This is a genomic window from Halomonas sp. G11 (assembly GCF_001663515.1).
Classification (GTDB): domain Bacteria; phylum Pseudomonadota; class Gammaproteobacteria; order Pseudomonadales; family Halomonadaceae; genus Vreelandella.
Genome location: NZ_LYXG01000007.1, coordinates 1 through 57671, shown reverse-complemented (window position 1 = coordinate 57671; position 57671 = coordinate 1). Strand labels below are relative to the sequence as shown.

General features: G+C 57.8%; 54 protein-coding genes (1 of these 54 running past the window's edge). 5 read left to right on the top strand and 49 right to left on the bottom strand.

Features of this window, described 5'->3' with window-relative positions:
* Window positions 1–255, bottom strand: the 5' portion of a protein-coding gene (locus tag ADS46_RS04235) for a tetratricopeptide repeat protein (RefSeq protein ID WP_066316699.1). Its footprint begins 234 nt before the window's first position; only the first 255 of its 489 coding nucleotides appear in the window; the start codon lies at window positions 253–255; its stop codon lies beyond the left edge, outside the window.
* A 249-nt stretch (window positions 256–504) separates the two neighbouring features.
* Here ADS46_RS04235 and ADS46_RS04230 point away from each other — a divergent pair, with 249 nt between their 5' ends.
* Window positions 505–1536: an NADP(H)-dependent aldo-keto reductase gene (locus tag ADS46_RS04230; protein ID WP_066316698.1), complete on the top strand. Its 1032-nt coding sequence runs from the start codon at window positions 505–507 to the stop codon at window positions 1534–1536.
* A 94-nt stretch (window positions 1537–1630) separates the two neighbouring features.
* The gene (yaaA, locus tag ADS46_RS04225) at window positions 1631–2410 is read left to right on the top strand and encodes a peroxide stress protein YaaA (protein ID WP_066316694.1); all 780 of its coding nucleotides are present in this window, start codon (window positions 1631–1633) and stop codon (window positions 2408–2410) included.
* 8 nt (window positions 2411–2418) lie between these two features.
* Here the strand turns inward: yaaA and ADS46_RS04220 are convergent, their stop codons facing one another.
* The 26 genes from ADS46_RS04220 to ADS46_RS04090 form a co-directional block, all read right to left on the bottom strand.
* The gene (locus tag ADS46_RS04220; RefSeq protein WP_066316692.1) at window positions 2419–2994 is read right to left on the bottom strand and encodes an isochorismatase family protein; all 576 of its coding nucleotides are present in this window, start codon (window positions 2992–2994) and stop codon (window positions 2419–2421) included.
* A 14-nt stretch (window positions 2995–3008) separates the two neighbouring features.
* A complete protein-coding gene (locus ADS46_RS04215) occupies window positions 3009–4022 on the bottom strand; it encodes a tryptophan--tRNA ligase (RefSeq protein ID WP_066316691.1) in 1014 nt (337 codons plus the stop codon).
* A gap of 102 nt (window positions 4023–4124) precedes the next feature.
* Window positions 4125–5537, bottom strand: coding sequence for a pilus assembly PilX family protein (locus ADS46_RS04210; RefSeq protein ID WP_199825189.1), 1413 nt, complete (start codon window positions 5535–5537; stop codon window positions 4125–4127).
* A 10-nt stretch (window positions 5538–5547) separates the two neighbouring features.
* Window positions 5548–6174, bottom strand: coding sequence for a PilW family protein (locus ADS46_RS04205; RefSeq protein WP_066316688.1), 627 nt, complete (start codon window positions 6172–6174; stop codon window positions 5548–5550).
* Complete coding sequence (gene pilV, locus ADS46_RS04200) at window positions 6171–6593, bottom strand: type IV pilus modification protein PilV (protein WP_066316685.1); 423 nt, start codon at window positions 6591–6593, stop codon at window positions 6171–6173. The genes ADS46_RS04205 and pilV overlap by 4 nt, the downstream gene beginning before the upstream one ends.
* Complete coding sequence (locus ADS46_RS04195; RefSeq protein ID WP_234346762.1) at window positions 6590–7093, bottom strand: GspH/FimT family pseudopilin; 504 nt, start codon at window positions 7091–7093, stop codon at window positions 6590–6592. The genes pilV and ADS46_RS04195 overlap by 4 nt, the downstream gene beginning before the upstream one ends.
* Before the next feature lie 4 nt (window positions 7094–7097).
* Window positions 7098–7529 (bottom strand): type IV pilin protein, encoded by a 432-nt coding sequence (locus ADS46_RS19125; RefSeq protein WP_082925977.1) that lies wholly within the window; start codon window positions 7527–7529, stop codon window positions 7098–7100.
* Window positions 7530–7594: 65 nt separating this feature from the next.
* On the bottom strand, window positions 7595–8575 hold the full coding sequence (gene ispH / locus ADS46_RS04185; RefSeq protein WP_066316681.1) for a 4-hydroxy-3-methylbut-2-enyl diphosphate reductase: 981 nt from the start codon (window positions 8573–8575) through the stop codon (window positions 7595–7597).
* 61 nt (window positions 8576–8636) lie between these two features.
* Entirely contained in the window at window positions 8637–9083 is a 447-nt protein-coding gene (fkpB, locus tag ADS46_RS04180) for an FKBP-type peptidyl-prolyl cis-trans isomerase (RefSeq protein ID WP_066316678.1), read from the bottom strand.
* A 24-nt stretch (window positions 9084–9107) separates the two neighbouring features.
* Complete coding sequence (gene lspA / locus ADS46_RS04175; protein ID WP_066316673.1) at window positions 9108–9647, bottom strand: signal peptidase II; 540 nt, start codon at window positions 9645–9647, stop codon at window positions 9108–9110.
* A complete protein-coding gene (gene ileS, locus ADS46_RS04170) occupies window positions 9640–12471 on the bottom strand; it encodes an isoleucine--tRNA ligase (protein WP_066316670.1) in 2832 nt (943 codons plus the stop codon). The genes lspA and ileS overlap by 8 nt, the downstream gene beginning before the upstream one ends.
* A 7-nt stretch (window positions 12472–12478) precedes the next feature.
* Window positions 12479–13516 carry a bifunctional riboflavin kinase/FAD synthetase gene (gene ribF, locus ADS46_RS04165; protein WP_066316668.1) on the bottom strand — a complete coding sequence of 346 codons (1038 nt, stop codon included), beginning with the start codon at window positions 13514–13516 and terminating at the stop codon, window positions 12479–12481.
* Between the two features lie 91 nt (window positions 13517–13607).
* Window positions 13608–15185 (bottom strand): murein biosynthesis integral membrane protein MurJ, encoded by a 1578-nt coding sequence (gene murJ / locus ADS46_RS04160; protein WP_066316666.1) that lies wholly within the window; start codon window positions 15183–15185, stop codon window positions 13608–13610.
* 79 nt (window positions 15186–15264) lie between these two features.
* Window positions 15265–15531, bottom strand: a complete 267-nt coding sequence (gene rpsT / locus ADS46_RS04155) for a 30S ribosomal protein S20 (RefSeq protein ID WP_066316664.1) — start codon at window positions 15529–15531, stop codon at window positions 15265–15267.
* A 263-nt stretch (window positions 15532–15794) separates the two neighbouring features.
* The gene (locus ADS46_RS04150) at window positions 15795–16550 is read right to left on the bottom strand and encodes an amino acid ABC transporter ATP-binding protein (RefSeq protein ID WP_066316662.1); all 756 of its coding nucleotides are present in this window, start codon (window positions 16548–16550) and stop codon (window positions 15795–15797) included.
* Window positions 16547–17215 (bottom strand): amino acid ABC transporter permease, encoded by a 669-nt coding sequence (locus ADS46_RS04145; RefSeq protein WP_066316658.1) that lies wholly within the window; start codon window positions 17213–17215, stop codon window positions 16547–16549. Before ADS46_RS04145 ends, ADS46_RS04150 begins: the two co-directional genes overlap by 4 nt.
* Window positions 17216–17283: 68 nt before the next feature.
* A complete protein-coding gene (locus tag ADS46_RS04140; RefSeq protein WP_066316657.1) occupies window positions 17284–18054 on the bottom strand; it encodes an amino acid ABC transporter substrate-binding protein in 771 nt (256 codons plus the stop codon).
* 138 nt (window positions 18055–18192) lie between these two features.
* Window positions 18193–19851, bottom strand: a complete 1659-nt coding sequence (locus ADS46_RS04135; protein WP_066316656.1) for a methyl-accepting chemotaxis protein — start codon at window positions 19849–19851, stop codon at window positions 18193–18195.
* Between the two features lie 209 nt (window positions 19852–20060).
* On the bottom strand, window positions 20061–20864 hold the full coding sequence (cysC, locus tag ADS46_RS18840; protein WP_420706090.1) for an adenylyl-sulfate kinase: 804 nt from the start codon (window positions 20862–20864) through the stop codon (window positions 20061–20063).
* Complete coding sequence (locus tag ADS46_RS18835; protein WP_199825188.1) at window positions 20780–21310, bottom strand: hypothetical protein; 531 nt, start codon at window positions 21308–21310, stop codon at window positions 20780–20782. Before ADS46_RS18835 ends, cysC begins: the two co-directional genes overlap by 85 nt.
* A complete protein-coding gene (locus ADS46_RS18830) occupies window positions 21259–21627 on the bottom strand; it encodes a GTP-binding protein (protein ID WP_066316647.1) in 369 nt (122 codons plus the stop codon). The genes ADS46_RS18835 and ADS46_RS18830 overlap by 52 nt, the downstream gene beginning before the upstream one ends.
* A gap of 418 nt (window positions 21628–22045) precedes the next feature.
* Window positions 22046–25549 carry a tetratricopeptide repeat protein gene (locus ADS46_RS04110; RefSeq protein WP_066316642.1) on the bottom strand — a complete coding sequence of 1168 codons (3504 nt, stop codon included), beginning with the start codon at window positions 25547–25549 and terminating at the stop codon, window positions 22046–22048.
* 129 nt (window positions 25550–25678) lie between these two features.
* Window positions 25679–26884 carry a FliC/FljB family flagellin gene (locus ADS46_RS04105; RefSeq protein ID WP_066316638.1) on the bottom strand — a complete coding sequence of 402 codons (1206 nt, stop codon included), beginning with the start codon at window positions 26882–26884 and terminating at the stop codon, window positions 25679–25681.
* Between the two features lie 247 nt (window positions 26885–27131).
* Window positions 27132–28520, bottom strand: a complete 1389-nt coding sequence (gene fliD / locus ADS46_RS04100; protein WP_066316635.1) for a flagellar filament capping protein FliD — start codon at window positions 28518–28520, stop codon at window positions 27132–27134.
* Between the two features lie 229 nt (window positions 28521–28749).
* On the bottom strand, window positions 28750–30102 hold the full coding sequence (fliD, locus tag ADS46_RS04095; protein ID WP_066316633.1) for a flagellar filament capping protein FliD: 1353 nt from the start codon (window positions 30100–30102) through the stop codon (window positions 28750–28752).
* Window positions 30103–30302: 200 nt separating this feature from the next.
* Window positions 30303–31619 carry a UDP-glucose dehydrogenase family protein gene (locus ADS46_RS04090; protein ID WP_066316631.1) on the bottom strand — a complete coding sequence of 439 codons (1317 nt, stop codon included), beginning with the start codon at window positions 31617–31619 and terminating at the stop codon, window positions 30303–30305.
* Window positions 31620–31793: 174 nt separating this feature from the next.
* Between ADS46_RS04090 and ADS46_RS04085 the strand changes: the two genes are divergently transcribed.
* Both ADS46_RS04085 and ADS46_RS04080 read left to right on the top strand, forming a co-directional pair.
* The gene (locus ADS46_RS04085) at window positions 31794–32150 is read left to right on the top strand and encodes a hypothetical protein (RefSeq protein WP_324611649.1); all 357 of its coding nucleotides are present in this window, start codon (window positions 31794–31796) and stop codon (window positions 32148–32150) included.
* A gap of 280 nt (window positions 32151–32430) precedes the next feature.
* On the top strand, window positions 32431–33456 hold the full coding sequence (locus tag ADS46_RS04080) for a serine hydrolase domain-containing protein (protein ID WP_066316626.1): 1026 nt from the start codon (window positions 32431–32433) through the stop codon (window positions 33454–33456).
* Between the two features lie 5 nt (window positions 33457–33461).
* Here ADS46_RS04080 and ADS46_RS04075 read toward each other — a convergent pair whose 3' ends face one another.
* From ADS46_RS04075 to ADS46_RS03975, 21 genes are all read right to left on the bottom strand, one after another.
* Window positions 33462–34019 (bottom strand): YqhA family protein, encoded by a 558-nt coding sequence (locus ADS46_RS04075; protein ID WP_082925975.1) that lies wholly within the window; start codon window positions 34017–34019, stop codon window positions 33462–33464.
* 28 nt (window positions 34020–34047) lie between these two features.
* The gene (locus tag ADS46_RS04070) at window positions 34048–34641 is read right to left on the bottom strand and encodes an exopolysaccharide biosynthesis protein (RefSeq protein ID WP_066316623.1); all 594 of its coding nucleotides are present in this window, start codon (window positions 34639–34641) and stop codon (window positions 34048–34050) included.
* On the bottom strand, window positions 34634–35098 hold the full coding sequence (locus ADS46_RS04065; protein ID WP_066316618.1) for a TerB family tellurite resistance protein: 465 nt from the start codon (window positions 35096–35098) through the stop codon (window positions 34634–34636). Before ADS46_RS04065 ends, ADS46_RS04070 begins: the two co-directional genes overlap by 8 nt.
* Before the next feature lie 36 nt (window positions 35099–35134).
* Window positions 35135–36139 (bottom strand): nucleoid-associated protein, encoded by a 1005-nt coding sequence (locus ADS46_RS04060; RefSeq protein ID WP_066316615.1) that lies wholly within the window; start codon window positions 36137–36139, stop codon window positions 35135–35137.
* Between the two features lie 34 nt (window positions 36140–36173).
* The gene (locus ADS46_RS04055; protein ID WP_066316609.1) at window positions 36174–36935 is read right to left on the bottom strand and encodes an ABC transporter permease; all 762 of its coding nucleotides are present in this window, start codon (window positions 36933–36935) and stop codon (window positions 36174–36176) included.
* A complete protein-coding gene (locus ADS46_RS04050; protein ID WP_066316604.1) occupies window positions 36932–37867 on the bottom strand; it encodes an ABC transporter ATP-binding protein in 936 nt (311 codons plus the stop codon). Before ADS46_RS04050 ends, ADS46_RS04055 begins: the two co-directional genes overlap by 4 nt.
* An 89-nt stretch (window positions 37868–37956) precedes the next feature.
* Window positions 37957–39054, bottom strand: a complete 1098-nt coding sequence (locus tag ADS46_RS04045) for a serine hydrolase (protein WP_234346760.1) — start codon at window positions 39052–39054, stop codon at window positions 37957–37959.
* Between the two features lie 27 nt (window positions 39055–39081).
* Window positions 39082–40197, bottom strand: coding sequence for an OpgC domain-containing protein (opgC, locus tag ADS46_RS04040; RefSeq protein WP_066316598.1), 1116 nt, complete (start codon window positions 40195–40197; stop codon window positions 39082–39084).
* 212 nt (window positions 40198–40409) lie between these two features.
* The gene (locus ADS46_RS04035) at window positions 40410–40697 is read right to left on the bottom strand and encodes a hypothetical protein (RefSeq protein WP_082925974.1); all 288 of its coding nucleotides are present in this window, start codon (window positions 40695–40697) and stop codon (window positions 40410–40412) included.
* Between the two features lie 275 nt (window positions 40698–40972).
* Window positions 40973–42379 (bottom strand): sugar porter family MFS transporter, encoded by a 1407-nt coding sequence (locus ADS46_RS04030; protein ID WP_066316595.1) that lies wholly within the window; start codon window positions 42377–42379, stop codon window positions 40973–40975.
* A 68-nt stretch (window positions 42380–42447) separates the two neighbouring features.
* The gene (locus ADS46_RS04025; RefSeq protein ID WP_066316592.1) at window positions 42448–43503 is read right to left on the bottom strand and encodes an ABC transporter ATP-binding protein; all 1056 of its coding nucleotides are present in this window, start codon (window positions 43501–43503) and stop codon (window positions 42448–42450) included.
* Between the two features lie 4 nt (window positions 43504–43507).
* Window positions 43508–45124 (bottom strand): glycoside hydrolase family 43 protein, encoded by a 1617-nt coding sequence (locus tag ADS46_RS04020; RefSeq protein ID WP_066316589.1) that lies wholly within the window; start codon window positions 45122–45124, stop codon window positions 43508–43510.
* 13 nt (window positions 45125–45137) lie between these two features.
* Window positions 45138–45965 (bottom strand): carbohydrate ABC transporter permease, encoded by an 828-nt coding sequence (locus tag ADS46_RS04015; RefSeq protein WP_008959441.1) that lies wholly within the window; start codon window positions 45963–45965, stop codon window positions 45138–45140.
* Window positions 45962–46894 carry a carbohydrate ABC transporter permease gene (locus ADS46_RS04010; protein WP_066316587.1) on the bottom strand — a complete coding sequence of 311 codons (933 nt, stop codon included), beginning with the start codon at window positions 46892–46894 and terminating at the stop codon, window positions 45962–45964. The genes ADS46_RS04015 and ADS46_RS04010 overlap by 4 nt, the downstream gene beginning before the upstream one ends.
* A gap of 66 nt (window positions 46895–46960) precedes the next feature.
* Window positions 46961–48250 carry an ABC transporter substrate-binding protein gene (locus ADS46_RS04005; RefSeq protein ID WP_066316585.1) on the bottom strand — a complete coding sequence of 430 codons (1290 nt, stop codon included), beginning with the start codon at window positions 48248–48250 and terminating at the stop codon, window positions 46961–46963.
* Between the two features lie 35 nt (window positions 48251–48285).
* Entirely contained in the window at window positions 48286–49056 is a 771-nt protein-coding gene (locus tag ADS46_RS04000) for an SDR family NAD(P)-dependent oxidoreductase (protein WP_066316576.1), read from the bottom strand.
* A gap of 43 nt (window positions 49057–49099) precedes the next feature.
* On the bottom strand, window positions 49100–50245 hold the full coding sequence (locus ADS46_RS03995; RefSeq protein ID WP_066316574.1) for a Gfo/Idh/MocA family protein: 1146 nt from the start codon (window positions 50243–50245) through the stop codon (window positions 49100–49102).
* Window positions 50246–50266: 21 nt separating this feature from the next.
* Window positions 50267–51322 (bottom strand): sugar phosphate isomerase/epimerase family protein, encoded by a 1056-nt coding sequence (locus tag ADS46_RS03990; protein ID WP_066316572.1) that lies wholly within the window; start codon window positions 51320–51322, stop codon window positions 50267–50269.
* Between the two features lie 85 nt (window positions 51323–51407).
* Window positions 51408–52373 carry an ABC transporter substrate-binding protein gene (locus tag ADS46_RS03985; protein ID WP_066316565.1) on the bottom strand — a complete coding sequence of 322 codons (966 nt, stop codon included), beginning with the start codon at window positions 52371–52373 and terminating at the stop codon, window positions 51408–51410.
* A 94-nt stretch (window positions 52374–52467) separates the two neighbouring features.
* Window positions 52468–53466, bottom strand: coding sequence for an ABC transporter permease (locus ADS46_RS03980; protein ID WP_234346759.1), 999 nt, complete (start codon window positions 53464–53466; stop codon window positions 52468–52470).
* Window positions 53459–54970 carry a sugar ABC transporter ATP-binding protein gene (locus ADS46_RS03975; RefSeq protein WP_066316557.1) on the bottom strand — a complete coding sequence of 504 codons (1512 nt, stop codon included), beginning with the start codon at window positions 54968–54970 and terminating at the stop codon, window positions 53459–53461. Before ADS46_RS03975 ends, ADS46_RS03980 begins: the two co-directional genes overlap by 8 nt.
* Before the next feature lie 199 nt (window positions 54971–55169).
* Here ADS46_RS03975 and ADS46_RS03970 point away from each other — a divergent pair, with 199 nt between their 5' ends.
* Window positions 55170–56396 carry an ROK family transcriptional regulator gene (locus ADS46_RS03970; RefSeq protein ID WP_066316555.1) on the top strand — a complete coding sequence of 409 codons (1227 nt, stop codon included), beginning with the start codon at window positions 55170–55172 and terminating at the stop codon, window positions 56394–56396.
* Window positions 56397–56438: 42 nt separating this feature from the next.
* Here the strand turns inward: ADS46_RS03970 and ADS46_RS03965 are convergent.
* Window positions 56439–57671: dihydroxy-acid dehydratase (locus tag ADS46_RS03965; RefSeq protein WP_066316553.1), on the bottom strand; the 1233-nt coding region annotated here is incomplete at its 5' end.

Here is a 57671-nt window from a genome sequence, read left to right as displayed (position 1 = left end):
TACATCGCCTGCATGGGCAGCTTCCATGACATAGCGCGCCCCGCGTGCTTTATCGTGGGGCGACAGGCTTCGCTGTAACAGCATGTTGCCATAAACAGAAAGCGCGTCGGGATGGCCCGCCTCGGCGCAGCGCTTGAACAAGTTCAGCGTCAACCGCTGAGTACGCGGTGAGCGTGGCAACAGCCAACGATTTTGAAACAGCCTTTCGGCCAGACGAAACTCGAGCCGAATGAACAAAGATGATGCCTGTGGCATGGCCAACCACCCTGCCTGTTTGTGAAACCTTGGGCCAGCCGTCACTCTCTCTGAGACAACCAACCACGCGACAAACCGGCCCTTGGCCGGTCAATGGGCTGGCAAGCATACGCCTGCCATGGCGACGACTCAACCCCTCTTATTTGCTGCCTGGCGAACGCCTCGCTAACATGCCCAACAACCCCGACGCGATGCGCTGGAATTACCGCGCATTCCGCAGGTCATTGTGTTCATACTAGGAGACCCACCATGCAAACGCGACCACTGGGCAGAACCGGGATGCACGTCAGCCGACTTTGCCTGGGCACCATGACATTTGGCGAACAGAACACCGAGGCCGAGGCCCACGAACAGCTTGATCGCGCCGTCGCCTTTGGCATCAACTTTATTGATACCGCCGAAATGTACCCGGTGCCCCCCAAGGCCGACACCCAAGGGCTGACAGAGCGCTATGTGGGAAGCTGGCTCAAGCAGCGCGGCGAACGCGACGATGTCATCCTGGCCACCAAGGCCGCAGGCCCCGGGCTGGACCACATACGCGGCGGGCCGCGCCTGACCCGCGACCACCTCTTCAAGGCGGTCGACGCAAGCCTTGAGCGGCTACAGACCGACTATGTGGACCTTTACCAGCTGCACTGGCCCGACCGCAGCACCAACTTTTTCGGCAAGCTCGGCTATACACATAACGAAGAAGAAGATGCCACACCGCTCGAGGAGACCTTGAGTGCGCTCAAGGAGCTGGTCGACGCTGGCAAGATCCGCGCCATTGGCCTGTCGAACGACACCCCCTGGGGCACCATGCGCGCCCTGCAGCTCTCCGACCAGCTTGACCTGCCCCGCGTGGCCTCGATTCAAAATCCCTACAATCTGCTCAACCGTTCTTTCGAGGTGGGCCTGGCCGAAATCGCCCACCGCGAAGATGTCGGGCTTTTGGCCTATTCGCCGCTGGGCTTTGGCGTGCTCTCGGGTAAATACCTGAATGGTGCCCAACCACCCAAAGGCCGCCTTACCCTCTATGAACGCTTCAAGCGCTACACCTCGCCGGAAGCCGAAGCGGCCACCAAGGCCTATGTATCGTTAGCACAGGACTACGGCCTCGACCCCGCGCAGATGGCGCTGGCGTTCGTCAATTCGCGCAGCTTCCTGACCAGCAATATCATCGGCGCCACCACCATGGAACAGCTGGAAAGCAACCTGGCCAGCGAAAGCCTCAAGCTCGACGACGAACTGCTGGAAGCGATCGACGATATCCATCGCCGTATGCCCAACCCCTGCCCTTGAGGGCAGACAACGCTATCGACCTTATAGCCTCGGCCATCGCCGAGGCTTGGTATAATACGGATCATTATTTCTGCGACGTCCCAAGGAATCTGCCATGTTGAGCGTTATTTCGCCGGCCAAGACACTGGATTTTGAAACCCCTTCAACCACCCACGACGTCAGCCAGCCGGATTTTCTGACCGACAGCCAAACTCTCATCGATATACTGCGCGACTATTCGCCGCAGCAAATCAGCGACCTGATGGGCGTCAGCGATAAATTGGCGGGGCTGAACGCGGCACGCTTTGCCGAATGGCAGCCACCGTTTTCGCTGGAAAACGCCAAACCGGCGGCACAGGCCTTCCAGGGCGATGTTTACACCGGGCTTGAAGCCGATACCTTCAGCGACGCTGAAAACCGCTATGCCCAGCAGCACCTGCGCATCCTCTCGGGGCTCTATGGCCTGTTGCGCCCACTGGATTTGATTCAGCCCTACCGGCTGGAGATGGGCACCAAGCTGCCCAACCCGGCGGGTAAGGATCTGTATGCCTATTGGAAGCCCACGCTCACCTCAGCGCTTGATGCGGCGATTGCCGACAGCGGTTCCAAGGTACTGGTGAATCTGGCTTCCAACGAGTATTTCAAAGCCGTGGATGCCGACAAGCTTGATGCCCGGATCATTACGCCGGTGTTTAAAGACGAGAAAAACGGCACCTTCAAGATCATCAGCTTCTACGCCAAGAAGGCGCGTGGCCTGATGAGTGCCTGGATCATTCGCCAACAGGTGAACGACCCCGAGGCGCTGAAAGATTTTGACGTGGCAGGTTACCGTTTCGATGCCGCCGCGTCCCAGGGCGATACCTTTGTCTTCACCCGCCGCGAATCGGACCGTTAAGGTTCCCGCTAGAAAAAGCGGACGGTTCTATCGGCACGCGGTTTCAGGAACTGGCGATGCACGGCGCTGAAAGACGCGGTATCGCAACGGTGAAGCCACTCATAAGCCACCATATCCGCCGAGACCGCCTGCGCCCCCAGGGCGCAGGCTCGCTCGCGCGCCAAGACGGCCTCCTCGGCCCGACGGCTGGCCGTTGCTTCCGTCAGCCAGTAGACCGCATAGCCCTCTTCCAGCAGCCCCAGCGCCGTTTGCAGGACACAGATATGCGCCTCGGTGCCACACAGAACCACCTGCTGCCTGCCCGAGGCGCTCAGCGCTTCACGAAACGCCGTCTCTTCCATCGCTCCGAAGTGCTGCTTCTGCCAAATCGTTGGCGCTTGTCGTGCTTCCAGCAGCGCCGGCGCCGTGCCGCCCAGCTTCTCGGGCATCTGTTCGGTCAGCCATACGGGGATGCCCAGGGCATCCGCCACGCCATACAGCCAATGAGCCTCGGCAATGGCCTGGTCACCGCCGTCAATCACCGGCACCAAGCCGGCTTGAAAATCGACCATCAGCAGTAAGCTTTTATCGCGTTGCAGACGCACGCCATCACCTCGTTTTAGTGGAAACGGCCAAGCCCCACGGCGGCTCGCAGCCTGTCCATGGTCACCGCCGTTTCTTGCCGCGCTCTTTCAGCTCCTTTCTGCAAGACCGCTTCAATATGACCGGGGTCTTCCATGAGGGCGTGATAGCGCTCGCGGGGTTTTTCCAGATGAGCGTTGAGATACTCAAACACCTGGTTCTTGGCATCCCCCCAGCCAATGCCGTCGGCATACTGCTGGCGCATGGCCGCCGTTTCCTCGGTTGAGGCAAAGGCGGCGTATATCTGGAACAGCGTACAGGTATCCGGGTCTTTCGGCTCGCCGGGTTCCAGCGAGTTGGTCTTGATCTTGCGCACCAGCTTCTGCAGCTTTTTCTCGGCGACAAAGAGCGGAATGGTGTTGTTGTAGCTCTTGGACATCTTGCGTCCGTCCAGCCCACCGAGCACCTGGCTCTTTTCGTCCACCACCGCACTAGGCAGCGTGAAATAGTCGCCTTTGTACAGATGGTTGAAACGCCCCGCGATATCCCGCGCCATCTCGATATGCTGGATCTGATCGCGGCCGACCGGCACCTTGTTGGCGTTGAACATCAGAATATCCGCCGCCATCAATACCGGGTAGCCGAACAGCCCCATGGTGATGCCCTTATCCGGATCCTGGTTACCCGCCTCTTCGTTCTCGGCCACAGCGGCCTTGTAGGCGTGGGCACGGTTCATCAATCCCTTGGCGCACACGCAGGAAAGCATCCAGGTAAGCTCGGGGATCTCCGGGATATCCGACTGGCGATAGAAAATGGCGTTGTCGGTATCCAACCCCAGCGCCAGCCAGGTGGCAGCGATTTCCAGCCGCGACTGCTGCACGCGTTTGGGATCCTGACACTTGATCAACGCATGGTAGTCGGCCAGAAAGTAGAACGACTGCACGCTGGGGTCCTGGCTCGCCTCGATGGCGGGTTTGATCGCCCCGACGTAGTTGCCCAGGTGGGGCGTGCCGGTCGTGGTGATACCGGTTAGGACACGGGTCTGACTCATTGGAAATTAACCTATCACTTCAAAAGCTGGACGGATTGAACATTGGAGTCTACCACGCCGGATAATGCAAGGAGGGCGTCCTCAACCCCTTAATAGCCTTTACTAAAATGGAGCCCAGGTGCTGCTTCCCGATCCGTCAGTTGCGCTACTAGAGCTATCAATAAAACTTCCTTCACCGATAATGCGGCCAGCACCCCTTACATCCACGCTTTCTCCCCATAAAGCGCCCCTCAAACCACCACTGCCGAGAATATCAACAGAGGCAAAGGGCGCATAAATCATGGCCATCGCCTGGGAGCTTCCAGCAATTTTGACGTTTTCACCCAATGAGTAAATAGCGAACCTTGGCTTCCCGCTTTCCGTCTTCACAGATAAATTTTGCATCTGCAACGAACTTTTTAGATCCACATCACCTGTCACCAGAACTGTTAAGGAACTATCCCCTGCAAATATAAGCCCTTCATCGCCACCGCCTCCAAGGGTTAAGTCGCCATCCACAATAAGCACGGCATCCCCTGTTACTGTTAGGCTGCCGTTTGTTTGGTTAAAGTCCCTCGTTCTCATTACAGGATAATCACCCGTTATCATAGGAACTTCTGATACGTCGTAATTTTCAGCCTCTACCATGACTTGATTTTCACCGGGTTTTTTAGACTCATTAAAACCAATAAGCCCATTACCGCTTATTGTGGCATCAACTAAAGGATATTGCCCAACGCGAACATCGCCATATTCATAAGGGCCTTCTGTCAGCGCCTCTGTTTCTCTATCTAAAGAGGCATATACGTCTTCAATACTCAGAGGATCTTGCTTAACAGAGTCAAAAGAAACATTTTCCCGGAAATTTTGTGTGTCATCTTCATCCCAGTAGTTTGGCGAATCAATCACCCCAGCCGCATCAATTGAGTCTGGCACCGAAGCACCGCCTTTAATTTCCACGTCACCGCTTGTCGTTATCCCTCCACTTACTCGGGCACTTCCCGTTAATCTAACGCCCCCCTTGCCTGCCACGACCGCTCCGCTACCGAAACTATTATTACCGCCGCCTCCTTCACCAGGAGAAGAACCTCCACTGGCATTTGGGTAAAGCACATAATAATCGACAGCGATGAACTCATTCACCGAAACATCTGCATTACGTTTAACTTGCCCAACTATGAGCTCTGAGCTTTTTCCGGCATTTTGACATTCGGCAAAATAATACCCTGCCACTACATCGCTATTTCCAGCCGCCGACTCAATGGCATTGAATTTTGAAAAATTTGCAGACGCGGCGGCATTACGTTGAACTGATTCTTTCAGCGCTTCACAGCTCACATCACTGTCATTTGCTGAGTTTTTCTTGCCTCTGACAATCGCCCCGGACTCTGCCGCCATTTGTGCCAAGGTGGCAGCACGATAATTGCCCGCCAGCCGCTCATCTACCAAGGCAGTTTGCATACCTGAGAGACCAAGTGTCATGGCGCCGGCAAGCAGAGCCATGACGATCACTAATGCCGCTCCTTGTTGTTTCATATGCATTTACCTAGTTATTAGGGTTACCACGTCCGCCCGCATTTGCGTTTCCACCATTGCCATTACCGTTATTGCCGTTATTACCGTTGTTGCCGTTGTTGCCATTGTTGCCGTTGTTGCCGTTGTTGTTGCCATCATTCCCGCCATTCCCAGCATTTTCAATATCCAGCACCGCTGCGCGATGAGCGACATGGAAGATGAGCGACTCACCATTATTTTCGATAGGTAATGCCACGCGATAAAGAGCATCATTACTCTCTACGGGCTCGCCGAGATCACGTACCGGCTCTTCGCACTGGCTGGCCATAGCATCACTGGCAAGGTCTTTGCGGAAACTGACCAACGGCTGGTTGCCCTCGTCGGTATCTGCCACGGTGCAGGTGCACTGGTCTTTTTCCTGCACCTGCTCTGACTCGCATTCAAGCGTGAAGCGCCCCGGGCCGTTCTGACGGATCTCGCGGGTAACGCGCTGGGCGATAAATACCAGGTTCTCCTGCTTGCGGCTGATCTTGTCGACGTTTTGAAAGGTTTGAAAAGTAGTGAGAAACAGTTGCCCTGCCCCCAGGATGATGATGGTACCGATCACCATCGCTACCATCAGCTCTACCAGGGTAAACCCGCGCTGAGCGTGCCTCATTCCAGGTCCTCCAGGCTAGGCAAGCGAAAGCGGTAATCCAACTTGTCGTTATCACCGCTGCCCAGCACCAGGGTGACCGTGAACTGGCAACTGTTACCTCCACTCTCCCGCGTAATATCGCTTTGCGATTCAACGGCGTTGCGCAGTGGCGAATGGTCCTCATCCTGAAACCAATGGTCTTGCCAGACGGTTTGAACCGCCCCGACATCGATGGCATCACAGCCTTGTCCGGGCTCAAGCGTTGCCCAAAGACGCTCTTGAGCATCAACGGCGGCGACGCTTGCCACCGAGCGCTGGTAACCCTGGGTCGCACTTTGCAGTGCTTTTAGTTGCATGGCGGCCACGCCCACCAGACCCAGCGACAACACCAGCAGTGCAATCAGCGCTTCCACTAGACTGAAGCCACGCTGTGACATCATAAGGGCACCTTGCGCAGGCTGCCGGTTTCACGAACCCGGATCGTCACAGGGTCGATAGCGTCTCCCGAGAGCGTAATCTCGCACTGGCCATCACCGTCATCACAGTCGCTGATATCCGCATCGCCCAGGCTTTCAAACACCAACGAGAAATTGCCTTCGGGCTGGGTAATCTTGGCGGCTTGTCCTACCCGCATGACGTTCGCCTCTCCGCCGTCTTGAACACTTTCCGCCCAGTAGCACCACGGGGCGTCGTTGCACGCTTCAGGGCGGCGCGTAGCGTTGAGTTCGTCGGGCGGGGAAAATTCCACCGTGATGGGCTGACGCTGCTTGATCGCTTCGCTGCGGGCAAAGGTCAGCACCGATTGCAGCTGGTTTACATCACCGGCCAGCTGTTGGCGGGCCATGAACGTAGTGAAAGCGGGCGCCGCGAGTAGCAGCAACAATGCTGCGATAGCCAGCACGATCATCAGCTCAATGAGGGTAAAGCCGCGTTGAGGCATAGGCCTACCAGCACTCATCGGGTGCTTGCGTGCCCTTGGCATCCAGGGTCAGCGGCTCATCGCAGCCATCGTCCTGGCCGTTCCTGATCGTTGCCGTCAATGTATAACCGCCGTCTCCATCCTCACTGGCAAACCCAATGTCATAGTTTTGCTCAGGTGACTGTGTCGTTTCCAGGCAGCTCGCGGCATAGGCATAAGTGCGCGTATAGCATCGCTCCAGCTCGGACGCCGCCTGCATGAGCCCTGCATGGGCGTCGGTGCGCAGCGATTTTTGTGCATAGCGGGTATAGCTGGGGTAGGCAATGGCCGCCACGATGCCGATGATGGCCAGCACGATCATTAACTCAATAAGGGTAAAGCCGCGCTGGCCGTGACGTAACAAGGGGCGATGAGAGACGTAATGCAAGCGGCGTTGCTCCTGTATTGGTTGACTCATACCATTTCAGTATGTCGCAAACCCATACGCATTGCATTACGCAGGCTTGGATTGGCTGCCAGGTATTAGCTGCTGGCGATCACCTGCTCGCGCAGTTCACGAGGCATCGAGAAGGTGATCGTCTCTTCCCGGCCGAGCAGTTCCTGGGGCGCGGTGGCGCCCATGGTCTGCAGACGTTCGATGACCCCCTTGACCAGCACTTCCGGCGCGCTCGCCCCGGCGGTTACGCCGATACGGTTGATGCCTTTCAACCACTGGGGCTCGATCTGCTCGGCATTGTCGATCAAGTAAGCGGGCGTGCCCATACGCTCGGACAGCTCGCGCAGGCGATTCGAGTTGGAGCTGTTGGGGCTCCCCACTACCAGCAATAGATCGCTATCGGCGGCCAGTTCACGCACCGCGTCCTGACGATTCTGCGTGGCGTAGCAGATGTCATCCTTGCGCGGCCCCTGAATCTCGGGGAACTTGTCGCGCAGCGCGTCGATCACCTTGGCGGTGTCATCCATCGACAGGGTCGTTTGCGTCACAAAGGCCAACTGGCTTGGGTCTTTAACTTCCAGGTTGGCGACATCGTGCTCGTCTTCCACCAAATAAATGCGCCCACCGCTGGCCGTATCGTAACGCCCCATAGTGCCCTCGACCTCCGGGTGGCCCTGGTGGCCGATCAAGATGCACTCCTGGCCCCGCTTGGCATAGCGCAGCACTTCAAGATGCACCTTGGTGACCAGCGGGCAGGTGGCGTCAAAGACTTTCAAGCCGCGCTCTTCGGCTTCCTGCTGTACCGCACGGGAGACGCCGTGGGCGGAGAAAATCACGATCACATCGTCGGGTACTTCGTGCAGTTCCTCGACGAACACCGCGCCGCGCTCACGCAGCGTTTCCACCACGAAGCGGTTATGGACCACTTCGTGGCGCACATAGATCGGCGGCCCAAACACATCCAGCGCCCGGTTGACGATATCGATGGCACGGTCAACCCCCGCGCAAAACCCTCGCGGGTTGGCCAGTTTGATCTCGATGGGGTGTGTTTGCTGCTGTGATTGCATAAGTCGCGCCTTGATGCTGAACACCGTTGGATGAATATCGCCCCTGCAGATAGGTGGGGTCTCAGTGTGTCGTGACCGGCTTCACGTCGAGCACTTCCACCTCAAACGTCAGGGTACGCCCCGCCAGAGGATGATTAAAGTCGACCTCGATCCGGTCTCCCTCGATCGTTTTGACCACGCCCGGCAATTCCGTTCCCGCTTTATCGGCAAACGACATCACCATACCAATCTCGGGGACTTCATCACCGAAGTCGTCACGCTTCAGCGTTTGAATATTCTGCGGGTTATGCTGGCCGAAAGCATGTTCAGGGGTAATCTCGAAACTGCCTTCCTGCCCAGCCGCCATGCCCTTGATCGGGTGTTCAAAGCCGGGGGGCAGATTGCCGTCGCCATACTGAAAGGTAGCGGGCACTTTCTCTTTGGTCGAGTCGACCACCGTGCCGTCTTCCAGCTTGAGCGTGAAGTGCAAGGACACTTCCATACCGTCATCAATTAAATAATCGCTCATTGCGTTACTCGCTGTTGAGGGAGGTTAGGACCGCTGGGCTTTTTTGCGTCGCCGTTCGCCCATTACCGACTCCCAGATTAGCCCGGCAGCTCCCAGGGTAATGCCAATATCCGCCACGTTAAATGCCGGGTAGTACCAGCCCGCCGCGTGAAAGGACAGAAAGTCGACCACATAGCCGTGGACGAGCCGGTCAAAAAGGTTGCCAAGCGCCCCGCCGATGATCAGCGGCAGCGCCACGGCCAGCAGCTTTTCGTCGGCCTTGATCCGCGCGAGCCAAATGCTCAGTCCGATGCTTGCGCCAATCGCGATTATCGCAAAGAACCAGCGCTGCCAGCCGGGATGGTCGGCCAAAAAGCTGAACGCCGCTCCCGGGTTATGCAACAGCGTCAGGTTGAAAAACGGCAGTACTTCCACCGGCTGGGCGTAGCTCAACTGGCTGCTGGCCAGGTACTTGGTGGCCAGGTCCAGCACGACCACCGCTGCCGCCAGCCACAGCCAGCGCAGCGGCCGGTGCATCGGCGGCCGCTGCGAAGGGGTATCAGGCGTATGGGTCGCGTTAGGCATAGTAACGAATCTCGCCGCTGCCTTCGGGGAGGTTGCTGATACAGCGGCCGCATAGATCGGGATATGCCTCATGGGTGCCTACGTCCGGGCGGTGATGCCAGCAGCGCTCGCACTTGGTGTGCTCGCTTTGCGCCACCGCGACCTTCAGGCTTTCAAGCTCGGTGGCTTCAGCATTCTCGGCCTCAGCCAGCGGTTTAAGCGTTACCTCGCTGGTCAGCATTACAAAGCGCAGCTCGTCGCCCAGCTTGGTCAGCGTCGCGTTGAGCGCGTCGCTCACGTAAAGCGTCACCTCGGCGGCCAGGCTTCCCTTGATCACCTTGGCATTACGGGCATCTTCCAGGCACTTGTTGACCGCGTGCTTGACTTCCAGCACCTGCTCCCAGAAATCACGCCCCATCGCGGCGTTATCATCCAGCGTTTCAAGGCCGGTGTAATAGGTTTCCAGCAGGACGCTGTCGCCACGCTCACCGGGAATGTGCTCAAAAATCTCTTCGGCAGTGAACGACAGGATCGGGGCGACCCAGCGACTCAGCGCCTCGACCACGTGGTAAAGCGCGGTTTGCGCGCTGCGCCGGGCCAGCGAATCCGCCTGGGTGGTGTACTGGCGATCCTTGATCACATCCAGATAGAAGCCACCCAGCTCACGGGCGCAGAAGCCATGCACCTGCTGGTAGACATCCAGGAAACGGTACTCGTCGTAGGCGGTGTCGATACGCCCCTGCAATTGCGCGGCACGGTCGACCACCCACCGGTCCAGCGCCAGCATGTCGCCAAACGCCACCTTATCCGTCGCCGGGTCAAAGCCGTTGAGGTTGGAAAGCAGGAAGCGTGCGGTGTTGCGAATACGCCGGTAGACGTCCGCGGTGCGCTTGAGGATCTCGTCCGAGACCGCCATTTCGCCGGAGTAATCGGTCGAGGCGACCCACAGGCGCAGAATGTCAGCGCCGAGCTTGTCCATGACCGTTTGCGGGACGACCACGTTACCGATGGACTTGGACATCTTGCGGCCCTGGGCATCCACGGTGAAGCCGTGGGTCAGCAGCTGGCGGTACGGCGCGTGGCCGTCGATGGCCGAGCCGGTCAGCAGCGACGAGTGAAACCAGCCTCGGTGCTGGTCGGAGCCTTCCAGATAGAGGTCCGCACGCGGGCCGCTTTCATGGCCATGCGGGTGCGAGCCGCGCAGCACATGGCGGTGGGTGGTGCCGGAGTCGAACCATACGTCCAGGGTGTCGGTCACCTTGTCGTAATCGGCGGCTTCGGCACCCAGCAGTTCCGCCGGGTCGAGCTTGAACCAGGCGTCGATACCTTCCTTCTCGACGCGCTTGGCGGCTTCTTCCATCAGTTCAACGGTGCGCGGGTGCAGCTCGCCGGTCTGCTTGTGCAGGAAGAACGGAATCGGCACGCCCCAGTTGCGCTGGCGGGAAATACACCAGTCCGGGCGGTTGGCGATCATGCTGTGCAGGCGCGCCTGCCCCCAGGCAGGGGTAAACCTGGTCGCCTCAATGCCTTCCAGGGCGCGCTCGCGCAGGGTTTTGCCGTCCTTGCCCTGGATATCCATGCCCACAAACCACTGGGCGGTGGCACGGTAGATCACCGGCGTTTTATGCCGCCAGCAGTGCATGTAGCTGTGGGTGATCGGCGTGTGGGCCATCAGCGCGTTCACCTCGCGCAACTTTTCGACGATATGCGGATTGGCCTTCCAGATCATCTGGCCGCCGAAGAACGGCAGGTCGTCCGCATAAACGCCGTTGCCCTGCACCGGGTTGAGCATGTCGTCAAATTCCATACCGTGCTCGCGGCAGGTAATGAAGTCATCCATGCCGTAGGACGGTGCGGAGTGGACAATACCCGTGCTGCCGACTTCGGCCTCGACGTAATCGGCAAGGTACACCGGCGACAGGCGGTCATAGAAAGGGTGACGGAAATTGATCAGATCCAGCGCCGCGCCTTTGGCAGTGGCAATTACCTCACCGCTCAGTGCATAGCGTTCCAGGCAGCTTTCGACCAGGTCTTCCACCAGCAGCAGCAGACGCTCGCCGGTATCGACCAGCGCGTAGGTGAACTCGGGGTGGACGTTCAACGCCTGGTTGGCGGGGATGGTCCAGGGGGTCGTCGTCCAGATCACCACGGCAGTGGGCTTGGGCAGCGTGTCTAAACCGAATGCGGCCGCCAGCTTGTCGGCGTCTTCAACGGGGAAGGCAACGTCGATAGCGTCGGACTTCTTGTCGGCATACTCGACTTCCGCCTCGGCCAGCGCCGAGCCGCAGTCGAAGCACCAGTTCACCGGCTTCAGGCCCTTGAACACATAGCCCGCCTCGACCATATCGGCCAGCGCACGAATCTCGCCCGCTTCGTTGGCGAAATCCATCGAGCGATAGGGGTGATCCCAGTCGCCCACCACGCCCAGCCGTACGAAATCGGTCAGTTGGGTTTCAATTTGCGCAGCGGCGTACTCGCGGCAAAGCTCACGAGCAGTATCCGGAGCCAGGTGCTTGCCGTGGGTGGTTTCCACCTTGTGCTCGATGGGCAGGCCATGGCAGTCCCAACCCGGTACATAGGGCGCGTCAAAGCCTGCCAGGTTCTTCGACTTGACGATAATATCTTTAAGGATCTTGTTGACGGCATGACCGATATGAATGCTGCCGTTGGCATAGGGAGGGCCATCGTGGAGCACGAACAGCGGCGCCCCAGCACGGGCTTCGCGCAGGCGCTGGTAGAGGTTCATGTCCTGCCATGTGGACACCCGCCCCGGCTCCTGCTTGGGCAGCATACCGCGCATGGGAAAGTCGGTTTCTGGCAAGTTTAGCGTGTGCTTATAATCCATAGTCCGGTCAGCCGTCGTTATCTTCGGCGGAATCGCCCGCCAAGGAGGAATCAGAAGATGCGGTCTCTCGCCCGAGCGGGGCCGAGGCCAGCGGGAATGTTGCGTTGTTGCCAGCAGCGGCGGCCGCAAAGTAGCGCCGCGCCTGACGCTGATCGCGCCCAATCTGCGCTTTCAACGCCTCGATATCGTCAAACTTGACCTCGCCCCGCAGCCGCGCGCAAGGCACCACCGTCATGCGCTGGCCATAGAGATCACCTGAGAAGTCGAACAGGTGAACCTCCAGGGTCGGCCGCGTGGCGCCCACCGTGGGCCGAAAGCCAACGTTGGCCACGCCCAAATGACGCTGGCCGTTTTCCAGTTCGCCAATAACGGCGTATACACCGCGCAGCGTAAGCGGCTGGGGCAGCATGGGCAGATTGGCAGTGGGCACACCAATAGTGCGGCCCAACTGCTGGTCGCGCACCACCCGGCCATCCACCGAATAGGGCCGCCCCAGCAGGCGGGCGGCGGCGGTGAAGTTGCCGCTGGCCAGCAGTGTACGTACCCGCGAGCTGGAAACGCGTTCATCGTCTACCGTAAAGGTGCGGGTATGCTCAACGCCAAAGCCCTGTTCGCGGCCCACGGCTTCCAGCAGGGTGAAGTCACCGCGGCGGTCGCAGCCGAAGCGAAAGTCGTCGCCGACCACCAGGTGCTTTACATTCAGCCCGTCAACCAGTACCTGATCGATAAACTCACGGCCGGTGAGGCTGCGTAGCGCATCGTTAAACGGCAGGCACAGCACCTGTTCGGCACCGTGCTGCCCCAGCAGGCGGACCTTTTCACGCAGCCTTGTCAGGCGGGGAGGTGCCTGGTCACCGGCAAAAAACTCCCGCGGCTGGGGCTCAAACACCACCACGGTCAGCGGCCCGCCCAAGCGCGCGGCGTGCTCGCGGCACTGCTGCAAGATCGCCTGATGGCCGCGGTGCACGCCATCGAAATTGCCGATGGTTGCCACGCAGCCCCGCGATGACGCCGTTAAATTGTGCAAACCTCGAATGACCCGCATGGCACCTCAGCCGTTGCTAGCCCGCTCACCCGCTCAAGAAGCAGGCAGCAAAGCCACCGATTATAACGAACCTGGCCGCCGTCGTGCAGCGTCAGGCGCGCATTTTCAAATGCCGCACCCGCAACCCCAGCGCACCCAGCCAGGCAAAATACAGCCCTGCGCCCAGCACCACCAGCCCCGACACCCAGGCGACTCGCTGCCACAGGCCCATGGCAAGCCAGGTTGTCCACTCGGGGGCGATGGCGTACAGCGCAATGCTCATCAACGCACAGCCGCCTAAAAGCTGCACCGCAAAGCGCCCCCAGCCCGGCTGAAACACCAGCACGCCTTCCTTACGCAGCAGGTAACCGAGCAGCCCGGCATTCAAAAACGCCGACAGCGCCGTGGCCAACGCCAGACCGGCGTGGGCCAGCGACCAAACCAGCATCAGGTTGAAGACCATATTGGCGACCATGGCAAAGATGGCCACCTTCACCGGGGTCTTGGTGTTCTGGCGGGCAAAAAAGCCCGGTGCGAGCACTTTGATCAGCATAAAGGCCACCAGCCCGACGGCGTAGGCGCGCAGGCTCATCGCCGCCATCTGGATATCGGTATCGGTCATCGCGCCGTAATGGAACAGCGTGATCAATAGCGGCTCCGCCAATACCACCAGCGCCAGCGCGGCGGGCAGCCCCAGCAGCAGCACCATGCGGATTGCCCAGTCGAGCATGGCGGCAAAGTGCGCGTTTGACTGGTCAGCGTGGCGCTTGGAAAGCGCGGGCAAGATCACCGTACCAATCGCCACGCCAAAAACGCCCAGCGGCAGCTCCACCAGCCTATCGGAATAATACAGCCACGACACACTGCCTGCCGCCAACAGCGAGGCCAGCACGGTATCCAGCAGCAGGTTGATCTGCGAGACCGAGACGCCGAACAGCGCTGGCCCCATGAGCTTCAATATTCGCCGGACGCCTTCATGAGCCAGGTTGGGCCACGGGATGGGCATCAACCCCAGGCGCAGCAAAAACGGCACCTGGAACACCAGTTGCGCCACCCCGGCAATCAGCACGCCCCAGGCCAGCGCCATCGCGGGCTCTGTCATCAGCGGGGTGAGCAACAAGGCCGCCCCGATCAGCGACAGGTTCAGCAGCACTGGAGTAAACGCCGGGACCGCAAAGCGGTTCCAGGTGTTCAGAACGCTACCGGCAAAGGCGGTGAGCGAAATCAGCAGCAAATACGGGAAGGTTAAGCGCAGCATGTCCGCGGTCATGGCGAGCTTTTCCGGGTCGCGCCCAAACCCTGGTGCAAACAGCCAGATCAACCAGGGCGCCCCCAGCATGGCAAGCGCGGTAATCAGCGCCAGAATCGCCGTCAAACTGCCCGCCACGGCATTGAGCAGCTCGCGAATTTCCTGCTTGTCGCGCTGGGTCGAGTACTCGGAAAGCACCGGCACAAAGGCCTGGTTGAACGCCCCTTCGGCAAACAGACGGCGCAGAAAATTGGGGATCTTGAAGGCTACGAAAAACGCATCGGCCCCGTCGCCCGCGCCCAGCAGCGCCGCCACCACCACATCGCGCACCAGCCCCATGACCCGCGACAGCATGGTCATGGCACTGACTATCAACCCCGAGCGCATCAATCCACGCCCCAGAGGCTGCTCCTGGCCTTGCTGCTGCGAATTCGCGGTCATCGCCTTCGCTATCCTTCCCTTGGCAATCCTCAGACACAAAAAAACCGGCCGCAGCCGGTTTTTTAAGGCGCCTGCCGGCTTACGCCGCCAGTGCTTTAATGCGCTTGTTCAAGCGGCTTTTCAGACGTGCGGCTTTCTTCTTGGAAAGGACGTCTTTATCAGCGATGCGGTCGATGACCGGCTGCGCCACCTTGAACTCTTCCATCGCCTTGCCATGGTCGCCTGTCTTAACCGCTTTGAGTACGCGCTTAATATAGGTACGGACCATGCTGCGTTGGCTGGCTTTCAGGACACGACGGTTCTCGGCCTGGCGGGCGCGCTTGCGAGCTTGCTTGCTGTTCGCCACTGGTATCTCCTTGGAGAATAAGGTTGCCGCTAAAGGGCAACGGATTAACTATGTGTTCGTCGCGAGCCGACACGGCCAATGCGACGCTTCCGTAACAACCAATTGTTTTGGCGGCTAATTTTGTGCAATAGGCCGACCAAAATAGTGTAGCGAGCAGTTCAATTCAGCTGCCCGCTCACGGGTCTTGTCTGAGAGGATGGCATAGTCTATCACGCAGAATGCGGGCTTGCTAGCAGTAGTCACTAGACACGATGGCGAGAGCCCTACGGCGCGGCCTGTCCCATGGGCGCCAAAATCTTGCGCAGAAAGTGACGCGTCCGTTCATCCCTTGGTGCGGTAAAAAGCTCCTCGGGCGGGGCCTGCTCGACGATGCCGCCTTCGTCCATGAAAACAACCCGGTCGGCCACCTCCCGGGCGAACTGCATTTCATGGGTGACCACGATCATCGTCTGGCGCTCAACCGCCAGCTGCTTCATCAGACTCAAAACTTCCTCTACCCACTGAGGATCTAGCGACGACGTGGGTTCATCGAACAGGATCACGTCAGCGTTAGCCGCCATGGCTCGGCCAATGCCCACACGTTGCTGCTGGCCGCCTGACAGCGACGCGGGGTAAGCATCCGCCTTGTCGGCCAGGCCGATGCGCTCCAGTATTTCTCTGGCCCGCGCGTGCGCCTTGGCTTTCGGCAGCTTGTCCACCACGATCATCCCCTCACTGATATTATCCAGCGCGGTCTTATTGGCGAACAGGCCATAGTTCTGAAACACAAACGCCGTGCGCCGACGCAGCGCCAGAATATCGGACCGGCTGGCTCGCTGGGTATCAACCTTTAAATCGCCCACCTGCAAATGCCCGGCATCCGGTTTTTCCAGGAAGTTAATACAGCGCAGCAACGTTGACTTGCCCGTTCCGGAAGGGCCGATAATCACGATAATCTCGCCCTGGGCGAGACTCAGGTCAATATTCTGGAACACGGTATGCGTTCCAAAGCGCTTGGTAATCCCTTGCAGCGAAATCATCGTTGGTAGGCCTTATTCAGGTAGCTTTCTAACCGACGTTGCCCCCAGGACAGCATTTCCACAATGACCCAGTAGATCACCGCGACCAGTAAAAACGCCTCTAAATAGAGAAAGCTGCCCGACGCTTCTTTTTGCGTGGCGCCCATCAATTCCGTCACCCCAAGCGTAAAGGCCAGCGAGGTCGCCTTGATCATGTCGATGAAGTAATTCATCAACGTCGGCGTTGCCACGCGAGTTGCCTGGGGCAGAATAATGCGGCGCATTAGCTGTGACTGGGTCATGCCGATGGAAAGCGCGGCTTCGGTCTGGCTGCGGTCAATGCCCACAATCGCCGCGCGAATCGACTCGGCCATATAGGCCGAGAAGTGCAGTGTCAGTCCTAACACGGCGGCAGTCACGCCGGTAATCGCGATCAACGAACTAAACAGCTGCGGCAAGCCATAGTAGAAAAGAAACAGCTGAACCAGCAGCGGTGTACCGCGGAAAAACGAGATAAACAGCAGCGAAAGCCCGTTTAAAAACGGCACTTTCGACACGCGAATCACCGCCAGCAGACACGCCAACACTAAGGCAAACAGCATGGCAATCGTGGCCATTTGAAGCGTGAGCGGCAGATAGCGCAGCAGAACCGGCAACAGGCCCCACATATACTCAAGGTCAAGCATAGCAATATCGCTTATAAGCAAACGGCCGTGGCAATGCCACGGCCGCGTTACACGGAGTCACCCGGCCGTTACGGCTGAGTGATATCAGTATCAAACCACTTTTCTGATATCTTGCGCAGCTCACCGCTCTCGCGTAGCTCGTCGAGTGCCGCGTCAACCCGGTCGCGCTGCGCACGGCCCGCTTCGTCATCACGGAACGGCAACGCATTCTCGATGGTCGAGAAAGGCTCGCCCGCCAGTTCTAACGGTAGGCCTTTCTCCTTGATGACCTGTGTCGCACTCACACGATCCATCACAAATGCCTCTACCCGTCCCAAAGCCACATCCTGTTCAATGTTGGACTCATAGGTGCGAATATCGATTTCATCGGCATTGGGCTGCTCACGCAGCAACTGCTCGTAGTTAGACCCCAGGTTCACCGCCACGCTTTTGCCGGATAAATCTTCGACACCTTCAATAGTGTCATTTCCGGCCTTTACCACTACCTGTGCACCGTCATACACATAGGGTTCCGTGAACACATACTTGGCTTCACGCTCTGGGGTAATGGTGATCTGGTTGGCGATCGTATCAATACGCCCCGACTCCAGCATGCCCGCCAGACCCGAGAAGCTAGCCGTCACGAACTCGATGTCATCACCGGTAATCTCGCCAACGGCGTTCATGACATCTACCTCAAAGCCCTTTAGCTCGTCTTGCTCCACAAAGGTAAACGGGAAGTAACCGCCCGACATGCCAACGCGGAGCGTATCGGCCTGGGTCGTGGCGGCAAATACGCCACTGGCAATGCTCAGTGAGAGTGTGGCAAGGGTAATCGTCAGTTTGCGTGTCAGTCGCATGGTGGTGATTCCTGTTGGATAGCTTAAAACGCAAGTAGCACTATCTTACCCCTCCACAAGCAGCAAATAAAAGAATATAAAAGTTGTTTTTTATTCACTATTGATCTTTACGATAGCAGAGAGCGTTTTCCGGCCCATCTAAAAAGCTTCCCATTCAGGCTCACTTTTCTGCATGTTTCGCTGGGGCGACTGCTGAGTGTCAGGCTTAGGTAGTGACGACGACGTGGTGCCTGTGGCACCGCCGCTGAGCTTGAAGGCATCCACCAGGCGGGTGAGTCGGTTGGCTTCCTGCTGAAGCGACGCCGCCGAGCTGCTGGTTTGCGATACCAGCGTGACGTTCTGCTGCGTGGCGGAATCCATTTGCGTCAGCGCCGTACCCACCTGCTGAATACCGGATTCCTGCTCGCGCACGGCCAGCGAAATCTCGTTCATCAGCCCCGATACCTGGCGGATAGCCTCCACCGTATCCTGAATCCCCTCGCCGCTGCGTACCGCTTGCTCGGCGCCGCTGGCGATACGCTGGCTGATATCTGTGATCATTTCGCGAATCTTTTTGGAGGAATCCGCGCTGCGGCTGGCGAGATTGCGCACTTCGCTGGCCACCACCGCAAAACCACGGCCATGTTCACCCGCACGCGCCGCCTCGACCGAGGCATTGAGCGCGAGAATATTGGTCTGGAAAGCAATCGAATCGATGACCTCCACAATCTCGCCCACCTTGCGGGAGCTGGCTTCGAGCTCGCGCATCAATTCAACCGAATGCTGAACCTCTTTGACGCCTTTCTCGGCTTTTTCAGCCGCCTGGCTGGAAATGGTATCGGCATTGCTGGCCGACTCGCTGTTCTGGCGCACGATAGAGGACATCTCTTCCATGCTGGACGCTGTTTCCTGCAGAGCGGATGCCTGCTGCTCGGTTCTGGACGCGAGGTCCTCGCTACCGGAGGCAATCTCGTTCGACGCCACATTGACATTACGGGCACCGTCGCGCACCGCCTGGAAGCTGACATCCATGCGCGCAATAAAGCCATCAAACTCGCGGGCCAATTCGCCAATTTCGTCGCGCCGCTGGCTATCAATACGTGCTGTAAGGTCGCCCTCGCCCTCAGTAATATCACGAATCCGCCCGCTGACCTGGCGAAGCGCCCGGGACATCAGGTTCGGCCCCATCAAGGCAATCACCAGCGTGGCCAATAACACCAATGCCGTGAAACCCATTACCCAACGCTGCTGAACGGCGACGGCCGCCAGTGTTTCTTGCTCCAGCGCCAAGCCACGCGCATCGGCGCTTTCCCCGGCAATGTTGTAAAGCTCCCGCAACGAATTAAAGGCCGCTAACGAGTCGCCTTCCAGTTGTGCCTCAGCGGCGTCAAGCTCGCCGTCTGCATGCAGGTCGAAAACACGCTGGGATGCCGCCTCCCATGCCGTATAGCGATCCTCGAACGGCTCAAGCCCCTCGCTTACCTGTGGATACGCCTCCAGCAACGTGAGGAAGTCATGCATCCTGTCATACGCCTGATCGGCATTTTCGCGATAATCGTCGAACTGAGCGCTCGCTCCATCGCTGCCCGGCGCTTCATGCAGTACTTCAAGTTCAGCCACCCGCGCCTGATACAGATCACGATCCGCATTGAGCACCGCTGAAACAGCCGGGTTAAAGGAGCCACTGAACGCCGTCATGCGTTCACGCATCGACTGGACAAGCAAACTATCGACCACCACGACGCCCAGCAGCGACAAGGCCACCAGGATAAACGCCAGGGTGTATTTCACATTGATCTTGTGGAGTTTTTCCAGCATTGCATCAGCCTTTGAGTTGTCATCTTTATTATGGTGATAGCCAACCCTGGCAGAATGTCGCTGTGTCCTGTCTTTCTACTATCGGCTGCGCGCGGGCGGGCTTTAGCAGGCAATGCCATCGCTAAGATCAAACGATTATGCTCGCGCTGATGCATCAAAGCGCGACCTACAATATCCATAACACTTGGACTAAGAAGATGACGTATGGTCTAGCTGATCATTCCACGCTCACGTAGCGCTTGTATCACCGTATCAGCCGCATTTTCAGGGCTCATGTGCTCGGTCTTGAGATGAATATCCGGCAAGTTTGGCGCCTCGTATGCAGAGTCAATACCCGTGAAGTTCTTGAGCTCGCCACGGCGGGCTTTTTTGTAAAGCCCTTTCGGGTCGCGCGCTTCCACCACGTCTAGCGGGGCATCCACGTAGATTTCGAGAAACTCGCCTTCCTCCAGCAGATCACGCGCCAATTGGCGCTCGCTACGAAAGGGAGAGATAAAGGCCGATAATACAATAAGCCCTGCATCGATCATCAGCTTGGCAGTTTCAGCGACGCGGCGGACGTTTTCAACGCGGTCGGCATCGGTAAAGCCCAGGTCACGGTTGAGGCCATGACGCACATTATCGCCATCCAGCAAGTAGGTGTGCTGGCCGTGGGCAAAAAGTTTTTTCTCGACGAGATTAGCGATAGTCGATTTGCCCGCACCGGATAGTCCGGTGAACCATAGCACCGCTGGTTTTTGGCTTTTCACCATGGCACGCGCTTGTTTATCAATATCCACGTGCTGGCGATGAATGTTCTGACTCCGACGCAGCGCAAAGTTGAGCATCCCCGTACCCACGATGTGGCCCGTAATGCGGTCAAGCAACACAAAACTGCCGGTTTGCGGGGATTCGTGGAACGGATCAAAGGCCACTTCATGGCTCAAGCTCAGGTTGCATACCCCTTTTTCTCCACCCGGCAGCTGCCTTGCCGCCACATGCTCCAGAGTATCGGTGTTGATTTGATGCTTAATGCTGGTAACCGTAGCGACCGCTGATTGCGAGCCCAATCTGATGTCGTAAGGGCGCCCCGGTATAGGGGCCAGTCATAGCTCACGTCAAACTGGTCCGCCGTCTGGGCGGACTGATCGATACCGGAAATGATATCACCACGGTAGATCGCCAGGCCACCTTCCAGCATTAGCGTCACGGGCTGACCCTCGTCAGCCCTATCGATGCAATGCCCATCAGCCGTCAACACCTGAGCAACGTTGCCGGTGCTGACGGAAGGCCGTATGCGGACGTCATCACCCTGTTGGATTACCCCACCAACGATGTTGCCTGAAAAGCCTTCCGCACCCACATCAGTGTTCGTAATATGTCGCACCGACAGGCGGAAAGGCAGGCTCAAACCATCATCACGACTCGCTAACCGGGATTCCAGAAAACCAAGCACTGAAGTACCGGTGTGCCAGGGCATTTTGCGCTTGGCTCAAGTACGTTATCGCCCTGCAATGCAGCGACAGGAATAAAGGTGACCTCAGACAACAGCAGTAGCGCCGAAAAAGCCCGACACTCTCTGGCGACCTCATCAAAAAGCGCCTGGGAATAACCTGTCGCGTCCATTTTGTTGACCACCACCCCAAGACAGCGCACCCCCATCAACGACAGCAACAGACAGTCGCGGCTAGCGGTGGCAGTCATCCCTAGCTGAGAATCCACCACCAGCAGGGCGGCAGGAACCACTACCAAGGGCGGCTGATCCGCTAATGTCTGCCCACAGGCGTCAGTTTCCAACTGACTTATCAGCGTGCTTTTACCAGTCCCCTGGCCACCGCCGATGATGCAATGGGGTGGGGTGGGGCGTCGATAAGCTGGGCTGACAGGTATTGCTCAACAGCCATGAAGAGCAAACTTTTATATGCCTTGATATGCACTACATCAAATTTCATAGCCTAGCTCAAGCATTAATCTTCTCGATGCAGCGTCAACAGTTTCTGCTTCTTTATGGATTAAGTTATCTTTCCATATTCCCCTTCTATCCTGAATGGGTTTATGCATTTGCGGGCAAGTGTGGTCTGACCCTTATCGATCACAGATTGAAGCTAATCGATGATGTGCTGGGGCTCATTAGGAGTCATGCAATCCTCAACCAAGAACTGCCGCCTGAGGACAGTTCTTGGCTACTTAATAATGAAATATTCTTAGCCTTCTCTCACTGAGGCTGTTTGGCATATTGCTCCCATACAGCGGCCACTTCTTCTTTATTCACATTCTTAGAAACCTTGAACAGTCCAGCGGACTCCGCTTTTTCAACAGATTCCAGAAACTGCAACACTAGGTGATAGTGCGGGCGATTCCAAAAATCATGGATGAAGATGCGAGCTTTTTGGGGCTCATTGGAATGTTCGAGAATATGTTGAATCGCCGCCATCGTGCAGGCGACACGGAAACGCCCATCCACGAGAATCAGGTCAAACGGCTGGTCATGCTGATAAATGGCTTGGCTATAAGCAGGAAACTTCTCAGCTGCGTCCATTGACAAAGGAAAACCCCATTCTTTGGTCGGGCCAATATCAACAGCTTCAACTTGACACTGCTCTCCCAGCTTACCTTTAAGCGCGTTCACCCAGTTGGCATCGCTCTCCACGCCTTTGACTATCAAGCCTTCTTTCACTACCCAAACGGTAGAACCGCCAGAACCAAACTCAAAATATTGCTTGGACTTTTTCAGACTTTTCTTAAAAAGCTTGCGTTCCGCCGACGACATATGAGGTGCATCAGGTAGAGGAAATTCAGCTGTCTCTTTCGATTCAGAAGACTCTGGCTTGTCGGTATCAGACGCAAGTAGCTTTACATTCGGCTCTGGCTCTGGCTCTGGCTCTGACTGAAATGCTGTTAGCCTTTCTTCAGACAAGTAATTCTTAGCTTTTTCTTCATCGACTACTGCCAACAGCTCATACGCCATATCCTTGATGCCGTAAACACTATGCAGTAGAAAAGCAAGCTTGGTGCGCTGGTTATCCGTTAGCTGGGCCTGGCGCTCATGGTTGGGCAGAAATACCGCATCGGCGCTCTGCAGCTCGGTGGCCTGGCGCTTTTCCGCCGGCACGCTTTCCGGAAGGTGGCTTAGATGCTGCGGATCGTTAAGACGGTAGAAGCGGAAGCCATGGCGGGCCATCCAATGCTGTATTTCGGCAAGGTTAGGCTGGCGCTGGTGGGTCGGCTGGAAGGCAATGCGTACTTGAATAGCAAGGGTATCTTTCAATGCCTTTTCGCCATGCCCCAGGATGGCGTTGGCGTCGCTCAAGTCATCCAGAATCAGCCAGTCCAGGCTTTCAAGGCCTTCGATACTATCCAGGGCAATGGTATTGACCGGCAGTTTGGTAAGCACCTTGGCGCCTTGAGGGTTGGTACCATACTGCTGTTCGGGTGGCAGAGGTTCCAGCGTGCTGCTGTACTTGGCATCCAAGCACGCATAAAGGGTTGCCGGCTCACCATCCCCCAACACAGTGTGAGGGAATACTTGTACATCCTCGCTGCTTTCAAATTGAGCAAGGTTCTGTACGCGGCTTGCCGGATCGAAGGCGACGGTGCCGAAGGCATTCAGGCGACGTAGGGCATCAAATCCGGGCTCTCGAATCAGTTTGGCGCTGTTGTCAATGACGATAACCTTGCCGGGTAACTGCCAGTTGAAGCCCTCGTTGGCTTTTTTGACTTGCCTGGCATACTCCACAGTGGCCGTCTGTCCCTCGCCCTTGAAGCAGGCTAGGCCCTGCTTGTCGACACTCAGTGCCGCCGGAGCCTTGCCTTCACAGTAACGCTGCCAGATGGCACGCATGGCAATAGTAAAGTGTTTAGCAAAACGTGGGGCATCGCAAACTGGTGACTTTAGGAGGATATCGCGTAAGTGGGAACGAATAGTGCTCAGGCTATTCAGGTCGCTGGCAAGTTCAATAACCCGCTCGCGGTACTCTTCCCAACTGTTTACCACCAGCTCCGGCATGCCAGCATTGACCAGGTGAGAAGCCGAGTGTCGTCCAGCAAAGGTCGGTCCGGGCAGAGTAACCACGGGCACGCCCATATAGAGCGCTTCGCAGGTGGTCAAGCCACCAGAGTAGGGCCAAGGATCAAGAGCGATATCTACACGGCGGTAATTGGCCACCAGCTCCTTGTGAGGAGCCGGCCCCTCCAGCAGCACACGCCCTCGGTTGATGCCTTGCTTTTCCATAAGGACATGCAGTCGTTCACAATAGTCGACATCTGTATATTGACCACCCTTGAGCAGCAACCGCGAATTAGGCAGCGCGTGCATCAGCTGCGCCCACTGATCCAGCAGCACTTCGTTGATCTTCGCTGGATTATTGAAACACCCCAAGGTGAGATGGCCGTTACTCAGGACTGGCAGCAGACCCGGCTCGTCGTTCAGATAGCGGGGCGGCGTATAGCAGATATAGTCATCAGGCAGGCGGATCAGCTTCTCGATATAGCCATCATCCACACCATCGGGGGTTTCCACGGTATCGGAAAGGAGATAATCAACGGCGTCGACCCCGGTGGTGTTGAAGAGCCCCCCCACCCATTTAACGATTAGCGGCGCCGGTTCCTTGGCAATTACCGGTAAACGACTACCCGAGGTATGCCCGGTCATATCAATCAAGATATCGATGGAATCATCACGCACCATCTGTGCCAGATCCCCATGGGAAATATGTGGCACTTCGTGCCAGCGATGCATCAGGGAATTGAGACGACGCGCAGTGGCATCGTTTACTAGACTGTCGGAGTAGGCGTAAAGCTGAAATTGGCCAGGTGGCAAATTTTCCAGTGCGCCAAGAATCATCTGTCCGACCGGATGAGTCTTGAGGCCAGCCGAGATCAGGCCGATACGCAGTGAACGAGCTGACGTCTTTTCGGTGATCGGGCGAGATGGTCGCTTCGCTGGCGCATAACGCCACTGCCACTGTTCACCGATGGAGAGAAGGTCTTTGGCGGTATGCCGAGGATTATAGTGCGCGGTGAAGTAATAATTCGAAAAGGCCAACCAGGCATTTGCCTTCAACTCTATAATCTTACGATACAGATTTTCAGCATCATCGAAACGGCCCATGGTGCCGTATAAATTAGCTAGGTTATTAATTACTCCCAACGACTTTGGATTCTCTTCAGCAAGCGGTTCGAGAACTGATAGTGCTTGGGAATAATCACGCTTTTCGACCAATAGAGAGGCCTTACGCATCTTTGCCAGAACTGCATCTGGAAGATTTTCTAAAGAACGATCATAGTACTTCAAGGCTTGGTCATGACGTCCATATCGCTGATGGATCCCCGCCAGGTGCATATTGGCCTGGTAGTCATCGGGATCCTCCTTCAATGCACGGTTCAGGCGGGCCTCTGCTTCCTCGTAGCGGCCCAACTGTTGCAATGTCTTGCCCAAATTGGTCAGGGCTTCGAGATTTTCCGGCTGGAGCTTGAGGGCTTGTTCCAGCGGCGCCACAGCGGCCTGGGGGGAGCCAGCTTCCATCAAAGCTGTGCCTAGAGCCTTCCAACCAAACGAGTCCTTGGGGAAATGCTCGGTAATCTCGCGTGCCAATGGCACTGCCGTCTCCAGTCGCTTGGCCCGATACTCCTCAAGGAACCGGGTCGCCAAACGCTCGAGCTGACTTTCGCGAGCTTGCTGGTTCGATTTCGTGGGGGGGCGACGCTTGGGTTTGGCCATATCGCTTTTCTCTCTCGAAGATGGTGATCTAATAAAGGCCATTTTATCAGCCTCGGGGTGCCTCAAAACCACGAAAAACGGGATAGCCGATGGCTATCCCGTTCCGTAAGCTCGCGTTGATGCGAAGTTTTAGCCCAGCAGGGAAAGGACGTTCTGCGGGGTCTGGTTAGCCTGTGCCAAAACAGAAGTGCCGGCCTGTTGCAAGATCTGCGCGCGGGTCATATTAGCTACTTCCTTGGCATAGTCGGCATCTTCAATCCGTGAACGGGCCGCCGAGAGGTTCGTCTCATTAGTGCTCAGGTTAGTGATGGCCGACTCGAAGCGGTTCTGAATGGCACCTAAGTCGGAGCGCAGGCTATCCACTTGGTTCAACGAGGAGTCCATGGCCGCCAGCGGGTTGGCGCTGCGCTCGAAGGTCAGGCTGGCCAGGTTGTCACTAGCATCGTTACCGGTGGCATCAAAGCTCAAGGTACCACCGGCAGTTACCGCGGCATCATCAGCTTCAAGTGACATATAGGCAACATTGACACTGGTGCTGGTATCAACGCGCAGTCCCTGCTCGGCTAGATCGTCAGCCTGAGCGTCACTCAAGGTAGTTCCATCGATATTTACCTTGGCGTAGAGGTTACCATCGTCATCAATGAAGGTTGTTGTACCCCCGCTCACGTCGCCAGCATCAAGACCAAAGTGGGTACCATCGACGGTCGTGTTAGCGGTAAACGCTGCAACGGCAGTGGAACTATCCACATACGCGTTAGCGTCCTCTAGATCAGCAGCACTGGTGGTTGCTACCGCAGCATTTTCAGGACCGTCAACATTGAACTTATTCAGGCCCAGGGTATCAGCGTTGATCTCTTCCAGGGAAACCTCAATAGTCTCGCCATCGTTGGCACCTACCTGAATCTGCAGCTTGGTGTCAGAAGCCAGTACCTTAGTGCCGTTGAAGTTAGTCTCTTCCGAGATACGGTCGATCTCGTTAAGACGCTGGTTGATCTCGCCCTGGATGGACTGTAGATCGTCCTGGCTGTTGGTATCGTTCTGTGCCTGAACGGACAGCTCACGGATGCGCTGTAGGTTGTCGTTGACTTGGTTGAGTGCACCTTCAGCCGTCTGTGAAACGGAAATACCGTCGTTGGCGTTACGCTGTGCTTGGGAAAGACCGTTGATCTGTGAAGACATACGGTTGGCGATGGCCTGACCGGCGGCATCATCCTTGGCACTGTTGATACGCAGGCCAGAACTCAAACGCTCCATAGATGTAGACAGAGCATTCTGCGACTCACGCAGGTTCTGCTGACCGATCATTGATGTGATGTTGGTATTGATCACTGACATGGTGTGATTCTCCTTGCTTGGACACTGGCCCTGAGGCCTGCTTTCGGCCACCTTGTGTGCCGTTATATTTACTAACGGCTAGGCGAGGAAAACCTTTAGGGCTGCGGGCTAAAAAATTTAAAAATATGGATAGAAATATTTTGAAAAGTGCCAAATTGCAGAAGCAAAAGGACAGGTAAGACCAACACAGGACCAAAAGGCCCTGTGGTTAGCTGAATAGCGGCTCATCTTCCAGAGCTTCCGGGTATTAATCGCGACCTAGCTGGGCGTCCAAGGCATCAAACTGCTGAGTGAGATAAGAACTTGTGCTGTTCATCTGGGCGATCATGGCATCCAACTGGCCAAACTGGGTACGGTAGCGGGATATAGTGCGCTCAATACTGCTTTCCATACGCTCGTATCGTTCGTTCAGGCTCTCAATACGGGTTTCTGCGCCGCTAATCGCACCTTTCACCCGCCCGTTGTCGCCAAGCAATTGCTCCAGAGTCGTGCCCATCTGGCTGGCAAACCCAGGTGATGCGTCACTGCCCACAAAAAAGTCTTGCAGCGCATTAGGGTTGTTGGCGGCTAGGTCGCTGATGACCTCATCATCAACCGCCAAAGTGCCATCGCGCTCAATGCTGATTCCCAGCTGGCTTAACATGCCAAACTCGCCATCGTTCACGCTTGTGCTAAGCGCCTGACGTAGGCGAGATTCCACAGCTCGCGCGGTACTATCGCCCAGCAGTCTACCCGCATCCCCGGTCTCGCTGTTAAAGCTGGTCAACTTGTCCATGGTAGCTTTGAATGAATTGTAGGCCTTGACGAATTCACCAACGGCGTCGCGCACGGCCAGGGTGTTGCGTTCTACCTTAACTGTACTAGTAGCCGTTTCGCCTACGGCAATACTCAACCCATCAAGGTTGAGGGTAACGCCTTGAATCGCTCCCTCAATAAGGTTGTTAGCACTTGTAATAGCGATGCCATTTACTGAAATTGCTGCATCTTGGCCTGGTTGCTGGGTCGCGGCATCCTGGGAAAAAGGCCCGGCAGCCGTCGCGCCCAGATCATCAACAAATTCAAAGGCATTGATAGACGCATCCGCACCGGTGTTTTTTGCACTAAGCGCCAGGCGATAGCCTTCGCCATCGTTGATAATGGTCGCATTAACACTGGAGTTTTCATCAGCGTTGATGGCATCACGCATATCGGCCAGGCTGCTGCCAGTGGCAATGGCCACCGTCACAGTATCGCCGTTGCCGGCGGTCAGCTTAATCCCAGTAGCCCCTTGCAAGGCAAGCTCGGTGTCTTGCTCCGCGACTCGGGTAGAGGCAAGCGTGCCTGCCGTGGCCAAGGCCGATACCTCTACACTGTAGCTCCCGGGTAGGGCGCCTGCCGTGGCAGTTGCAGAAATTGTTGCCCCGCTTACCTTGGCAGAAAGACTTTGATAAAGCTTGGGATCGTTAATCGCTTCGACGGCTGTCTGGAAGCTGTTGAGCGCTGACTGCAACTGACCGTAAGCTGAAATCTTGGCCTTTTGTTGCGCTTGCTGTTGAACGATGGGAGTGAGTTTTCCACGTTCGGCTTTTTGTAATTGGTCTAACAAACCGTTTAGGTCAAGGCCTGAGCCAATACCGAGAGAGGTTATCGTCGCCATACTGGGAGTCCTCAGTGTAGAAGGCTAAACCAAACACGTATTGCGCCCATCAACAGGCCGCCCGTGTTCTACTTTTTTCGATGTTTTAATAGATGTACTATGATTGTCGGCCAAAAAGAAGGCAACTTTAGCGCTTTTTTATTTCTTTAAATATTGATGGCGACCTCAGGATGCAAAAAAGCCTGCGCAAGGCAGGCTTTTAAGCGTAACCAACTGAATTGTCTGAGTGCTAGCGGCCCAACTGAGCATCCAACGAAGCAAACTGCTGAGTCAGGTAGTTACTGGTCTGGTTCATCTCAGCGATCATGCCGTCCAACTGGCCAAACTGGGTACGGTAGCGGTCGATGGTCTGCCCGATGGATTGCTCCATGCTGGTGTAGCGACTCTCGAGCGATTCAATACGGCTTTCACTACCACTGATCGCGCCAGTCACGGTACCATTGCTGCTCAGCATCTGCTCCACGGCGGTGTCCACCTGGCCTGCCAGGCCGGGATTATCGCCATCGCCCGCAAAGAAATCGGAGAGCGCCTGCTGGTCATTAGCGACCACGTCATTGAGCTTGTCTTCATCCAGCGAGAGCGTGCCATCCACTTCAAGCGAAATGCCTACCTGGCTAAGCATCGAGAATCCTTCGCCCTCTTGTGCAACACTACCGCTGAGCACGCTACGCATGCGAGACTCAACGGTGCGTACCGTGCTATCACCATTGAGCGGCCCGGCTTGACCTGTCTCCTCGTCAAAGCTTGTCAGCTCGCCTGCTGCCTCTTTCAGCGCGTTGTAAGAATCGACAAATGACGTGATTGCTTCACGAACAGAGCGTGTATCCTGCTCGACAACAACGGTGCTATCACCCGTGCTTTGCAGGTTCAGCGTAACGCCTTGAATCGCTCCCTCCACTTGATTGGTTGAGCTAGTAATATCAATACCGTTGACGTTCAGCGCAGCGTCAGTACCGTCTTGCAATGTGTTTGCTGTGTCAGCCGCAAATGGTGCATCGCCATCGAAAGTAAAGTTACTGATGGACGCATCCGCACCGGTTTCACGGGAGCTTAGCGCCAGACGGCTTTGCGTACCATCGTTGACGATAGTGGCATTGACACCCGCGTTTTCATCCGCGTTGATGGCGTCGCGGATATCTTCCATCGAACTGTCGGCGGCGATGGCAACCGTCGTTTCACCGCCGTCGCCAAAGGCAAAGGTCATGTTTTGATCGGCCGTCGTTAGCGCCGCCTCTGGGTCATCTACCCCGTCAGAGGCCAAGGTGCCGCGCGTGGCCATGGTGCTCACGGTGATGTCGTAGCTGCCGGACACAGCGGTTTCATCGGCGGCAGCGCTGACTGCCTCACCACTTACATTGGCCGACAGGCTGCCAAAGAGAGTGCTGTCCGCCAAAGCGCTGGCAGAATCCTGAAACGTCGAAAGCGCACTCTCAAGCTTGCCATAGGCCGAAATCTTGGTTTGCTCGGTATTTACTTGCTGCTCTATCGGGACGAGCTTTTCTCGTTCAGCGCTTCTGAGCTGATCGAGCAAGCCGTTCAGGTCCAACCCTGACCCTATACCGAGAGAAGAAATAGCACCCATAAGCTAACCGCCTTTTTTGAAACGAGTGGAGCAACCGCCTTCATTAGCGCCCATTCATAAACCTTATCGGGCTGACGTGTTGCCAACGTCAAATATGTTCTATGTCGTTACTGATTATAACTCGGCCTAGAAAGTACAACCTTGAACATTCTAGCCAATTTTTCTGTACCAAAATGTAACCAAGCGTGTGCGAGTGCACGCTAGCGCCCTACGCCAAGGTACCTAAGCCCCGCCGCCTCGGCAGCACTTGGGGTAAATAGGTTGCGTCCATCCACCACCAGCTTGTCGTTTAACTGGCTGGCCAGCCATTCCAGATCGACGCTGCGAAATGCTTTCCATTCGGTGCAGATCACCAGGGCATCCGCGCCTTTCACTGCCTGGATGCGGTCGCCGGCGAGGAGCAAGTCGTCGCGCTCGCCATAAATCCGGCGACATTCAGCCATGGCCTCAGGGTCGAAGGCCTGCACCTTGGCGCCTGCCTGCCAGAGCGCTTCCATCAGCGTGCGACTGGGCGCTTCACGCATATCGTCGGTATTGGGTTTGAAGGCAAGCCCCCACACGGCGATGGTTTTACCCGCCACATTACCCAGTGATGTTTGCAGTTTGGTGAACAGCGTCTGTTTTTGCTGCAGGTTGACCGTTTCCACCGCACTGAGCAGCGCAGGCGTATAGCCCAACTGGCGGGCGATGCGTTCCAGGGCCTGCACATCTTTGGGAAAGCACGAGCCGCCATAGCCGCAACCAGGGTAAATAAAGTGATAGCCAATACGCGGGTCGCTGCCGATACCCCGGCGCACGTCTTCGATATCCACATCGAGGCGTTCGGCAAGGTTGGCCATTTCGTTCATGAAGCTGATCTTGGTGGCCAGCATGGCGTTGGCGGCGTATTTGGTCAGCTCCGCTGCGCGCACGCTCATGAACATCAGTTTTTCGTGGTTACGGTTATAGGGCGCGTAGCATTCGTACATGCGTTCTTTTACCCGATCACTTTCAGTGCCGACGATAATCCGCGCGCCGCGGGTGAAGTCCTCGATCGCTGCGCCTTCCTTCATGAATTCAGGGTTGGAGCACACATCAAAGGGCACATCGACGCCACGGGCAGCGAGGGTTTCGCTGATTGCCGCCTGCACCTTCTCGGCGGTACCCACCGGCACGGTGGATTTGTCGATCACCAGCTTGTAATCGTTCATGTGCTGACCGATGGTGCGCGCGACATCCAGCACGTAGCGGAGGTCTGCACTGCCGTCTTCATCCGGCGGGGTGCCCACAGCGATAAACACCAGCTCACCATCGCGCACGGCTTGCTCGGCGTCGGTGGTAAAGCTGAGCCGCCCGGCGTCGACATTGTGCGCCACGATATTGCTGAGGCCCGGCTCGAAGATGGGCACTTCACCGGCATTCAACTGAGCGATCCGCTCGGCGTTGACGTCCATGCAGGTGACCTGATGGCCGACATCGGCCAGGCAGGCGCCTGCGACTAATCCTACGTAACCGGTTCCAAAAACACTGATATGCATGCCGCGTTAACTCACTCATCAATACGGGTGGCGAAATTTATAACGAGCTTATCACGTCGCTCAGGCTTTGATGACGGGGCGTGGCAGGAAAAACATGGGATAGACGTTGGTCTAATATCGACTTTCGTTTATAATGCGCTGCAGCAGCTCGATATTGAGAACAGAGCGTTGAACATGCGTTTTCAGACGCTCAGTGCTGCCCGGCTAACGCATCAGGAGAAGGAAATGCCCAGCGACATGTCCACTGCCAATCACGTTCAGCGCAGTTTACGCCAGTGTTTAGCTGTCGTGGCCGAGATGCTTTACGACAACGGTCATGTGCTTGAAACCATCACCCTGAACAAGCGCGGCCTGAGCAGCAAGGAACTGCAGTTGCTTAGCCAGAACGCGCCGGACTGGACCACCTGCCAGCAGGTGTTGGAGACCAGCCAGGCAGCGACCCGCAACGAGCAGGGTCGATTTGTATTGACCCCCATGGGGCGCGAATTGATGTTTGATATGTTTGGGGAAGGCGCAGCGGACTGCGCCTGAACGAGCCCTGAAACTAAAAGCGATTGATTAGCGGATACCGAGAAAGGACAGGATAAACAGCACGACCACCACCAGTCCGATGATGTAGATAATATTTCTCATAAATGCACTCCTTGCGAATTACGTGGTTAAAAAGCAATCTGTTGCTGGCCTGTTCAGACTAGCAGGCCTTCCCGGGTTTTGCGTATTCAAGAGGTTGGCTACCCCCCATTTATCTGGACGGGCTGGAACCCTTGCATAGCGTCGGTTCAAACAGGTTCCTGTTTGCCGAGGTGTCGCCATGCGCTTGTTGATGTCCGCCGTTTTTTTCGCTGCCACATTTTTTCCCTCCGCCCTTAATGCCCAACCAACGTCTCCTCCACCACCCAACGCCGATGCGCTCAACAGCCTGAGCGACGACGCCAGCGGTTATTCGCGTTTGCACAGCATCGTGGTGGCCCACCAGGGTAGGATCATTCACGAGCACCACCAGGGCGGCCCGGGGGTTGATGCACCTTCGAACATCAAGTCGCTCTCGAAAACCGTACTGGCGGCGCTGGTGGGGGCGGCTATCGAAGAAGGTATCGTCGAATCCACCGATCAGACGCTGGTGTCGCTGCTCGGCCATCGCGTGCCTGACGCGGCGGCCCCGGAAGTTGCTGACATCACCGTGAGCCATCTGCTGTCGTTGCAGGCAGGGCTTGAACGCACGTCTGGCCAGAATTACGGCGCCTGGGTGGCCAGCCAGAACTGGGTGGAAGATGCGCTGACACGGCCATTTGTCGACCGACCCGGCGGGCGCATGCTGTATTCCACTGGTTCCAGTCATCTTTTGTCTGCCGCGCTGACCTACACCAGCGGCGAGTCCACCTATGCGTTGGCCCAACGGCTGTTGGCGGAGCCGCTGAATATTGCCATTCCCCCCTGGCTGCAGGACCCTCAGGGGATCTACTTCGGCGGTAACGATATGCAGCTCTCGCCGCGTGCGCTGGTGGCCATCGGCGAGCTGTATCGCAACGACGGTGTCGTCGTTGATGGCAACGGCAACGAACAGCGTGTACTGCCGGAAGGCTGGGTCGAGCGCTCCTGGACGCCGCGGGGCACCTCGCGCTGGACGGGCGACGGTTACGGCTATGGCTGGTTTATCACCCAGTTGGGCGGCGAAGACGTCTATTACGGCCGCGGCTTCGGCGGTCAGGCGCTGTTTGTGGTCCCCGAGCGGGCGTTAACCATCGTCATGACCGCTGACCCAACGCCGCCCTCGCCCGGCGGGCAGTTTCAGGAACGCCTGAATGCCATGGTGGCGGATCTATTAACGCACGGGTAAGTCGACTATTCCTTTTTGTGTCCCAGGCTCATCAGGTAGAGCGCAGCGGCCAGGGCGAGTACTGAAAGCGCCAGGTAGATCGCCTCCAGCGGGGTCGCGAAGCGGATATCCACCACAGCGCGGAAAAACTCAATGATCACTGCGAGAATCACCACGCGAGCGATTTTATCCTTTAGTTGATCGAGCGAGGCGACGTTGAACGGATGATGCGGATAGCGCGCTTCCGCCTGGTCAATACGCGATACAAACAGCCGATAGATGCCTAACCCGAATATCATCAACACGATGGCAATGAGATAGATATCCACGGCGATAATGATATCGGGCACCAGGCTTTCATGGATATCGACGCTGCTGTCCACGAAATAGTAGCGCAGCGTGCGCATCACGACCTTGAAGATATCGACCGTGCCTACCGCAAACAGCATGACCGCACCGATCAGGCTGGGCACCACGGCCAGCATGACCAGAAACCGGGAGTTCCATAGTGCGGTTTCGACGCGCCGCTCCCAGCGGCCTTGCTGTTCGGGCGGCTTGGGGGGCGTCGGTGGCGTATCGGTCATGGTCGATTCCTTGTTACTAGCGCAGAAATTAAAGCAGGCCAACGAGAATGAGCGTGCAGGTGACGCCGAACAGCGCAACGCCCAACAGCAAAGCGGCACCGTCCCGCGCGACCAACCCCAGGCCCAGCAGCGATAGCGCCAGCCCGGCGCCGTTGGCAGAAAAGGGGATGAATTCCATGGGCGGCATGGCCAGGGCAATCATCAGGCACACAACCGCGGTCACGCGGATACCAATATAGCCGGTTAACCACGGCAGGCGAACCCGCAGCAGCCCATCGATCCAGCGGGCAGGCTTCTTTAGGTAGTAAATGCCTTTATCGAACTTATCCCGTGAAATAGAGCGTTTGAGCATCCAGCCGGGCAACCAGAAGGTTTCCCGCCCGACCAATAGCTGTACGGAGACCAACAGCACCAGCAGCGCCATCAACGTGGGCATGCCGGGAATATCGCCAATGATCGGTGCCAGCGTGATCAGCCCCGTCACCAATAACAGGGGACCAAAGGAGCGTCGCCCCACGGCATGCACCACATCGTCAACGCTGACTCGCTGAGCGTCCTGCTCCATGCGCTCCAACGACGCAATTAGATCCATTAACGTCGAGCCTTCGCGGCGATCATCCATTCTGGTTAATACGCTCTTCGGTTAATAGCTTGGTGCGAATAAAATCGCTGTGGCTGACGTGGAGCAGATCCGCCAGGCGACGAATACGATGTTCTTCCAGAGCATCCACACTGCCGTCGGCCCAGGCCAGTTGCCACATCAACGCCACCAGTTCGCAGCGCTGGTCGTAGCCGTAGTGATCCTTGATCAGGCTGACAAACTGGTAGTGGTCGACCGCGTCTTCCACTTCGTCCCGCGCCATTGCCATCAGCTCGTCAACATCGGCTTCACTGAGCTGGTAGCGCTGAAGCAGCATTTCCCGCAGCGCTGCTAGCTCGGCGTCGCTTGTATCGTAGTCGGCCCGGGCGATTTCAAACAGCAACGCGGCCGAGGCCAGTTCGAGCGTGATGGTCCGGTTATCGCGCTGCTCGGGTTGCGCAAGCGTGCGCTGAAAAAACTCTTGGATGGTATCCAGCATGGGGTTCTCCTCCGCCCGCAAGACGCTGCGAGCGCCTTAAGACTGCTTGGTCAGTTGCTCTTTTAACTGTTTGGGCACCTGCTTGATGATCAGCCGGTCCTGGGTGGCGTCGTATTCGATGCTTGAGCCGAGCAGGTGCGAGTCAAAACTGATCGAGACGCCGCCCGCACGCCCGGTAAAGCGTCGGAATTGATTGATCGTGCGCTTGTCCGGGGGAATTTCCGGGGACAGACCGTAATCGGCATTGCGAATATGCTCGTAGAAGGCCTTGGGCTGTTTTTCATCGACCAGCGCTGAGAGTTCGTCGAGCGTCATGGGTTCCCCACGGCTCATCTGATCGTTGGCGTAATCCACCAGGGTGTCGGTTTTTTCCCGGCTGGCCTCATCGTCGAAATCCTCTTTCTCGACGTAGTCGCTGAAGGCTTTGAGCAGTGTGCGGGTCTCGGTAGGCGCGTCGATGCCTTCTTCCATACCCAGCAAGGCCATCATCCCCTCGCCCAGCTTCTTGCCGCCGCGATCCTTGAGGAACGACACATACTGGGCATCCGGCGAATCGCTCTGCCATTGGCTGAGGTTGATCCTGGCGGCCAGCGTCAGCTGACGGGTGTTCAACTGGGCGGCGGGCACCGCCTGGTGCGCATCATCAATGCCAATGCCCTCGCGCTGGTGGGCAAGCCCCATGAAAAGCGTTTCGGTGTCGCCCTGGCGCTGGTGGCTGATCACCAGGTAACCACTGACTGACAGCTGCTCTTGAAGCGTACTGACGAGCCGCTCAGCAAGCGCAATGGCAAGCTCGGTAAAGGGCTGCTCACCGGCAAGGTAGTCTTTCAGCCACACCGATAACGGCCCGGCGTGCTCGCCCTCTTCGGCAAACCGCCCCCAGCCTTTGGGCTTGGTGTTGTAGGTGTCGTTGAGCGCGCTGACCAGGCTTTCCATGACCGGCTCGGCGCTGTCGGCCTCAACCGGGGCGGCGGTCAGCGTCAGGCGCTCGCCGTCAAGCGTCGGGTCCAGGCGATGGACGATACTGTGCAGAAGTGGCATAAGACGTGTGGCGCTCCCTTGCTAGGGTTTAAGGCTAGGGTTTGAGACGGTAGCCGGTGCGGAAAATCCAGCCGATGGTGGCTAAACAGACCGCCAGGAACAGGCATATCATGATCACGCTGGCCGCCAGGCTGACGTCGCTGATGCCGTAAAAGCTCCAGCGAAAGCCACTGACCAGATACACCACCGGGTTGAGCAGCGTGACGCCCTGCCAGAATGGCGGCAACATGTCGATGGAGTAAAAACTGCCGCCCAGGAAGGTCAGCGGCGTAATCACCAGCAGCGGCACCAGTTGCAGCCGGTCAAAGCCTTCGGCCCAGATGCCGATGATAAAGCCCAGCAGGCTGAAGGTAACCGCGGTCAGCACCAGAAAGGTCAGCATCCAGAAGGGATGCGCGACTTCCAGGGGTACAAAAAACCCGGAGGTGGCAAGAATGATCAGCCCCAGCAGAATCGATTTGGACGCCGCCGCCCCCACGTAGCCCATGACAATCTCCAGGTACGAGATGGGTGCCGAGAGCAGCTCGTAAATGCTGCCGGAAAACTTGGGAAAGAAGATCCCGAACGAGGCATTCGATACGCTCTGGGTCAGCAGCATCAGCATGATCAGGCCCGGCACGATAAAGGCGCCGTAGCTGATACCGTCAATCTCGCTAATGCGCGAGCCAATCGCCGCACCAAAGACGACAAAATAGAGCGATGTCGAGATCACCGGCGAGACAATACTTTGCAGCAGGGTGCGCCGGGTACGCGCCATTTCGGCCATATAGATGGCGCGAACAGGATAGAGATTCATGCGCGCTCCTTAACCAGATCAACGAAAATATCTTCCAGCGAGCTTTGCCGGGTATGCAGGTCCTTGAAGGTGATGCCTTCGCGTTCAAGGTCGGTGAGCAGCGCGGGAATACCGTGGCCGTCCTCTTCTTGGTGGCCGTCGTAGGTATAGACCAGCTCATGGCCTTCGGCCGTCAAGCTGAGCTCCGGGCGGTCGAGGGCGGGCGGCAGGGTTTCCAGCGGCTCGTTGAGGTACAGCGTCAGCTGCTTGCTGCCCAGCTTGCTCATCAGCGCGTGCTTGTCTTCGACCAGCACGATTTCGCCGTTGTTGATCACGCCGATGCGGTCGGCCATTTCTTCGGCTTCTTCAATATAATGGGTGGTCAGAATAATGGTCACGCCGTTATCGCGCAGCTCGCGCACCACCTGCCACATCTCGCGGCGCAGCTCGACGTCGACACCGGCCGTCGGCTCGTCGAGGAACAGGATGCGCGGCTCATGGGACAGCGCCTTGGCGATCAGCACGCGGCGTTTCATGCCGCCGGACAGCGTGATCAGGCGGTTATTGCGCTTATCCCACAACGCCAGCGATTTGAGCACGCTTTCGATATGCGCCGGATTCGGCGACTTGCCGAACAGCCCCCGGCTGAAGCTGACCGTGTTCCAGACGGTTTCAAACGCCTCGTTGGTGAGCTCCTGGGGGACCAGGCCAATGCGTTCGCGGGCCTGGCGGTAGTCGGCAACGTTGTCGAAGCCGTCCACCAGTACCTGGCCTTCGCTGGGGTTGACCAGACCGCATACCACACTGATCAGCGTGGTTTTGCCCGCCCCATTGGGGCCCAGCAGGGCAAAGATTTCGCCGCGCTGAATCTGTAAATCGACTCGGCTGAGCGCTTGAAAACCGCCCCGGTAGGTTTTATTTAGACCTCGGATTTCGATAATGGCATCGTTCAAGGCAAGCTCCTGACAAAGCGGCCGATGTGAGCCGCTGATGGCGAATGGCGCGGGCGCTAGTTTAGCACGGGCAGTAAACGAACGGCTGGCTACCAGGGTGTTCCCAATGCGCCGCTGTGTCGCAGGGCTAATCCGACGCCTGCCAGCGCACGCTCGTGTTCACTGACCGCATCTGGCCCCTGGGTGCAGGCAACCACGGCCCAGGCGGCATTGGGCATGTCGTCACGCTCTACCACCCCGGCATCGCAGCTGCGCCGGTCCTGGGTGCCCGTCTTGTGGGCAAAGCTCACCGCCCCACCCAACCCTTGTTTTAACCGTTCTTCCCCGGAGCTGGTGTTGGCCATCAGGGCAAGCAACTCATCGCGGGGCGTACCCTGGAGGTCGGGCATGGCGCCCAGGTAAAGTGTTGCCAGTATGTCGCCAACGGCGCGCAAGGTGCCGACGTTTTCGCCGCTGGCGTGATAGGCGTCAAAGGCGTGATGGTAGTCAGGCTGATTGAGGGCCTGAAGCTCTACGCCAAGCCGCTGCGCCAGGGCGCGAGGGCGCTGACTCACGGGTGACTGACGGAGATTTATAAAATCCATGCCGCCAAGCTTACGCGCCTCGGGATGGAGCTCACCGTAGACGCCCTGGCGCACCTCCACCAGCTTGGAGATTGGCCCCAGCGCCGCGGGGTCACCACCGTTGGCCGCCACCATGGACTGGGCGCGATGGTTGACGTTATCCAGGCCAACGCGGTCTATCAGCATATCCGTGGCAGTGTTATCGCTCACGGTAATCATCTGCTCCAGCAAGTAGCCCACCGAGATAGACGTGCCGGGGTCGTGCCAGTTGGTGGGCCCTGCGCCGTCCACGTAATCGCTTTTTGAAAGCGTCAGGCGCTCGTGGGTGGGCACCCCCTCGCCCAGTACTTCTGCAGCCATCGGCACCTTGATCAGCGACGCGAGGTACCAGGGCTGATCAGCCTGCCAGCGGTAGGCCTCACCGCTGGAAAGATCTTGCACATAGACGCCAATATCACCGGAGAAGCGTTCCTCTATCACGCTCATTCGCGCATCGAGGTCGCTTTGCCATGTGCTGCGTTTGTCCACTTCATGGTACCAATGCGCGTCGTACGCTTCCGTTTTTAAGGGCAGTGCAAACAGCAGCGCTACCGCCACAAGTCCTTGCTTTATCCATTTTTGCAAACCATTAACTCCAGGCTTTCTTCGCATTTAACGATGTCGGGCCATCCAGCGGGTCAGCCAAATCCATGCCGCAGTGCCAAGAATTAACAGCCCGCCAATCCCAAGCGCCTGTGGATAGCTGTAGTCGCCCTCGCCATCCAACAGGAAGCGCAACACCAGGAAAATCATCACGATATGGAAAATAAACGACTTGAGTGCATCTGAGCCGACCAGGGTAAGTGGCTTAAGCGCCCTGGCCGCCTTGGTGCCACCCGCCAGGGCCAGGGCGAATATCACCAGCGCACCGCCCAGGCTGAACAACATAAAAGCCATCCCGGGAGGATGTTTACCCTCGTTATTGGCGACCGCCAACATGGCAGCGTAAACGTCACCACCAGCCAGCGCCAAGCCATAAAATCCGGCAATCATGACCGCGCCCATACCCAGCAAGGCGAGCGTGAGGCGACGTTTCAGCAATCGATCGCCCGAACAGCGCAGCAACGCTTCGCCCAACAGCAGCCCAAGCAAAATAAGCGGCGCCCGGCTGATCTGGCCCCAGGCGTAATGGTCTTCATGGTCCACCAGCAGTGCCTTGAGGATGTCATTGCCACCGAATGAAACCCCTTGCAGCCAGGCGGCCAGGGCGGTGAGCAGCGCGATGACAGCCAGCCGACCCCACAACGGTGTGCGCGCCCACAGCGGCAGGATCAACGGCACCCAGAGCAGGGCGATGGCATAGAAGCCGAGAATTTCCACCCAGATACCAAAGCGACCGTAGAGCAGCGCATCGACAATTTCACTCGGCGTGTTGAACGGCAGCATTTCAATGATCAACAGCGCCTTGTACCAGAACCAGACCTCCACCGCGCGCAGCCAGAGTTTCAGGCGGCGTTTGGGCCAGTCCTCCTGATTAACATGGGAGAGAAACGCCACCGCCAGGGCAACGCCAAACACCAGGATGAACAGCGACGAGGAAAACTTGGTGAGGAAGTGAACCGGTACCATGCCCCAGTCGGGCACATTGCGGATGCCCACTAACCCGCTGACGGAGTGGCTGACGATCATCAACCCGATCGCGATACCGCGGGCTAAATCAATCGCCTCAATGCGGCCTTCCGCTTTGGGCAGATGGGGCGTTTCGTTCCAGGCAATCGCCATCGGCATGTCCTTATTTCCTGTGCTGATCCTGTTCAGTCAATAAGTTAATACCGCATTTGGGGGCGATTATGAACCCAGTGCTTGCTTGCAGGTTCAACGCTTTCGGATGCAGCGTGCCCGGCGCGATGACTCATCGCACACGCGAAATGCCCCACCAGAGGCGGGGCACTTGAAACTCAGCATTGAATTTAAGGCGTTAAGCAACTGGCATAAAGGAATTACCAGTCGGAATCATCTTCAGAATCGGAACCAGCGTCCTCTTCTTCCGTCGTTTCCCAATCTTCCTGCTCTTCTTCCTCTTCCTCATAAGTGGTGGTGCCTTGACCTTCCTCTTCGGAATCGAAGGAATTCATTGAGCCTTGACCTTCATCCTCCATCGTTTCTTCCTGCGGTGCAGGGTCTTGCTCGTCTTCTTCATGCATGTCAGCAAAGGCTAGCGGGCTGGCCATCAGACCGAAAGATACACCGAGGATGCCTAGCTTCTTGAGAGATTCCGTTTTCATCATGATACTGCCTCCTGTTTGGCTTCACTTTCTGATAAGAACGTCAGGCCTTCCTACCCGTCCGTTCTTACCTGAATATTTGCAGCCAACATGCCAGAGATTTAAATAAATAAAACAATTACTATAAATCAATTAGATACAAAACAAACCAGAATGCCAATAGCGGCCAATTCTACGTCTGGAACGGCTTGATGGCTGTTTAACGCTGGCACATGCGCCCGACAAACTCGGCCGTCAGGACATACTTTCATGTTTTACAGGTGGTCCCCCGCGATAGGTCACTCGTAGGCCATCTCTTCGAGCTCTTTCCCGCGTGTCTCTTTGACGAAGTAGATAACGAAAAAGACCGAGGCAACGGCACTGATCGCATAGAAGCCGTAAGCCCCGAACAGCCCGATAGAGGCCAGCATGATAGGAAACGTCATGGTGATGCCGAAGTTGGCCAGCCACTGGAAAAGGCCTGCAATCGCCAGCCCCGAACCGCGCATCTGATTGGGGAACATCTCGCCCAGCATGACCCACATCACCGGCCCCCAAGAGGCGTTGAAGAACAGCACATAGAGGTTGGCGCACAGCAGTGCAAATACGCCCATATCACTCGATAACTGTAGGCTGCCGTCCACCATCGACGCCGTAGAGAACGCATAGGAGAGGCACGCCAGTGTCGCCGCCATGCCTACCGAGCCGCCCCAAAGCAGCGGCTTGCGACCAATTTTGTCGATCAGCGCAATGGCCAGCAGGCAGGCACCGATACTCACCGCACCGGAGATCACATTGATGAGTAGCGCATCGCCTTCGGAGAAACCCACGGACTGCCAAAGCACTGCGCCATAGTAGAAAACGACGTTAATGCCCACCAACTGCTGGAAAACCGCCAAGCCAATACCCACCCAGACGATGCCATGTATCTTGCCCGTGGAACGGTTGATCACATCTTTCAACCGTGGCTTGTGATCCTGGTCCAGGGTGGTGTTAATTTCATCGATTTTAGTGCTGACATCACGCTCAGGCATCACTAGCCCAAGCACCCGACGGGCTTCGCCCTGCTTACCGGTGCTGATCAGGTAGCGCGGGCTTTCAGGAATAAACAGCAGTGCCACCAGGAAAACGGTAGCCGGTATCAGCTCAATCCAGAACATCCAGCGCCAGGTCGCGAAGCCAAACCATAGCTCTGACATGGCCGAGCCCGCTACATAAGCCAAGACATAGTTGCTCAGAAAGGCAAAGAACAAACCAGAGATGATCGCTACCTGCTGGATCGTAGCCAAACGCCCACGATAGGCCGATGGTGCCACCTCACTGATATAGGCCGGGGTCATCACGCTGGCGGCGCCGACGGCAAGCCCACCGAGAATGCGATATATCACAAACTCCATGGAACTACCGGCAACGCCGGAGCCCCAGGCACTGATCAGGAAGAACACAGCGGCCACGATCAACAGTGTGCGGCGGCCAAAGCGATCCGCCAGGCGACCGGCAAAGAAAGCACCGATCGCGCAGCCCAGCAGCATCGAGGCGACATTGAACCCCGTGCCCGCACTATCAGAGTTAAAAGAGGCCTGTAGGCCATCCACCGTGCCGTTTATCACGCCACTGTCGAAGCCGAACAGGAAACCGCCGATGGCGGCAATACAGCAAATCACCAGAATATACGATGAGCGGCTTAGCGTTCTTTGTTGTGTCATTGTCGAGCTCCTTGGATTTGTTATTGAGCGTTTTTGTGTCTATTAAAAAGTCGGGAAATTGATGATCGTTAATGGTGTAGCGTGCTCTCGCGACGGGTTGAGCATTGGCGAACCGCGTCGTCGGGCAGCCGCTGTCCGTCGGCATCGAACGCGTGAAGTTGGGCCTGTTGAGGCGTCATAAACAGCGTGTCGCCATGATTCAGCTCGATATCCCCAGAGAGGCGGACAGTGAGTGAGCCAGCCTGCTCGCTGTCTATATAGGCGAAAGCGTCAGCACCCAGCTTCTCGATGAATCGCACGCGCCCTTTCCACTCGCCCTGTTCACGGCTCACCTCTAGGTGCTCGGGCCGGATGCCTAGGGTGGTGGCGCCATAGGCCGCTGCTAGTGGCCCTTCGATCAAGTTCATTTTCGGCGAGCCAATAAAACCCGCCACAAACAGCGTTTCGGGGCGTTGGTAGAGCGCCATGGGCTTGCCCATTTGCTCAATCCGCCCGGCGTTCATCACCACGATGCAGTCGGCCAGGGTCATCGCCTCGACCTGGTCGTGGGTGACATACACCATGGTGGTTTCGAGCCGTTGATGCAGCTCAGCCAGTTCGACCCGCATGCGGTTGCGCAGCGAGGCATCCAGGTTGGAAAGCGGCTCGTCGAACAGAAACACGCCGGGGCTGCGCACAATGGCACGGCCAATGGCCACCCGCTGGCGCTGCCCCCCAGAGAGCTCAGCAGGTTTACGCTCGAGCAGATCCTCAAGATTGAGCAAGCGCGCGGCCTCGGCCACTTTGGCTTCCCGTTCTTTGCTGGGCACTTTTGCCAGCCGCATGCCGAAGTCGATATTGCGAGCGACCGTCATGTGCGGGTAAAGCGCGTAGGACTGGAAAACCATGGCAATGTCCCGGTCACTCGGCTCGGCAGTGGTAACGTCTTCCCCTCCGATAGTGATCGTGCCCTGGGTCACGGTCTCCAGGCCCGCAATCATGCGCAGCAAGGTGGATTTTCCGCAGCCAGAAGGCCCAACCAGCACAGTGAAAGAGCCATCTTCTATATGCAGATTTAAGTCGGGGATGACCGTGGTTTTGCCATGAAACGTCTTTTCGATGTCGCGCAGTGTTACTTCAGCCATGAGCTTATCTCGTCTCTGAAAGAGGGGCGCGGCGATAGCAGAACGCCTGGAAGTCGGCGGGTGTGCCGCGTCCGCTAATGTCGTGGGCGGCCATGCCCAGGAAAGTGCCGGTAAAGTAGCCATGGGCGCGACCGCTGCCTTCGTCGGAGAGCAGGCCAGCGTCCAGCGCGGGGCCGATCGGTTGCCAGGGCTGATCTCCCTGGGCATAGCGAAAGCGAAGCTCCCGGGCGTGGATATCCAGCCCGAGCCGGATCGTGGCGCCAGGGGCAAGGCGCACGCTCACATCAGCTATCTTCAGATTCCCGTTAGGCCAGTCATCCAGGCAACTGATAACGCTGAGCACCTTGTCGCCTGCGTCGTTCAGGGTCACCGCCAGGTAATGGAATTTGAAGCGGTTGTAGTAGGCGATCAGCCCGGCAAACTGCTGAATATCGTCAGGTTCAAATTCAAGGGTCGTTTCGGCACTACAGTGGATGTTGTCCTGGCGCCGGGCGACTAACGCCTGCTCAAACCAGGAACCGACCGACTCACGGCCAAACAGGCGCAAGTAACCGGGCCGCTCGGTAAGCGAAAAGAGCCGATCAGGATAAGGGGTACGCAGCCACTGAAAGGCGGCTGGCAGCATGTCTGTTTCAAAATCGTAGTGCTCCTCCGGCGCAGGGGGCTTTTGCGTTACCCCGCTCATGGCGACCTTTAACGCCGGGGTATTGGCCCCATGGTCGAGCCGTAGCCAGCCATCAGACCCCCACGCCACTCGCTGAATAGCGGTCTCACGCCCCAGCGGTGAAAGCCGGGTTCCCGGCAAGGGGCGGCCACATAAATGCACCAAGTAAGTGTCACCTTCAGGGCTATCGACCAAATCCGCATGGCCCGCTCGCTGGAGTGGATTATCGGGGTCATGGCTAGCCGTCAGGAGAGGATTTTGAGGGTGTACCTCATAGGGGCCCGTCAGCGTTTTTGAACGCGCCATGGTGACCGCATGCTGGTAGCCCGTGCCACCCTCGGCCACCAGCAGGTGGTACCAGCCATCGCGCCGATGGAGGTGCGGCCCTTCCGTCAGCTTCAGTTCGGTACCGGTGAAAATAGTGGTGATGTCACCGACTAGGCGGCGCAGCTCCACATCGTACTCTTGCAGCACAATGCCGCCGAAACGATCCCGTCCTTCCCGTTGGCGATAATCCCACTGCAGGTTAATCAGCCACTTGCGGCCATCGTCATCGTGAAACAATGAAGGATCAAAGCCGCTCGAATTGAGATAGACCGGGTCGCTCCAGGGGCCCTCAATACGTGGCGCTGTCACCACGTAATTATGTCCATCCTTGAAGTTACCCTCGTAACGCTTCATATCGGTGTAGACCAGCCAAAACAGGCCGTCGGCGTAGCTCAAACAGGGCGCCCAGATGCCGCAGGAGTCCGGATTGCCGCGCATATCCAGCTGGCTGGCCCGGCTCAATGGCCGTGTAACCAGCGCCCAGTTAGCCAGGTCGCGGGAGTGGTGGATCTGAACACCGGGGTACCACTCAAAGGTCGATGTGGCCAGGTAGTAGTCGTCGCCTACCCGGCAAATCGAGGGGTCGGGGTTGAACCCGGCCAGAATCGGGTTGTGGATGACATCGTCCATTAGGGATCCTCCTTTATCCTTTAACGGAGCCGCCGGTCAGGCCAGCCACGATGTACTTCTGGGCGGCGAGAAAGAAGATAACCGCCGGAATGATGGTCAAGGTCACGAAGGCCAGAATCATGTTCCACTGGGTCAGGTACTCCCCTTGGAACTGCATCATGCCCAGCGGCCAGGTGTAGATAGAGCGGTCGTTTAACACCACCAGCGGCAGCAGAAAGTTATTCCAGCTCTGCACAAATACAAATACGCCCACGGTGGCCAGAATGGGGGTCGAGAGCGGCAGCGTGAACGACCAGAAGAAGCGCAAATAGCTGCACCCATCCACATAGGCCGCTTCAAACAGTTCTTTGGGCAGCTGGTCGAAGAAGGCCTTAAACAGCAGAATCGCCAGCGACAGACCAAATGCCGTCTGGGGCAGAATCACCGCCCAGTAGGTATCCAGCAGGCCCAAATCCCGCACCTTGATAAACAGCGGCAGAATGGCCGCCGCAAAGGGAAACATCAGCCCCAGCAGCAGATAGGAGAGGATCATCTTGGCGCCGAAGAAGCGGATCTGCGAAAACACATAAGCCGCGGCGGCCCCCACCACCAGGGTTAAGAACACCGTCATTAGCGAGATGAAAAACGAGTTACCCAAGTAGCGCCAGAAGTTGCCATCCAGCAGAATGCCGATGTAATTGCCGGCATCCCAACTGTCGGGCAGCCACAGCGGATTGGTACGCAGCTCTGAATTCCCCTTGAAGCCACCGAAAAACGCCGCTAACAGGGGGCCGATCACCACACTGGCCACTACGATCAGAATGATCACGCGCAGGGTGTTACGGGTCGTAATACTTTTCATGCCTTACTCCCCTTGGACGTGGTGCGTTGGTAGAAGAAGGCGATCCCGATAGCGAGCACAAACAGCACCACCGCAGCGGCGCTACCGAAGCCGATATTGAGCCGTGAAAGACCAAAGCTATACAGGTAGGTGACGATGGTATGGGTCGAGTTGGACGGGCCACCGTTGGTCATCGGGATGATAATGTCGAATATCTGCAGCGAGCCGATAATGGCAAAGAAACCACTGACGACGAGGGCGTGCTTAATCAGCGGAATTTGCACAAAGAGCGCAACCTGCCTGGGTTTGGCCCCTTCCAGCTTGGCGGCCTCGACAAGATCCTTGGGCACGCTCTGCAGAGCGGCAATATAGATCATCATATGAAAGCCAAAGTACTTCCAAACGATCACCGTCATAATCGCCGGAAACGCCCACTGGTGGTCGGCCAACACGTACACCGACTCCTGGCCCATGGCATGCAACAGTGAGCTGGTAATGCCGTAGTCACCGTCGAAGACAAAGCTCCAGATAAGCCCGGCAGCCACTTCTGCCAAGATATAGGGCAGGAAAAACACCAGCCTAAACAAGGTATTAGTGGGTGTTTTACGGTACACCAACAGCGCCAGCCCCAGCGCCAGGGGCATCTGGATCAGTAGCGACACCAGAATAAGCTTGGCGGTATTCCACAGCGCAGTATGAAACACCGAGTGATCGAGCAGACGCTGATAATTTTGCGCGCCGACAAAGTCACTGGGCGCGCCATAGCCATTCCAGGAAAAGCCGCTGTAATAGACGGCATCCGCGAGCGGCAGAATGACGAAGAGCGAAAACAGAATTAACGCCGGTGGCAGCAGAATCAGCAGCGCGGTGAATTTACCGCTCACCAAGCCTTTCTTCACCCGGTCGGCGTTCCCTCTCCGCGGCACGGCGGTTCGGTCAAGCGTGGTCATGGCAAACTCCGAGACAGAGCGTGGGTGAGCACGGGCGGTAACGCGCGTGCTCTTTTAGCGGGCGGATCATCTAAACTGCCAGGCTTCTCCGACTCGAGCGGCGGCCTCTTCCGGCGTGATCACGCCTTGGGCCAAGTCACCGCTGATATCGTTAATCGTCGCACCAACGGAGGTGCCCAGCGCTTGATCCAGGAACACCTGATGGAACTCGGACTCATCAAGGATCTCTGCGACGCGGCGGGCATAGGGGGTTTCAAGCGCTTCGGCTGAGCCCTCGGCGACCGGCACAAAGATCCCCGTGGCCGCCGCTTTACGCTGATTCTCCGCATTGAGTAGAAAGCGCAGGAAGTCGACCGCTTCGTCGGGCGCGTCGCGGGTGACCGCAAAACCGTTCATGCCGCCAAAACTCTGTTCGTTGCCCTCACCACCTTCGACCTCCGGGAAAGGAATAAACCGCAAGTCCTCATCCGGAACACCCTCTCCGCTCACCGAGCGCTGTTTGGAAGGGAGGTAGTCCCAGTCACCCATCACGTGGAAGGCGGCCTCGCCATCGCCAAACATGCCGCTGGCACGCTCGTAGGAAGTGGCCATAAAGCCGGGCTGAAAAGGGTCAAGCTCAACCAGCGCCTGCAGCATCTCGCCAGCGCGTACAAAGGGCTCGCCTTCAAAGCCGCCATTTTCACCACTTTTGGCCGCTTCGATGCCCTCGCCACCGGCGAGGCGGGTGACTAAAGACCCCCAATAAAAGTGCAGTGGCCAGCCATCCTGACCACCGACCACCAGCGGCGTTATACCCTCTTCCCGCAACGCCACCACCGCGTTTTTAAAATCCTCCCAGGTCTTGATCGTCTCTACATCGACCCCTGCCTGCTCCGTCAGCGCGGTGTTCGCCCAGATACCCACCACGGTGGCGTAGAGCGGCGCGCCATAGACACGATCATCCAGGGTAAAGGCACGCACCGCCGACGCGGGGTAGATATCCTGCCAGCCATCGCGCATCGGCTCGGTCAAGTCGCGGACAAACCCCGCGTCCACCTGATCGCGCAATCCTTCGCCGCCCCAGGTGTAATAGATATCCGGGCGCTGGCTGGACTGCAGCATGGTGGGCAGGCGCGTTTTGTAGGCCTCGTTGGCAAGGTATTCGAACTCGACATTAACGTCGGGGTGCTCCGCCTCATAGGCGGCAACCACTTCCTCGTAGTAGTCCTTTTCAGCGCTGCTGCTCTCAATTCTTAGCACGGTCACCGTGGTATCGGCTGCCGCAGAGACGGATCCCAAAGCAGCAACAACAGCAACGGCTAGCGCTAAGTGACGAGGGCGTGAACAGGGCACGTTGTAGTTGTTAGATACCTGCATGAAACTCTCCTAATAATGTTTTAACGTTATTGAACTCAGGCCCAGCCGGCGTCTACCGCCAACTCCTGGCCGGTAATCGCCTGGCTTTCAGAACTGGCTAAAAACAGCACCACGGGGGCGATATGCTCGGCTTCCAGGCGCATCTTGAGGCACTGGCGTTGTTGGATAGCGACTTCATCCTCGGGGCTAATCCACTTTTCGAGCTGGCGTTCGGTTATCACCGAACCGGGCACCAGGGTGTTAACGCGGATATTATGCTCACCCAGCTCCCGGGCCAGGCTGCGGGTCAAACCGTGCACGGCCGCTTTGGCAGTCACATAAGCAGGCAAACCGCCTAACGCCATCTGCACGCTGACCGAGCCAAAATTAATGATCGAGCCACCGCCCGTTTGCATCATCTGTTTTGCCGCTGCCTGGGCAGCAAAGAACATCGGCCGCAGGTTGAGCGACATACGTTCATCCCAATAAGCAACATCCACATCCTGCCAGGCGTGACGATCATCGCTGGCAGCATTGTTGACCAGGGTATGGATTGGCCCGAGGTGCTGGCCGGTCTCGGCGATAACCTGCTGTAGGCTGGCCACATCGCGAATGTCGCAGTGGTGGTAGTGCGGTGCCTCGCCGGTCTCGGCGCGGAGCTCTTCGACCAGCGCTTCGCTGGCCTCATCGTTAATATCGACGAACACCACCCGCGCGCCCTGAAGGTGAAAGGCTCGGGTAAGCGAGGCGCCAATGCCGCTGCCGCCGCCGGTAATAAAGACCACACGCTGTTCAAGGCTTGTATAGCGCGCTGAGTGCTGATTCATATTGTTTCCCACCTTTCTCTTTTAGGCGTGCTTTAACCGCGTTTTAAATATCCACCCACTGCCCACCGGCAGCGGACGAGGTCAGCGCGCGGGTAATAAACGTAAGACCATCGACACCGTCGGCGACTCCCGGGGTTTGCAACGCCAGCGCCTCAGCGCGCTCACCCCGTTGATGGGCGTGAATTTGCACAGCGAAATCGCGATAGAGCTGGGCAAAGGCTTCGAGATAGCCTTCCGGATGCCCCGGTGGAATGCGTGCAGCCGCCATGGCAGCTTCGCCCAGGCCAGGGCCGTTGCGGGTCAATATCCGTGGCGGCTCGCCCAACGGCGAATGCACGAGCTGATTGGGATTTTCCTGGCGCCACTCAAGGCCACCCTGGCTGCCGTAAACGCGCAGCTGGAGGCCGTTTTCGTTGCCCGCCGCGACCTGGCTCGACCACAGCATGCCCCGCGCGCCGCCCTTGAAGCGCAGCAGCATATGCACGTTGTCATCCAGCGCGCGGCCTTCCACAAAGGTGTGCATATCGGCGGCGAGTGATTCCAGTTGCAATCCGGTCACGTAGCGCGCCAGGTGGTAGGCGTGGGTGCCAATATCGCCCAAACAGCCCGCTGGGCCGCTGCGCTTGGGGTCGGTGCGCCACTCGGCCTGCTCTTCCAGGCGGGTGGAAAGCCAGTCCTGCGGGTACTCCACCTGCACCACACGCAGGTCGCCAAGTTCGCCGTTGGCCACCATTTCTCGCGCCTGACGGACCAACGAATAGCCGGAGTAGTTGTGGGTCAAGCCGAAAAACAGCCCCGTGCGTTCCACCAGCTCGGCGAGGGTTTGCGCCTCCTCAAGAGTGATCGTCATCGGCTTATCGCAGATAACGTGAAAGCCCGCCTCAAGAAAGGTGCGCGCCACGTCGAAATGGACATGATTGGGGGTCACGATGGCGACAACATCGATACCATCCGACCGCTTACGCTCCGCCTCAGCCATGGTCTGGTAGTCGGGGTAAGCGCGGGCGACGTGTAATTCCGCGGCGGCGGCCCGGCTGCGCTCGGGGTCAGAGGCAAAAGCCCCGGCGACCAGTTCGTAATGGTCATCAAGCCGTGCGGCGATGCGGTGCACCCCGCCGATAAACGCCCCCTGGCCGCCGCCGACCATACCCAGGCGGAGCCGACGTGGCGTGTCGTGTTGATCACTCATGGCGTATTGCCTCCCCTTTAGTTAATTGAGACCCAAAATGCGCCGGTTGGCAGCCTCGTCGGAGCCACCGTCGGCGAAGTCATCAAACGCCCGCTCAGTGACCTCGATGATGTGGTCGCGGATAAAGGTCGCGCCTTCACGGGCGCCGACTTCCGGGTGCTTCAGGCAGCACTCCCACTCCAGCACCGCCCAGCCGTGGTAGTCGTTGGCCGCCATCCACGAGAAGATCGACTTGAAATCGATCTGGCCGTCACCCAGGGAGCGGAAGCGACCCGCGCGCTCGGTCCACGACTGATAGCCGGAATAAACGCCCTGTTTGGGGCTGGGGTTAAACTCGGCGTCTTTAACGTGAAACATCTGAATATGCTCGCGATACACATCCAGGAAGCCGCGGTAGTCGAGCTGCTGCAGGATCAGGTGGCTGGGGTCGTAAAGAATGTGGCAGCGGGGGTGATTGCCGACCCGCTCAAGAAACATCTCGAAGGTGATGCCGTCGTGGAGATCCTCGCCAGGATGAATTTCGTAGCAGAGATTGACCCCGGCTTCGTCAAAGGCGTCCAGAATCGGCCGCCAGCGATTCGCCAGTTCGTCGAACGCCGTCTCGACCAATCCCGCTGGGCGCTGGGGCCAGGGGTAGATGAACGGCCATGCCAGCGACCCGGAGAATGTGCCGTGGTCGGTGAGGCCTAGGTTTTGCGATGCCTTGGCGGCCAGCTTGAGCTGATCAACCGCCCAGGCCTGGCGCGCCTTGGGATTACCGCGCACTTCGGGCACCGCGAAGCCGTCGAACATCTCGTCGTAAACGGGATGCACGGCGACCAACTGGCCCTGAAGATGGGTGGAGAGTTCGGTGAGCGTCAGGCCGTGCTCGGACAGGGTGCCCTTGATATCGTCGCAATAGGTGCGGCTCTCGGCGGCGCGTTTCAAATCGATCATGCGTGCATCCCAACTGGGAATCTGCACGCCCTTATAGCCTAATCCCGCCGCCCAGGCGGCAATGCTATCGAGGCTGTTAAACGGGGCGTCGTCACCGGCGAACTGGGCGAGAAAGAGCGCCGGTCCTTGTATTGTTTTCATAGGACTCTCTCAATAACGTATCAACGAGGTGAACATGAGCGCGGGTGAGCTTCTTCATTACCCGCGCCTTTGCGCATAAGCGTGATCAGAACGGCGAGTCAGGGAAGTAGTACTGCTCGGCGTTTTCTTCAGTGATCAACGGGGAGCCAAGGATGTACTCGCCCACCACCGGGCCGTTGGAGACAAAGTGCTGCACGGTCAGGTCCATCGCCGTGGCGATCATGGCGGGTGGGTAGAGTACGTCTACCGGCACCAGCTCATCGCCTTCCATGACCCGTTTGATGATGTCCTTCATGCCCGCGCCGCCGACGATAAACAGCTCGTCCTCACGATCCGCCTGACGCACCGCCTCGATGACGCCGAGGGCGATATCGTCATCCTGGGCCCAGACGGCGTCGATGTTTTCGAAGCGCGACAGGTAGTCCTGCATGACCTCAAAACCATCGTCACGATTCCAGTTAGCGTGCTGCATATCGAGAATGTTGACGTCGGAGCCTTCGATGGCCTCCTGGAAGCCTTCCACCCGCTCATCATCGATCACTGTGGGAATACCGCGCAGCACGACAATGTCGCCTTCGCCATCAAGGCGCTCGCGGATGTACTCGCCGGACACGCGGCCTAACTCGTGGTTATTGCCTGCTACGTAGAGATCCTCGATGCCTTCTTGGTTAAGCCCACGGTCCACCACGGTAACGAATACGCCGGACTCTTTGACGCGGCGCACCGGGTCGGTCAGCGGGCCGGATTCAAATGGCAGCACCACCAACGCATCAATATTGCGCAGCGATACCAGGTCCTCCAGATCATTGGCTTGCTCACCGGGTGTGCTTGCCGTAGAGATGGTGATTTCAATATCCGGGTAGAGCGCTTCAAGGCGATTCTTCGCCTCCTCGGCGTGATAGTTGACCCCGCCCGTCCAGCCATGGGTAGCGGCCGGAATCGAGACCCCGATGGTATGTTCCTGGGCCACGGCAGCGCCGGAAAGCCCTATCGTTGAAGTGAGTGCAGCGGTGGTAACGAAGGTTGCCACTGCAGTCTTGATGGTTGGCATGGTGATACTCCTTTCGTGTTTGTACTTGTTATACGGTTGGAACCTTTGATGCAGCCATCGCTGCTATGAACTGGCGTTGCACTTCTTATGAGTTTTAGTGTCCGGGTTTCCTCCACGAAGCTCGCTGCAGGTAGACCGCCACGATAATGATGATCCCCTGCACCGTACCGTTGAGATAGTTGGAAATGGCGTCGGTCAGGTTGAGAATATTGCCGATCATGGTGAGCATGATGGCGCCCACCACCGTGCCCCAGATACGTCCATGACCACCCTTGAGCATGGTGCCGCCGATGATCACCGCGGCAATTGCTTCAAGCTCCCAGAGCACCCCGGTAGCCCCTGACGCAGAGCCCAGCCGGGGCACGTAGATAATCGTCGCCAGGGCCACGCACACGCCCTGCAGCATGTAGGTCATGGTCTTGATGCGGTCGACGTGAATGGCACTGTACTCGGCGACTTTTTCGTTGGAGCCGATGGCAAAGCAGTAGCGCCCGAAGCGCGTGTAGTTGAGCAGGATGTAGCCAATAATCGCGACCGCCAGAAACACCCAGACCGGAATGGTGATGCCCAGAAAGCTGCCGTAATACACCGGGCGGTAGATATCGCGCACTGCCCAGTCCAGGGTCAGGGTGCCGCCATCGGCGAGATAAGTGACCAACGAGCGGTAAATCCCCATGGTGCCGAGGGTGACAATGAACGCCTCGATCTTGCCTTTGGTGGTCACCATGCCGTTGATAAAGCCAGCGCACACCCCCAGCAGCAGCGAAGCCCCCACGCCGAACAGCACGGTGGTGAGCCCCGCGCCAAACTGCTCGACGAGGCTGTTCATCAAAATAATCATTACCCCGGCGATAAAGGCCGCCATCGACCCGACCGAAAGATCCAGCCCGCCAGCGGTAATCACGAAAGTCGCGCCGATGGCGATAATGCCGATAAAGGCGCTGCGGGTGAGCATGTTGGATAGATTATCCAGCCCCAGAAACGCCGGGTTGATCAGCACACCGAGCAGCGCCAAAGCCACCAGCGCTACAAAGGGTCCCCAGGTTTTCAGGTCCACAGAGACCCCCTTCGATGCTGTCGTTTTATTAGGCATGACGCTGCTCATCTACTCCTACCCCCTTGATGCCGGATGCGTACTGCATGATTTCTTGTTCGTTAATCTGTTCACCTTCAAGCACCCCGGTGAGCACGCCCGCGCACATCACCGCCACTCGGTGGGAAAGCCCGATCAACTCGCCCATCTCTGAGGAGATCAGGATGACCGAGCAGCCCGCTTCGGTGAGCTCGCGAATGAAGTGATAGATCTGGTGCTTGGTGCCCACATCGATGCCCCGGGTCGGTTCGTTGATAATCACGATTTCAGGGTCGATGGACATCACCTTGGCAAGCAGCAGCTTCTGCTGGTTGCCACCGGAAAGCTCGGCGGCGGTACGCGCCGCCGTGCGCAGGCGAATATCAAAACGCTGGATGGCCTGCTGGAAGGCCTGCTCTTCCCGACGACGGTCAATCAGCGGGTGGCAGTGAGCACGTAGATTGAGCAGGGTCACGTTGGAGCGCAGATCCATATTGAGCACCAGGCCTTTGCCCTTGCGATCCTCGGTGAGATAAGCAATCCGCTGATGCACTGCATCACGCAGATTTTTCAACACGACGGGTTGACCGTTGCGCAGTACCTGCCCGGCGCTTTTACCGCGCAGACCCAGCACGGCTTCCATCAGCGCGGTTCGGCCAGCGCCCACGATGCCGCCAAACCCTAATACCTCACCCCGGCGTAGGGTAAAGCTGGCCTGTTTCACGGCACCGGGCACCACGACGTCTCGCGCTTCCAGCACCACCGGTGCATCAGGCGGGAGGTGCGTACGCGGGGGATACATCTCGGTGATTTCCCGGCCCACCATCAATCGCGCCAGTTCCTCTTTGCTGCGCCCGGCCATGGGGCCACTATCCACCAGATGACCGTCGCGCAGAACCGTCACACGGTCGGCAATCTGCTCGATTTCACGCAGCTTATGGGAGATATACAGAACCGCCACGCCCCGCTCACGCAGGCGGGCAATCAGCTCGAACAGCACGGTTACTTCGTTTTCGGTCAGGGTGGCGGTGGGCTCATCCATGATCAGCACGCGCACGTCGCGGGTGATCGCCTTGGCGATTTCCACCATCTGTTGATCGGAGGTACTCAGGTCTTTCACGCGGGCGTTTGGATCAACGTCGGTTTCAAGTTCCGCCAGCGCCTCCCGGCTCTGTTCCCGCATGGCTCGCCGGTCCAGAAACATGCCGCGGCGCAGCTCGCGGCCCAGGAAGATGTTCTCCTCCACGCTAAGCTGTTCTGCCAGCGCCAATTCCTGGTGGATCATGACCACCCCGTCGGCTTCCGCCTCGCCGCTAGAGCGGTAGTAGCGTTGTTCGCCGTTGAGAAGCACCTCGCCCGAGGTAGGGCGAAGATAACCGGCAAGGATTTTGACCAGCGTCGACTTACCGGCGCCGTTCTCGCCCAGCAGGGCGTGCACTTCCCCCGCCTGCAGGTCGAGGTCAACGTCGAATAACACCTGGTTTTCGCCGAAAGAACGACAGATTTGCCGCGCCGATAAGAGCATGAGCCACCTGTTTATTGCTGTTGTTGTTATGCGTGCAGGTCTTGCCAATATTGATTTTTATAGCGTGCTGCCCTATTTACTTTAGGCACTAAAATAAATAACTGCATATGCAACTTAGGTCGCATTTTGACAATCAGGCGAACACGCCAGGATGAGAACGTGAACCGACTTCCCGTCCTGCTTAACAATGGCGATATTTATGGCCCTACCGTCCACTGATACAAGCCGCCACGATAATACCCTGGCGGTGATTCGAACCTTGCGCGACCGAGGGCCAGCCGCGCGTGTCGACCTGGGCACACTGAACGGGATTAGCTCCGCCACCGTGACCTCGATCAGTGCCGAGCTGCTCCAACAGGGCTTGATTATGGAAAGACCGCCCGAAGCACCGCGCCCCAACGGCCGTGGTCGGCCGAAAACCCTGATTGAACTTGCTCCTGATGCCGCCTGCGTGGTGTGCATCAAGCTATCGATCAATGAGATCCAACTGGTAGTGGGTGACTTTGCGGGCCAGGTACGTCACAGCGAGCACCACACGGTGCCCACCTTGACGCTGAGCGCCGACGACCTGGAAGCGCTTTTGGAAGAGAAAATCAGTGCTGTTTGCACCCAACAACTGGAAGGATTCCAACGCCTGGCGGGGATCTGCCTGGCGGTGCAGGGCGTAGTGTCGTCGCAAAGCGGCACGGTTATCTGGTCACCCGCTTTAAGCTTTCGTAACGCCCCGATATCAGCCCGGTTGGCGGAACGTTTTCACTGCAGCGTGCTGCTCGAGAATGATGCCAACTGTATCGCCAGCGTGTTGGCGGCTCAGCCCGCTTATGCCGACTGCCCCAACCTGGTGGTGATTATGCTGGGCTACGGTATAGGTATGTCGGTGTTGATTAACGGCGTGCCCTTTCTGGGTGCCAATGGCTCAGCGGCCGAGTTTGGACATAGCAAATATCAGCCGGACGGCGCCCTTTGCGCCTGCGGGCGACGGGGGTGCATTGAAGCTTACACCAGTGACTACGCACTCTATCGCGCCGCCGCCGAGAACCTGGAACTCCCCTCCGGCGACAGCGCACACCCCTCCGAACAGCAGATGCAGGCGCTAACCCAACTGGCATTAAAAGGTAACCCGGTCGCCAAGCGCATCTATGCAGAAGCAGGCCGTGCGCTGGGGGTCGGTATCGCCAATGTGCTGGCGCTGTTCAACCCCGACCTGGTGCTGATTACCGGCTCCGGCGTGCGCGGCTTTGATGCCATGCAAACCGCCATGCACGGCGCCATTGATGACGCCCTGGTGGCCGAACTGAGGGGCACCACACGCATCGAAAGCTGCGCCTGGGATCGCGACATGACCTGCATGGGCGGCATCGCCATAGCGCTGAACGCTACCGACAGCGAGACGCTGTTAGAAAGCCAAACCGCCAGAGAAGCTTAACGAGCCTGGGGCGAGGCATGAGCATTAGCACCGGGTAACCAATCAGTGCGAGTGACGCGGCACCTCCGCCCCTCGGCAGCCGACCAGAAAATCGAAGTCGCAGCCTTCGTCCGCCTGGAGCACTCGTTCGATGTACAGCTGCCGGTAGCCACCCTGGCTGGCAATCAGCGTCGAGGCCGCCGTAGGGTCGCTTTCGGCCAGGCGTGTGGCCAACTCTTCGTCGCTGATATCCAGGTGCAGTCGGCCGCTGGCGCAGTCGAGCTCGATCCAGTCGCCGTTGCGTACGGCGGCCAGCGGGCCGCCCGCGGCGGCTTCCGGGGCGACGTGCAAGACCACGGTGCCGTAGGCGGTGCCGCTCATGCGGGCGTCGGAGATGCGCACCATATCGGTAATCCCCTGGGCGAGGATCTTGGGCGGCAGGCCCATATTGCCCACCTCGGCCATGCCGTGATAACCGCGGGGGCCGCAGTGCTTCATGACCAGAATGTCGTTGGCTTCCACGTCCAGGTCCGGGTCGTTGATGCGCGTCTTGTAGTCGTCGAAATCCTCGAAGACCACCGCGCGGCCGCGGTGCTGCATGAGTTCGGCTTTCGCCGCCGAGGGCTTGAGCACCGCGCCGTTGGGCGCGAGGTTGCCGCGCACCACGCAGATACCGCCGTCCGCGGTGAGCGGGTTATCCAGCGGGCGGATCACCTCGTCGTTGTAGAGCGGCGCGTCCTGGACATTTTCCCACAGGGTCTTGCCGTTGACGGTCAAGGCGTCCTTGAAGGGCAATCGGTCGGCCTCGCCCAGGCGCCTGAGCACCGCGGGCAGGCCACCGGCGTAATAGAACTCTTCCATCAGAAAACGCCCCGAGGGCTGCAGGTCGACCACGGTGGGCGTGCCGCGCCCGACCCGGCTCCAGTCGTCCAGGGTGAGATCCACGCCGATGCGCCCGGCAATCGCCTTGAGGTGGATCACCGCGTTGGTGGAGCCGCCGATAGCGGCGTTGGTGCGAATGGCGTTGTCGAAGGCTTCCTTGGTGAGGATCTTGGAGAGCTTGAGGTCTTCATCGACCATCTCGACAATCCGGTTACCGGAGAGGTGGGCCAGCACGTAGCGGCGGGAGTCCACCGCCGGGATGGCGGCGTTGTGGGGGAGCGAAACGCCCAGCGACTCCGCCATGCAGGCCATGGTGGAGGCGGTGCCCATGGTGTTGCAGGTCCCCGCCGAGCGCGACATGCCCGCCTCCGCGGCCATGAAGTCGTGCATCGATATCTCACCCGCCTTGACCTG

Bases quoted from the DNA above. Each gene is read 5' to 3' on its own strand.
- ADS46_RS04230 (WP_066316698.1), top strand. From the start codon at position 505: ATGCAAACGCGACCACTGGGCAGAACCGGGATGCACGTCAGCCGACTT.
- yaaA (WP_066316694.1), top strand. From the start codon at position 1,631: ATGTTGAGCGTTATTTCGCCGGCCAAGACACTGGATTTTGAAACCCCT.
- ADS46_RS04215 (WP_066316691.1), bottom strand. From the start codon at position 4,022: ATGAGTCAGACCCGTGTCCTAACCGGTATCACCACGACCGGCACGCCC.
- ADS46_RS04210 (WP_199825189.1), bottom strand. From the start codon at position 5,537: ATGAAACAACAAGGAGCGGCATTAGTGATCGTCATGGCTCTGCTTGCC.
- ADS46_RS04205 (WP_066316688.1), bottom strand. From the start codon at position 6,174: ATGAGGCACGCTCAGCGCGGGTTTACCCTGGTAGAGCTGATGGTAGCG.
- pilV (WP_066316685.1), bottom strand. From the start codon at position 6,593: ATGATGTCACAGCGTGGCTTCAGTCTAGTGGAAGCGCTGATTGCACTG.
- ADS46_RS04195 (WP_234346762.1), bottom strand. From the start codon at position 7,093: ATGCCTCAACGCGGCTTTACCCTCATTGAGCTGATGATCGTGCTGGCT.
- ADS46_RS19125 (WP_082925977.1), bottom strand. From the start codon at position 7,529: ATGAGTCAACCAATACAGGAGCAACGCCGCTTGCATTACGTCTCTCAT.
- ispH (WP_066316681.1), bottom strand. From the start codon at position 8,575: ATGCAATCACAGCAGCAAACACACCCCATCGAGATCAAACTGGCCAAC.
- fkpB (WP_066316678.1), bottom strand. From the start codon at position 9,083: ATGAGCGATTATTTAATTGATGACGGTATGGAAGTGTCCTTGCACTTC.
- lspA (WP_066316673.1), bottom strand. From the start codon at position 9,647: ATGCCTAACGCGACCCATACGCCTGATACCCCTTCGCAGCGGCCGCCG.
- ileS (WP_066316670.1), bottom strand. From the start codon at position 12,471: ATGGATTATAAGCACACGCTAAACTTGCCAGAAACCGACTTTCCCATG.
- ribF (WP_066316668.1), bottom strand. From the start codon at position 13,516: ATGCGGGTCATTCGAGGTTTGCACAATTTAACGGCGTCATCGCGGGGC.
- murJ (WP_066316666.1), bottom strand. From the start codon at position 15,185: ATGACCGCGAATTCGCAGCAGCAAGGCCAGGAGCAGCCTCTGGGGCGT.
- ADS46_RS04150 (WP_066316662.1), bottom strand. From the start codon at position 16,550: ATGATTTCGCTGCAAGGGATTACCAAGCGCTTTGGAACGCATACCGTG.
- ADS46_RS04145 (WP_066316658.1), bottom strand. From the start codon at position 17,215: ATGCTTGACCTTGAGTATATGTGGGGCCTGTTGCCGGTTCTGCTGCGC.
- ADS46_RS04140 (WP_066316657.1), bottom strand. From the start codon at position 18,054: ATGCGACTGACACGCAAACTGACGATTACCCTTGCCACACTCTCACTG.
- ADS46_RS04135 (WP_066316656.1), bottom strand. From the start codon at position 19,851: ATGCTGGAAAAACTCCACAAGATCAATGTGAAATACACCCTGGCGTTT.
- ADS46_RS18835 (WP_199825188.1), bottom strand. From the start codon at position 21,310: ATGCCCTGGCACACCGGTACTTCAGTGCTTGGTTTTCTGGAATCCCGG.
- ADS46_RS04110 (WP_066316642.1), bottom strand. From the start codon at position 25,549: ATGGCCAAACCCAAGCGTCGCCCCCCCACGAAATCGAACCAGCAAGCT.
- ADS46_RS04105 (WP_066316638.1), bottom strand. From the start codon at position 26,884: ATGTCAGTGATCAATACCAACATCACATCAATGATCGGTCAGCAGAAC.
- fliD (WP_066316635.1), bottom strand. From the start codon at position 28,520: ATGGCGACGATAACCTCTCTCGGTATTGGCTCAGGCCTTGACCTAAAC.
- fliD (WP_066316633.1), bottom strand. From the start codon at position 30,102: ATGGGTGCTATTTCTTCTCTCGGTATAGGGTCAGGGTTGGACCTGAAC.
- ADS46_RS04090 (WP_066316631.1), bottom strand. From the start codon at position 31,619: ATGCATATCAGTGTTTTTGGAACCGGTTACGTAGGATTAGTCGCAGGC.
- ADS46_RS04085 (WP_324611649.1), top strand. From the start codon at position 31,794: ATGCGTTTTCAGACGCTCAGTGCTGCCCGGCTAACGCATCAGGAGAAG.
- ADS46_RS04080 (WP_066316626.1), top strand. From the start codon at position 32,431: ATGCGCTTGTTGATGTCCGCCGTTTTTTTCGCTGCCACATTTTTTCCC.
- ADS46_RS04075 (WP_082925975.1), bottom strand. From the start codon at position 34,019: ATGACCGATACGCCACCGACGCCCCCCAAGCCGCCCGAACAGCAAGGC.
- ADS46_RS04070 (WP_066316623.1), bottom strand. From the start codon at position 34,641: ATGGATGATCGCCGCGAAGGCTCGACGTTAATGGATCTAATTGCGTCG.
- ADS46_RS04065 (WP_066316618.1), bottom strand. From the start codon at position 35,098: ATGCTGGATACCATCCAAGAGTTTTTTCAGCGCACGCTTGCGCAACCC.
- ADS46_RS04060 (WP_066316615.1), bottom strand. From the start codon at position 36,139: ATGCCACTTCTGCACAGTATCGTCCATCGCCTGGACCCGACGCTTGAC.
- ADS46_RS04055 (WP_066316609.1), bottom strand. From the start codon at position 36,935: ATGAATCTCTATCCTGTTCGCGCCATCTATATGGCCGAAATGGCGCGT.
- opgC (WP_066316598.1), bottom strand. From the start codon at position 40,197: ATGCCGATGGCGATTGCCTGGAACGAAACGCCCCATCTGCCCAAAGCG.
- ADS46_RS04035 (WP_082925974.1), bottom strand. From the start codon at position 40,697: ATGATGAAAACGGAATCTCTCAAGAAGCTAGGCATCCTCGGTGTATCT.
- ADS46_RS04030 (WP_066316595.1), bottom strand. From the start codon at position 42,379: ATGACACAACAAAGAACGCTAAGCCGCTCATCGTATATTCTGGTGATT.
- ADS46_RS04025 (WP_066316592.1), bottom strand. From the start codon at position 43,503: ATGGCTGAAGTAACACTGCGCGACATCGAAAAGACGTTTCATGGCAAA.
- ADS46_RS04020 (WP_066316589.1), bottom strand. From the start codon at position 45,124: ATGGACGATGTCATCCACAACCCGATTCTGGCCGGGTTCAACCCCGAC.
- ADS46_RS04015 (WP_008959441.1), bottom strand. From the start codon at position 45,965: ATGAAAAGTATTACGACCCGTAACACCCTGCGCGTGATCATTCTGATC.
- ADS46_RS04010 (WP_066316587.1), bottom strand. From the start codon at position 46,894: ATGACCACGCTTGACCGAACCGCCGTGCCGCGGAGAGGGAACGCCGAC.
- ADS46_RS04005 (WP_066316585.1), bottom strand. From the start codon at position 48,250: ATGCAGGTATCTAACAACTACAACGTGCCCTGTTCACGCCCTCGTCAC.
- ADS46_RS04000 (WP_066316576.1), bottom strand. From the start codon at position 49,056: ATGAATCAGCACTCAGCGCGCTATACAAGCCTTGAACAGCGTGTGGTC.
- ADS46_RS03995 (WP_066316574.1), bottom strand. From the start codon at position 50,245: ATGAGTGATCAACACGACACGCCACGTCGGCTCCGCCTGGGTATGGTC.
- ADS46_RS03990 (WP_066316572.1), bottom strand. From the start codon at position 51,322: ATGAAAACAATACAAGGACCGGCGCTCTTTCTCGCCCAGTTCGCCGGT.
- ADS46_RS03985 (WP_066316565.1), bottom strand. From the start codon at position 52,373: ATGCCAACCATCAAGACTGCAGTGGCAACCTTCGTTACCACCGCTGCA.
- ADS46_RS03980 (WP_234346759.1), bottom strand. From the start codon at position 53,466: ATGCCTAATAAAACGACAGCATCGAAGGGGGTCTCTGTGGACCTGAAA.
- ADS46_RS03975 (WP_066316557.1), bottom strand. From the start codon at position 54,970: ATGCTCTTATCGGCGCGGCAAATCTGTCGTTCTTTCGGCGAAAACCAG.
- ADS46_RS03970 (WP_066316555.1), top strand. From the start codon at position 55,170: ATGGCCCTACCGTCCACTGATACAAGCCGCCACGATAATACCCTGGCG.